We start from the raw sequence: 57671 nt of genomic DNA on the forward strand, positions 1-57671 counted from the left end.
AAGTATAATATCGTCTCAATAGGTAATTTAGCTTTTGAAATTGCCTAACTAAAGTATATAATATAATAGTATTTATAAAATTTAATATTAAATATTAATGAGTTGCCACCGGGTAACTCATTTCATTATACTTAACTTTATTCCTTTAGGTCTTAGTAGGAATGAATGTTAGGTATTTTTTTATGTTTATTTTTAGGAGGGATCATGAAAATGAGTGTAAAAGGTACATTTATGCGCTATGTTTTAACAAATATTATGGGAATGGCTGGTCTTTCATGCTATATTTTAGCGGATACTTTTTTTGTATCTAAAGGATTAGGTGTACATGGGTTAACAGCTCTAAATTTATCAATTTCTATTTACAGTTTTATTAGTGGAACGGGACTTTTGATTGGAATTAGTGGTGCTACAAAATATTCTATTTATCAAGCACAAGATAAAAATAAAAAAGCAAATATTATATTTACTAACTCTATTAAAATTGGGATTTTATTAGGAATATTTTTTTTGCTAATTGGTTTATTTGAATCATCAAAACTTAGTAGTTTATTAGGAGCAGATGAAAATATCTTTCACATGACAAATACCTATCTAAAAACACTACTATGTTTTGCGCCTTTTTTTATTCTTAATAATATTTTTATAGCTTTTATTAGAAATGATGGAAATCCTAAGCTATCAATGTCTGGAATAATAACATTAATTTTAGGAGTATTCTTTGCTAAAAAATCTTTAAAAAGATTACAAGAGAACGTATAAATTAGATATCTTTTAGATTTACTATATTAAAATTAAAGCTATTTTAAAATAATCTCTTATTTTGTATTATAGATTAACTGTATTTATATTGAAAAAAATTCATCACCTAAAAGGCGATGAATTTTTTTCAATATTATATTAATTCTACTTTGTATATTAATTTTATGTTAATTTTGATTCTACATATTTGTATTTTTATTACTTTCAGAAGATACAGTATTATATTTTTTTGCAAGATATGGCATTATTACTCCTAAACCAATCAATACAAATGGAGTTATAATATTAAGAGATAATTGGAATATATCGGTAGAATACATACCTCCAATACATGCAAATGCAGTAAATGCAAAACACCATACTCCAAAAATAAAACCTACTTTATCACTCTTTACAAAATAATACTCTCTTTTGAATTTTTGTCCTGCCTTCTTCAATGCAATATAAGCAAGGAATACCCATAAGTAACGAAGTGGCATACATACAGCATTTAATTTTACTAGCCATCTAACTAACTCGTCTACATTACCAATACCCAGAGCTGGTACTATAATTAATATTGATACTATTACTGTAATAAGCTTATTACCATTTTTATATGATCCGTATTTATTTTTTTCAAACATTTGTCTTGGAATAAAACGTTCGTCTGCACTATCTAGTAGCATTCGTAATGGTGCATCAATTGATAATATCAATACAGCAAATTGAGAAATAATATTTGTAATTGCATATATAACTACAAATAGGTTCCCTACACTGTAATATTCACCTAATTTTTGGAATGCATAATATGCACCATTAGTCATTAAATCCTTAGGAACATTATTAGAATCGAACATCATCCCAAGTGATACTGTACCTAAAATTGCACATACAGCAACCATGATTGCTAAAGCTATCATTCCTTTTGAAAATCCTGTTTCTGGATTTTTCATTTGATTAACGTAAGGTGATATTTTTTCACATCCACCTACTGCAAATACCAAAATAGCTAAATTTGTAAAGAACCGCATATCAAAAGTTGGCATAAAGGTCTTAAAAGACCAATCTATTGTATTTAAATGTGCTGGTGTAATTGCTGGTGCTACCATCATTAAAATTATAAATAAAATAGACATTACAAACATTGCTGTTCCTGCTAGTGTTGCTAATTTTTTTAATGGATTTAACCCCTTTGATGCAATATACATACCAATCAAAAATATTATCAAACAACTTAGTTGCATAAGCTTTGTATTCATAGAACTAATTCTTTTATCTTGAAAAATAGCCCAACTTGTTGCAATCATAAGACCTGATGGCTTTTGTGAAATATAAGGCATATGAACTATCCAATATGTCCATCCAGCATAATATGCAAGCTTTGGTCCTATGGTTTCATGTATCCAAGAACTTACGCCTCCCCCACAATCTTTAAAGGCTGATCCTAGTTCTCCTACCATTAAAGCATATGGTACAAAGTAAACCCCAAAAATTATAATCCAAGAAACAATTGCCTTAAGACCGTTATACTCTGAGAAACCATTAATAACATTACCAAAACCCCATACAGTTGAAAATGCCATAAAGGCAAGAGTATACCAAAGAATTTTTTTATCTTTATTTTGTGACATAACATATTCCTTTCTGTTTTTAATATTATTATTTAGATAATAACTTATTGTATTCATAATGTATTTATGACTATACGCTATGAATTGCAGAAAATTTTATATAATAATTTTATGAACTTATCTCTGCAATACACAACTGAATCAATGACCCAAAATAAATAGTTGTAATAATATAAGTATTTCTTGTTGTTATGGTTGTTGCTATAATTTATATAATTCTATACACTTTACAATTTCTTTTATACTTTTTATTTATTACTACAACAACTATTACTTATTACTCTTTATTTATTACTTATTATTTATTATTTCTTTACTTACAAGGCCCTTATAAGCCTCTTAGTACCCCCTTGTAAGCACCTTATAATCCCCTTTATAGATGCTTATAATGATTCCTATATACTTTTATAACCCACTAAAAGAACATATGAATTTATTAATAAATTTTTACCCCAATTAATAAATGATTTAAAACATATTTATACCCCTTTATAGCCCCTTTAACTAAAAATTAAAATTATTCTAAAAATTACTTTTTTCATGTCTTAAAATAGCTTGTCTGTTTATAAAATATATTAATAATGAGTTAATTTATTAATATATCTTGATTTTTATAAATAGCTATTTTATTAATTAATGTATGTTTATTTTATAAATAACTACTTTACCTCCTTTCATATTTTAGACGTAATAATCGTTAATAATAATATATCATAAGTTATAATATTTTTTAAAATGCCATTTTTCTTGATAATTTATTAAATTTTGCAATTAAACTTGTATTATGCCACTTAAATATGATTTCCATTATTTAAAACGTATACATAAAAATTTATATTTTATATTAAATAGAATAATCTACTACTATATAAATTATTTTTACATAAATTCAATAGATTGAGATAAAATGTTATCATCTCAATCCAAATTTTATATCTTTATTAATAATGCATAAATTGTATTTTATTACACAATTTATATAATAAATTTTCATAAATTTTAGAATTTATTCATTTTTATTGTATTCCCATAAAATTACTTGTCACTTTTAAACATTTACATTTTAAAATATTAAAAATAATTGTTGAATTTTTTTTAATATTCGGTAATACTATATAAAAAAGAAAAGTTGTGATGAAAGAAGGGAGATGTATAATATGTTAGAAAAGAAGTACGGTCTTTGGACTACAGTTTCTATGGTAGTTGGAATAGTAATAGGTTCCGGTGTATTTTTTAAGGCTGATAATATTCTTATGGCTGCAGGTGGGAATGTAAAAACAGCTTTAATTGCATGGTTAGTAGGAGCAATTTCTATGATTTTTGGAGCTTTAGTTTTTGCAGATTGTTCTAACAGATTTGAAAAATCTAATGGAATAGTTGATTATGCTGAAGGCATGATGTCAAAAAAATTTGCTTATTTAATAGGATGGTTTAACGGAATTATTTATTATCCAGCATTAGCTGCAGTACTAGCATGGGTAGCTGCTAATTATACTGGTATTTTATTTAATAAAAGTGGTAATTTTGTATGGATTATGGCTGCAGTATATATGATAGGAATATATATTTTAAATTACCTTTCCCCTATACTATCAGGGAAATTTCAGGTGGCTTCAACATTTATTAAGTTAATTCCTTTAATTGTTTTAGCTATATTTGGTATATTTTACGGTGTTAATCATGGAGTTTTATCAAATAATCTTTCTACAATACCAAATATATCTGGTACGGGTACAGGTTTCTCAGCTGCAGTTCTAGGAGCAGCTTTTGCATATGAAGGATGGATTATTGCAACTACAATTAATGCAGAAATAAAAGATTCCAAAAAGACTCTTCCTAAAGCACTTATATTTGGTTCATTAACAATAGTAATCATATATATATTATATTTTCTTGGTATAGTATCAATACTTCCAACAGGAACTATATTAAAACAAGGAGATAACGCCGTTAACGTGGCTGCTGGCCTAGTACTTGGAAATTTTGGAGCGTCTCTTCTTACAGTATTTATAATAGTATCCTGTTTAGGTACTCTTAATGGACTTATACTTGGAGGTTCTCGTTCTTTTTATTCTTTGGGTATTCGTGGTCAAGGTATTAAACCTGATCTATTCTCTAAAGTAAATAGTAAAACTGATATCCCTACTAACTCTACCATAGCAAATTTTATTTTAATTTGTATATATTTAGTAGTTTGGTATATGAACTTTGCAGGACTATTTCCTAATAAATTATTTATAGACATTTCAGAATTGCCTATAGCCGTAATATATGGCATATATATAGTTATTTATATAGCATATATGATAAAAATGAAAAATTTATCATATATGAAAAGATTTGTTATTCCAATTTTAGCTCTTATTGGAGCTTCAATAGTGGTATATGGAGGTCTTTCTAAACCTTCTGTACTAGTGGATGTAGGTATTTCAATGTGTGTATTCCTTTCAGGTTTGCTATTCTATAAAAAAAATTAATTCAAAAACCTTGTAGTATTTTTATATACTGCAAGGTTTTTATAAGTATATGATATTATTCTAAATACTATATTAGCTAGAATAATTATTTTTTAATAATAAAACATCTCTTTCTATTTGTTCTATGCTACTATACTTTTTCTCTATACCTAGTAATCTTTTTAAAAAATACCTTTCCTCATTAAACAAATCCAGTTCTTTATGCCAAGGCTTTTCTATAAAGGATTTGTCATGAAATGTTGTGTAATATAAATGTAATAAAAAATCCCTCAGATAGTAAAAATCCAGATTTTTAGTATATTCTTTATTGTTGATCCATCTGGCTAATCCAAAATCAACTAAATAAACTTTTTTATTATAATATATTGTATTTGGAATTCTTATATCTCTATGTACTATTCCTCTTTTATGCAAATACTTTAGAATTTGAATAATTTCAATACATATATTATATATTTCTTGTCTTTTAAAGATATATTCATCTTCACAAATAATTTCTTCAAAGGTTTTTCCATGTTTATACTCTAACACATATCCAAAAAAATTTTCTAATTCTACTTTCTTTATAAACTTAGGAATATAATCATGATTAATACTTTTTAATATTTCTTCTTCATAAATGACTTTACTTCCTATTTTTTTTAACATTTTTGTTTTTAATTGCTTTAATATATAGCGACTTTGATGATGTTCAACTAAATAACAAATTCCAAACCTGCCTTCACCAATTATCTTTAAAACAGTATATTCATTAATTTTTTCCTTTGTCAAATATGTTTTATTTTTTCTAAAAAACTCTATGACCATGAACTGTATTTTTTCCTAGGATGATGCCTCTTATGTGAATCTGAGTAAGATCCTTTTCTTGAAGAAAATGCAGACATCATAGATCCTAAAAATCCTGATTTGGATCTAGTATGTCTTTTATAATAATTACTTCCTCTATGTTTATTTTTATTGTATCCATTGCTAGATGAGTTAACTAAATTAAAAATTTTAGATAATATACTCATATAATCTCTCTCCTTCTATTTATTAAACTTTAGTGCCTTAGTTTATTTTCTTACTGTTTGATTTATTATATTATATCTTAAGTTACTTTTATTTTTAACTATATTTACAAAATATTATTTTTTTATTTTAAGTAAAAAAGATTATATCCACAATTTATTAATATATTAAATCTATTTTATTTCCTCAAATGCATAAATAGCCGCACCTAATGCTCCAGTTAATTGAGCCAATTCTGGCACTTTTATATCATGACCTAATTCTTTTTCCATGGCTTTAACTATGCCGGTATTTCTAGCTACTCCTCCTACCATAACCACTTGCTCTTCAATGCCTACTCTCATAGCAAGGGTAGATACACGCCTTACTACAGATGTATGAATACCTGCTACTATGTCTTCTTTTTTTGCATTTGCTGATAGATGAGAAATCACTTCTGATTCTGCAAATACAGTACAGGTACTACTTATTGGAACCTCATTTGTAGATTTTTCTGATATCTCCCCTAATTTAGATACATCCGTTTCGAGAACTCCTGCCATAACATCTAAAAATCTACCTGTACCAGCAGCACATTTATCGTTCATAATAAAATTTATAAGCTTTCCTTTATTATTTAATTTCATAGCCTTTGCATCTTGTCCGCCGATATCTATAATTGTTCTTGCTCCTGGTATTAAAAAAGCTACACCTTTAGCATGACAACTCAATTCACTTATTTGTTTATCTGCATCTTTATATTGAATTCTTCCGTAACCTGTAACTACTGTTTTTTCTATATCCTTTTCTTCTAAATTAGATTTTTCTTTTAATTCTTTTATTAATTTTGAAGGTCCACTAGTTCCAGTACCCACAGGAACTAGTACACTAACCACAATTTCCTTTCCATCCTTCATGATAACGCCCTTAGAAGTAGTGGATCCTATATCTAATCCCATTGTATACATTTGTATCTTCTCCTTTATAAAAAATTTTTATTTAGGATCTACAGCTTATATATTATCCTTTGATAATATATTTTCTTTAGATATTACATCTTCTTCTAATACATCACTATCAACTTGTGATAATGTACTATGATGTTCTTTTTTAAATCTGCTATTTTTTATTTTTCCTATCACTATACATGGAATAACCACAGCAAATATACCCATTATTCCAACATATCCATAACCAACAACAACAATATTAGTTAACCCAAACAATGAAATTGCCATAGATAAAACCATGCATACAAAAGATATAGCTCCTCTTCTTTTTTTTATATCAATAGGCTTCTTAATAACATTTTCAAATCTAGCTACAGCTCCAAACACACATCCTATACCTGTGGATACAAAGGCTAAAAACAATACTATTGAATAAGAAAATAATAAAAAATTACTATTCAAACGTTTACATATATACAATATTGGTATAGTCTCTTTTTGTGTTCCTGGCATCCATGCAAGTAACATTATACAAGATAATGTTATCATGACTCCATTTAGTATAACTCCTAAAAACATTGATTTATTAATAGCCTTATCAGATTTTAAAGTATCACTTGCACTTAATACAATTGCAACTACAAAGGCTTGATAACCAGCATATCTAAGTCCACTATACAAAACTGTTCCAAAGGATGAAGGTGAATATTGTGTGGAAATCATTTGAGAAAGATTTCCTAAATTAGCCTTTATCCCTGTAACCACTATAACTGTTAAGAATATTAATATTAATATAGTAATAATAGTTGAAGCTTTTCTTATTAATTCAGATCCATATATGGTTAGTATATAGAAAATCCCACCTGTAATTAATACTCCAACAAAATAATTAACACCATAGTTCTCCATAAGAGAAGCAGAACCTGCTATAGATCCTCCTGTCCCTAATAACACTATCATTAAATATCCTATTTCAAAAACTACAGAAAAAACTTTATCATAATGGCTTTATAAATTAAATATTATCTTTATAATGCCCCCTCATCCAAATATATTAGAATAGGGGGCTATAATAAATAGTATAATATAATTAACTTTTTATATTAAATTTAGGGCTAATGTGCTATTTTATGTTTTTCAAATAATTCTGTAATACGATTATCGTCATTTAATAATTCTAATAATTTAGGCACTACATCATATAAATCTCCCACTATCCCATAGTCTGCTACTTCAAATATTGGAGCTGATTCATTTTTATTTATAGCAATTATTATATCTGATTCTTGCATACCTGCTAAATGCTGTATAGCTCCTGAAATTCCACAAGCTATATAAACTGTTGGTTTTACAGTTGTTCCTGTTTGACCTACTTGGTGTGAATTTTCTATCCAACCAGCATCTACAGCAGCACGAGAAGATCCAACTACTCCATTTAATTTATCAGCTAATTTTTTTAATAATTTAAATCCATCAGCATTTCCAAGACCAAGTCCTCCAGACACAATAAAGTTTGCATCTGTTAGTGATACTAACTCTTTTTTAGATTTAACTATTTCAACTACTTCTGTTCTTATATCTTCTTTAATTAAATCTGCACTTAATTTTAAAATTTGGCCCTTTCTATTTTCATTCTTTACGGCTTTATCCATAACTCCTGGTCTTACTGTTGACATTTGAGGTCTATTATCAGGACATATTATTGTAGCCATAATATTGCCTCCAAATGCTGGACGAGTTTGTTTAAGTTTTTTATCTTCTGGGTCTACTTCTAACTTAGTGCAATCGGCTGTTAATCCAGTATCCAAATTTGATGATATTCTAGGAGCTAAATCTCTGCCTATATGAGTTGCACCAATTAAAACAATTTCTGGTTTAATATCATTTACTGCATCTACTATAACCTTTGCATATCCATCAGTTGTATATTTCTCTAGCAATGGATCATTAGCATAATAAACTTTATCTGCACCAAACTGTATTAGTTCATCTGTCAAATTGTCAACATTGTATCCAAGCAAAACTGCACACAATTCTACTCCAATATCATCGGCTATCTTTCTACCTTCTCCTAACAATTCTATAACCACAGGAGTTATCTTACCCTGTCTTTGTTCTGCAATTACCCAGACATTTTTATATATACTTAGATCTTTTTTTATATCCATATTACCCTCCGATCAATTTTATATAATATGCTTTTGTTTCAAATTTACAACTAGGTTTTCAACCACTTCTTCTGTTGATCCTTCTAGAACAACACCCTTACCTTTAGGTGCTGGAGTAAATGATCTAAATACTTTAGTTGGAGAAGCCTTAAGACCTACTCCTTCTCTTTCTATATCTAGGTCATCAATAGTTAAAACCTTTATTTCTTTTTTATAAGAATCAAATATTTTATCTACCGCCATATATCTAGGATCATTAAGTGAACTTACAGCTGTTAATAATACAGGTTTTTTTACTCTAATTATTTCGTAGCCATCTTCTAGTTGTCTTTGTACTGTTACATTATCTCCGTCCATTTTGAAATCTTGTACATAAGTAACCTGTGGAATACCTAATTTTTCGGAAATTTGTGGACCGACCTGAGCTGTATCCCCATCTATAGCTTGTCTTCCAGCGAATATAATATCATAATCTCCAATGTTTCTTATGGCTGATGCAATAACCTTTGAAGTAGCCCAAGTATCGGAACCTGCAAAGGCTCTATCACTTACTAAATAAGCATCATCTGCTCCCATTGCAAGACATTCTCTTAACATAACCTCTGCCTGAGGAGGGCCCATTGAAACAACTGATACATTTATACTCTCATCTTTATCTTTCATTTTTAAAGCTTCTTCAAGTGCATTTGCATCATCTGGATTTAATATACTTGGAACACCCTCTCTTATTAATGTTCCTGTCTTAGGATCTATTTTTACTTCTGTTGTATCCGGAACTTGTTTAACGCATACTACTATCCTCAAATCTTTAACCTCCAATTTTGTTTATTTCTTAATATATTATTTAAGGGCTTTTGCCGCAATAACCATCTGCTGAACCTGAGATGTTCCCTCATATATAGATGTAATTCTGGCATCTCTATACATTCTTTCTATTGGATAATCTTTCATATATCCATATCCACCATGTAATTGTAATGCTTTATAAGCCACTTCATTTGCAATTTCTGCAGCATAATATTTTGCCATTGCAGATTCAACTCCCGGATTTATACCAGCATCTTTCTTCTCCGCTGCATCGTATACAAGCCATCTAGCAGCTTGAACCTTAGTTTCCATATCCGCAATTGTAAATTGAGTGTTTTGGAACTTCGCTAAAGGTCTACCAAATTGAACTCTTTCCTTAACATATTTTATAGCTTCATCTAAAGCACCTTGAGCTATTCCAAGAGCCTGAGCAGCTACTCCAATTCTTCCAACATCAAGTGTATTTAATGCCATTTTAAAACCTTTACCTTGTTTTCCAATAAGGTTTTCTTTTGGAACCTTTACATTTTCAAATATTAAATCTGCGGTTTCTGTTCCCCTGATGCCCATTTTATTTTCATGGGCTCCAGTTGAAAATCCATCCCATTTACTCTCAACTATAAAGGCTGAAATTCCTCTTGAACCTTTACCTTTTTCTGTCATGGCTGTTACTATCGCGAAATCACAAATAGGTGCATTTGTAATAAATGTTTTTCTTCCATTTAAAATATAATGATCTCCATCTAAAACTGCAGTAGTTTGACCAGCACCAGCATCTGATCCTGCACCTGGTTCAGTTAACCCAAATGATCCTATATATTCACCTTTTGCAAGAGGCTTTAAATATTTTTCCTTTTGCTTATCTGTTCCAAAATTAAGTAAAGGTAGTGCTACTAATGATGCTCCTGCTGTTATAAAAGTTCCTGTAGAAGCACAACGTCTGTTAATTTCTTCCATTATTATGCAGTAAGAAACATAATCAGCGCCAGCGCCACCATATTCTTTAGGTATTACAGGACTAATAAATTTATATTTTGCAAGCTTTTCTATTAGTTCTTTAGGTAACTTACCCTCTATATCAACTTGTTCTGGAATATCTTTCAACTCTCTATCTACAAAATCCCTTACGGACTTTCTCAAAAGTTCATGCTCTTTCTTAAATAACATACTTTCCTCCTTTTAAATTTACGACCTTACAAAACTGTAGCGATTTTTACTATTAACTCTATATTTTTAATAATATTACAGTGTCATTCATAAAAACCGCTACATAGTTTGTATAAGGAAATTTAATTATTTTTATATAAAATATTTTTAATCTAACAAACCCATTAATCCCTACAAAGTCTTATATATAACTAAATAATCATTCTTAAATTTAAATATATAATAAATTTTCTAATGTTAAATGGACTTTAAAACTATAACTTTAAATTAAGGTTCTATTTATAATATTTCTGAGAATGTTTGAATTCTTGTTCTTATTTGTTCAACGCTCTTATTTTGTTGATCTACCTCTACCATTGTTGTAGGAATATCTTCTTTTTCAATATCCTTTTTAACAACTGGGTAATCGTATTCTTCAGGATCACAGAATTTCATCATGGCAAATACTACACCATCACATTCTTTATCCTTAGCTGCTTTTGCAATCATTGATCCTCTAGCTTTCTTAGGATCATATGCTAAAGAACATCCTTCAATATTTGACCACTGTCTTGCTAATCTGTCTAATGAATTCTTTCCTTCAGGTACATCTGTTCTAAATTGTCTACTTTCTTGAGCTAGATCATCGCCTACTATTCTTAAATTGTTTTCTTCAAACACATCAAGCATTTCTTTTGAATCTAATAATATACCAGTTACAAATACTTTTTTGCCATTATATTTTTCTTCTGGCAGAGCATTTAATAAATCATTTAGTTCTTTTACTATCTTTGTATGCTTATCTTTTCTCATAAAGAATCCACTCTTTATAACAACATTTCTTTCATAATTATTTATTGTATTGGTATGCTTAGCTGCTATGTCTACAAAATTTCTCATTACTTCTCTATGTTCATTGTATATTTCTATACTATTTTCTAACTCTTTTTCAGTTATCTCTTTTCCTCTAATCTCTTCTATCTTTTCTTTTATATATTTGTATTCTTCAACTAAATACTCTACACCAGCTTCTAATTTCCTATTTTGAGGATGAACTAATGCGATGTATGGAATGTCTTTAATAGCAAATTTCCAATTTTGGCCCATGCAATTTAATGTATCACACATTCCAGGAATAATAACAGCTGATAAACCATCATATATACCCTTCAATCCAAATTCCATGCAGGATTGCATTATTGAGCAACAAAATGCTGGATAATATTGTTTAGCTAAATTAGCTTCAACGTCCCCTCCCCATATACCTATTGGAAGCATATCTGCTGCATATACTATTTCTTCTGGAGTATACACTGGAAAACATCCTATTACTTTATTTCCTGTTCTTTCTTTATAATCTGAAACAACTTCTTTAGGGTTTTTAGTAATTCCCTCTAATTTAGATAAAATATTTTTTATATTATCCATTATTTGTTTCCTCCTTTCTTTCTTTCTTCCATAACTTCCACTAATCCTTGGATTCTTGTTTCAAATTGAGCTTTGCTAAAGTTTCTTGGATCTGCTTGGTCTCCATCAAAGCCTGCATATGGTATACCTGTTTCTTCAAAAACTTTTCTTTCCATTTCATATTGAATAAAACTCATTAACTTACAGCTTCTATTCATATGATAGAATGCTCCATCACAATTTCCATCTATTAAAGAATCTATTCTATATTTACACATTGTCTCTAAATTAACATTATTAAACATAGTACTATAAGCTCTAGCCATTCCATCTAAATCGTTTACTTCATATTGTAATGCCCATGCATGAGGGTAAACACTTCCAGTCATATTAACGCCATAGTTTGCTAAAGTCCTCATTTTATATCCTATATATGGCCAACATGGAATACCTTCCATCATAATTCTATATTTTTCTTCTCCTCTAAATGAAGTTTCTTTATTTTTAATATTTTCTTCTAACTCAGAAATTAACAATTTAAATGCATCTGTAGTTTCTTTTTTACCTCTATAACATACAATAACAGCCATATAAGTAAATAAATCAAATCCATTCATTGGTGATGGGAATGAACCTGATGGTAAGCTCATAGAATATTTCCATAGTTTACCATTATTAGCAGATATCCTCATAACCTCTTCTAATTTTTTAGGATCAAATTTCTTTCCAGAAATTTTTTCAAGTTGCTTTATAGCTTCTTCAAATTGAGCTCTAAGGTATTTAATTCTACTCTCTGTTACTTCATCTTCATTATTAAATGTAGTGTCTATCATTATTAATGGTATATCTAATTCCTTTGCTATGTTTTCGTACCACTTAATAACTTGATTACAAATATTATTGCAACAGCATATAAAATCAGGTTTTGGCATATTTAAGTTCTCTGAACCACCCTTTTCTAGAAGCCCAAAGTTTGTTCTTGCATAGGCACATAAATCAATTGAATAACCAGCGCTTTCTGCTGCTTCACAAAGGGATAAAGACTCTTTCTTAGCTGCAACACCTGCTGCTTGATTTTCTGGATATAATACATCCAAATCAAAAGCCTCTACTAATTCCTGTGGAAATACAGAAGTTGACCAACCTACTGGTTTTCCTGCTTCCTTTGCTTTCCAAGCATCTGCATATGATTTAGCCAATATACCATTAATTACTTTTGCTGCTTTTTTCTTTTCATCTTTCTTATCAGCCATTTATATTCCTCCCCCTTCTAAATATAAGTTTTTATGCCCTCTATTAAAAACCTATATGACTAATTTATTTTATTGCTTTTTCTTTTCTCATTTCTTCTATTTCTTCTTTGCTATAACCTAAAGATGTAAGAATTGTATCAGTATCTTCTCCAACTTTTGGTGCAGCTTTATATGGTCTCATTCCAGCCTCACTAAACTTAACAGGTGAATTAACTAGTACGCCAGTATTTCCGCTATCATATGTTGTCTTAAATAAATAGTCATTTGCCCATGCTTGTTCATCTTCTAATATATCTTCACAATATTGTAATTTTTCATATGGTAAGTCAGCTTTATCTAACAATTCTGCCCATTCTTTTAAATCCTTTTTAATCATTTCATCTTCTAATATTCCTACAAAAGTTTCAACATGTTTTACTACTTCAGATTGCTTATTAAATCTTTCATCTTCAATTAGGTCAGGTCTATTTATTACTTCTTTACAGAACTTAGGGAACCATGCATCATATTTTAGAAGAGCTAATTGTATCCATCTATCATCTTTACACTTATAAGTTGTTGCTAATGGATTATTAGGTGTTCTTCTTGATAGTGGCATCTTATTTCCGTATTGAGCTGTAGTAATCATTAATCCCATACCAAATATAGCTGTATGATATAAACTTACTGTAACTCTATCCCCTTTTCCAGTTAATGTCTTTTTGTGTAATGCTGCTAATATACCTGCAGCCAAGCTTATACCAGCATAATGATCTCCAAAACCTGCATTCGTGTTAGCTGGTGATGTTCCTTTTTCCATTAAGGATGTACTTACAGCTCCTCTTGCAAAATATGCAGTGTAATCAAATCCTGGCTTATCCTTAAGAGGGCCTTCTTCTCCATATCCTAATATATGTGCATGTATTAGTGAAGGGTATTTATCCTTTAATTGTCCATAGGATAGTCCACTTCTCTCTAATGCCTTTTCTCTGACATTTGTTACAAAAATATCTGCATCTTTAAGTAATCTTCCTAATACTTCTTGACCTTTTTCACTTCTAGTATTTATAGCAACGCCCTCTTTATTTCCATTTTCAAGTTCAAACATAGGATTTTCTTCATCCTTTGCAGGTGAATTATATACTGTACCTACAAATCTTAAATTATCTCCTTGAACTGGTTCTATTTTAATTACTTCAGCTCCCCAGTCAGCTAATAATTTTGCACAACTAGGCGCTGCAACAAAGCTTGATAATTCAACTACTTTTACACCTTCTAAAGCTAAACCTTCTTTTGTCATTTTAACATTCCTCCTTAAATATTATAAATAATCCAATTTACTCTATTGAAGTGGTTAAGTTTTCTTTAAAGAAAACTTGTACCAAATTCATCTATGTTATGTTCATTTACTTCATTATCATATTATTCAATTAATTTTAAATTATGATTGTTAAGAAAATTGCAATTATAATTTAAAATTCTTTCTTTTCTTATGCTTTCTAGTAATTTATATTTATTAAAATGTATTTTAATACCTATTTTTAAAAATTTTCAGAAAACCTTTTCATGCCAATCATTAAACTTATTATTATTTTCACTTATATAGATCTATAGGATGATTAAATATAAAACAATTAAATTTTTAATGGTTCATCCCTCTTTCATTTCCATTTATATGTGGTATATATATTGAAAATTACATTAAACAAATAATTCTGGTTCTTTTCTATATATAAAATTATTTTTCAATTGACTTTTATGTATCAAATACTCCTTATCTTGGAAATATTTTGCTTGTACAGGACATTTTTTGATACATGCACAGCATTTAATACATATTCCATTAAGCTTACTTACATCTTTAAAATCGATGGAGCCCATAGGGCATACTTCTGCACAAAGATTACATTTTATACAATTATCTTTTGTGCTTGGTGTAACTTTTCTTATATCAATGGGATTTCTATTTTCATCTCTTGGCATATAATATTTTTTGTAGCACTAAAATACATAGTATTTATTGTTTTATAACCCATTTTTTGCCCTCCCTATTGGTATAAAAGTTATAAAAAAATTACACTTACATATAATATATAGAATTTGTTTTTGTTATCTTATGTTTTATTTATTACTATTTATAATAAAAAACATATATTCTTGTAAAATAAAATAGAATATTTTAAAATTAAATCTATCTTTACTACATAGGTTTTAATACTTATTTTTCCAATATTGATTGGTATTATTTACATAGTGATTTTTTTAATGTATATTGTATATTGTAATAATTTTAATAATATAACTACATTTACTAATAAGGGTTGGTGATTAAATGGATTTTATCAAATATTACGGTTCAATGATAAAAAAAAATATAGATAAGCCTCATAAGGCCTGTAATCTTTTAAAAGCAGGATATTCTCTTAATTACAAACTTATGGACAAGTTTCCTAACCGTAAATTGCCTCCATCATTACAATATCTTGATAAAATATGCATGAAATATATATTAGAGCCAATTAAGTACCCTGATAAATCTGCAATGGTTAATCTGTTTGCTCCTACTGAGTTTTTACATGCCATGAATATTTATCCTATGTTTGTTGAAGGAATTTCTTCTTACTTATCAGGTACCAAATGCGAAGATGGCTTTATAAATTATTCAGAAAAAATGAATATTCCAGAAACTCTTTGTAGTTATCACAAGGCTTTTATAGGAGCTATTCAGTCAAATGTGATAAAAAGTCCAAGATTTGCAGTGACAACAACCATAGCCTGTGATGCCAATGTAAATACATTTAGGCATGTTAGAGATCAGTTAAATATTGATTTATATATTATTGACATTCCTTATGAATATTCAATAGAAGGAGAGGAATATGTAGCTATTCAACTTAAAGAAATGGTATCAATGATAGAAGATATAATGCATATTAAATTGAATGAAAATAAATTAAAAAAAGTACTAATAAATGAGAATTCATCAAGACAATATCAGCTAAAATACATGAAAGAACTTTCTTATAGGTATTTTCCCAATACATTGACTTTTGAAATGTACAAACTATTTACATCCCATGTAGCCATGGGAAGAGTTGAAACTTTAGCGTTTTACAAGAAACTCTATGAAGATATATTAACATATGATAAATGTGAGTGTACAAAATTCTTGTGGGTTCACTTGATACCATTTTATCAAAATACCCTTAAGAATTACTTTAATAACAATGATAAAATGCAGCTATTAACTTCTGATCTATCCTTTGACTATATTGAAAAATTAGATGTTAATAATCCTTACAATGCTATAGCTAAGAAACTTATACTTAATCATTTTAATGGTCCTCACTGTAGAAGAGCAAAAAGTATATTAAATTTAGCCAAAATTCTAAAGACAGATGCTGTAATAAATTTTTGTCATTGGGGTTGTAAGCAATCCAATGGAGGATCTATGATACTAAAAAAAGTTATGGAAGAAAATAATATTCCTTACCTATCTATAGATGGAGATGCTGTGGATAGAAGGAATTCTCATGATGGTCAACTTAGCACCAGATTAGAGGCTTTTTTTGAAATTTTGAAAAATAATAAAGGAGGTATGAAAATATGATTTTATATGCTTGTAAGTATACTCCTATTTCAATACTAGAGGCCTTTGACGAAGTTCCTATAAAAATTAATCCTTTAGCTTCTACCTTTCATAGAGCTGATGCACTTATGCATCCAAATATGTGCTCATACTGTAAATCTCTACTTGAAAGCCTTATAGACTGCAATAATGATCAATTAGTATTAATGAACTGCTGTGAAAGCATAAAAAGATTATATGATGTTTTAAAATGGAATTCCAATATGAAATATGTACATATGATAGATTTGCCCCATAAAAATAATTGTTGTTCTCGTATACTACTACAAAAATCATTTATGAAATTTATATCTTCCTATGAAAGTTTCACCGGTAAAAAATTTAATGTTGAAAAATTTAAGCTATCTATACAAAAACATAGTGCTTCTGAAAAAAATAATAATATTGTTCAAAATAAAATTGCTATTTTAGGGGCCAGATGCTATGAATCCCTTGAAGAATCAATATACGAATCCACAGGATCATATCCTTTAAATCTTACATGTACTGGAGAAAATTTTATATCAGATGAAATACCAGACTCCTGCGGTAATATGGATGATCTTATTTTATGGTACGCTGGAGCTATTTTATCTCAAACTCCCTGCATGAGAATGTCTGATATATCCCATAGAAAAAAACTTATTCTTTCTAACAACATATCAGGAATAATTTATCATACAGTAAAATTTTGTGATTACTATTCTTTCGAATATGCATCTATTAAAGACAAAACAAATATTCCAATATTAAAAATTGAAACTGACTATACTAATCAAAGTAAAGGACAACTTTCTACTAGAATAGAAGCATTTATTGAAAGATTTAAGAATAAAACAAAATTAGATACTAAAGTTTCATGCATTCTGGAAAAAGATTTATATGTGGCAGGTATTGATAGCGGATCGACTTCTACAAATGTGGTAATTTTAGACCAACATAAAAATATAATGAGTTACTCCATAGTAAAAACTGGAGCTAAAAGCATTTATGGTGCAAATAATGCATTGACTTTGGCTTTAAATAAGGCTAATCTTTCAAAAGATCAACTTAAATACACTGTTTCCACTGGTTATGGAAGAATGAATATTCCTTTTACAAATGAAAATGTAACTGAAATAACCTGTCATGGTGTTGCAGCTCACCATTTGAAACCTAATGTAAGAACCATTATAGATATTGGTGGACAAGACAGTAAAGTTATAAAATTAGATGAACATGGAAATATAAAAGATTTTGCCATGAACGATAAATGTGCAGCAGGTACAGGCAAATTCCTTGATATGATGGCCAGAACCCTTGAAATAGACATTGAAGAAATGAGTGTTGAAGGTCTAAGTTGGAATGAAGACTTAAAAATCACCAATATGTGCACCGTATTTGCAGAATCTGAAGTTGTGTCTCTTATAGCTGAAAACAAAGAAAAATGTGATATAATTCACGGACTTAATGATTCAATAGCTTCAAAAATGCTATCTCTTTTAAATAGAGTAGGAAAAGAGGAGTTTTACATGATGACTGGGGGGGTTGCAAAAAATCTTGGATTAGTAAAATCTTTAGAACTAAAGCTTAAAAGTAAAATTTTCATATGGGATGAACCTCAAATATGTGGTGCCTTAGGTGCTGCATTAATAGCACTAAATAAAGTTCAAAGCTAGGATACATAATCTTAGCTTTTTACTTTAAGTCTTAATTTAATTATATCTTTAAACATTTCTTAAATAATATCTAATTATGATTTAAATTTTTATATTCCTATTTATATGCTATTATTACTTAAATATTATATATTAGCTTAATGCTACAATCTTTGTGCAATAGAATTTAATTCCTCAGACATAGAAGTTATTTCTTCTATACCTGCTGTAATTTCTTCTGAAGCAGCAGCTTGCTCTTGGCTTGATACCAAAGAATTTTGGCTTTTCTTGCTTACATCTTCTACCTTTATCTTAATATTATCTGTTAGTTGTTGAATTTTGGGTACTGTACTTTTAGATTGTTCTGATAGTCTTCTTATTTCTTGTGCAACTACACCAAATCCTTTGCCAGCTTCCCCAGCTCTTGCAGCTTCAATAGCGGCGTTTAATCCAAGCATCTTTGTTTCATCTGCTATTTCTTTTATAAAAGAAGATATCTCATTAATTTCTTCTGATACAGCTATTATTTTACTTATCTCCTCATTTAGATTCTGTTCATTTATATGTATTTGTGATGCTGATGCTGCCAATTGTTGAATAGTTGCAGAAATTTCTGAAAGATTATCTTCAAGATTATTTGACATTGCACGTAATTTATCTGCAACTTCTTGTGGCATAATTATACAAAAGGAACCTACAACTTTACTTGAGTCTTCTTCATCAAATAATGGATGAGCTGATAAAATTACAGGGACCCCATATTCTAAAGTTTTTACTTGTTCTAATTGTGGTTTCTTCAGCCTCATTGCTCTACTTGCTATAAAATCTTCATTAAGTTTATTTCCAACTTTTAAACTTGGAACATGAAATTTTTGAAGATTGTATATTTATAATTTTATCCAAATCTGTTGTTAACAGAAATCCTCCTTCTTGGAACATTTCTGACAAAATTGGTGCAAAGCTTCTAAAGGATTTAGCAATAGGATGTAATTTTGGAACTGCCATAGCAAAGGCTCCAACTACATTTTTTTCATCATCCACAATTGGAATTGAGGTAATAGTCAATCTTACACCATAATGTGCTCGATCAATGTCTTGAGATAATATTTTTCTTTCACGCATGGCAACAAGAGTAGTGCTATCACTACTCAATTTATTTCCTACACTAAGAAGTTTAATATTAAGTGAATCAGAAGATTTAGTCCATACTATTGTATCTCCTTCCATTATTCCAAATATGACGCCCTCAGGAATTGTATTTGTCTGTATATTAGCCAATACCTTTAGACTCTCTAGTTCATTTACCGAAATCATGCTATCTCCTCCGTATATTAGGGTATTTATGACATACATATGCAGTATTCAATTATTTATATATTTTTTAATAAAATATCCTCCATATGTTAATAAAATTTACTGATATTTTTTTGGTTCATTTTACATAATTCTACATAAATTTAGTTATTCCTTCTTTATATTACAACTTTAATGATATATTATAGATGTTATATGGACAAAATACGGGTTTTAACCCCTTTTATTTATAGTTCAATAATTATTATACATTTTAGTTAAATCCTTCTTTATTCATTTAAAATACTTTTTAAATTTTATTTTCTATACTTATACTTATTTTTGTTCCTACATTAACCCTACTTTTAACCTGTATGGTCCCTTTATGCTCTTTTATAATCCACTTTGCTATAGAAAGACCTAATCCACTTCCCCCTTTATCCTTTGTTCTAGATTTATCAACTCTATAAAATCTATCAAAGATATAAGGTATATCATCTTTTGGAATCCCTAATCCTGTATCTTCAACTGTAATAACAACTTGATTCCCATTTATATACCACTCAATATATATTTTACCATCTTTCGGTGTAAACTTTAAACTATTATCTACAAATATTCTTAAAGCTTGCTTTAACAATTTGTAATCTGCAAAAACTAAAATATTTTTATTGCTTTTATTAATAATATTATGATGTGAATCTATTAATTTAGTTTCCCGTACAATCTCATCTAATAATGTATTTATATAAAACTCTTCTTTATGGATCTTCTGGCTTTTCTTATCAACTCTTGCTAAAAATAATAATTTTTCAACTAATTCTTTCATATTTTCTGATTCACCTTTAATAGCAGCAACCGCTTCTTCTAATACTTCTTTATCATCTTTTCCCCATCTATACAGCATATTAGCATATCCTTGTATAACTGCAATAGGTGTTCTAAGTTCATGGGAAGCATCTGATACAAAACGATTTTGATTTTCATAAGACTGTTCAATCCTGTCAAACATATTATTAACCGTTTGTGCAAGTTCTCTTAACTCATCATGAGAACCCTTTACGTTAATACGAGTATCTAAATTTTGCACATTTATTTTTTTTATTGTGTAATTCATTTCATTTATAGGATCTACCACTTTTTTGCCTATGTCAGAACCAGATTTTATAATTATACTTATAACAATAATATTTAAAATTCCTAAAATAATCATTGCCAAGTAAAAATATTCATTTTCATTTTTTAAAGCTTTTATAACTTGTATATAGTATATCTTATCCTTTAGTTCAAAACTTTTATTTATGACCATTCTTTCTAAATTATCATTTCCTTTTATAATGTATGGTTTATCTATTTTAAAGTCTCCATAATATTTCTTAATATTTTTATTGGTTGAATAAACAATGCTTTTATCCTTTTCAAAAACACTTATAAATGTATCTCCTTTTTCCGCCACACTATCTATCAATTTCTCTGGAATTTCTGAAATGCTTTTTATATTATCTGACACTATTTCTGCATACATATTTATGTTGCCCTTAACTTGTTTCATTAAGAAAGAGTTAAATCCAAATAAAACTATAGATGTAAATAAAAATAACAATATTGATATTATAGTTGTATATATAAAATTCAACTTAAAAGTAATAGAAAACCTTAATCTTATTTTAAATTTACTTAATAAAGGTTTAATAGTTTTAAAAATTAACGTTATTATGTTTTTTATAATCATATAAATACATTTTAAAAAATATATAATATTCTTTATAAAGTTCAATTTTTTATTCATCTTTTAAAAGATATCCCACTCCTCTAATAGTATATATGAATCTTTCACTATACCTATTATCAATTTTTGTTCTTAAATATCTTACATAAACATCAACCACATTAGTGTCCCCTAAATAGTCAAACCCCCATACTTTATCTAATATCTGTTCTCTAGTTAAAGCAATATTTTTATTTTCCATAAAGAGTTTTAATAAATCAAACTCTGTTTTTGTAAGTTCTATAACTTGTTTATTGTAGCATACAATGTGCTTATCTAAATCTAATTCTAGTGCTTTTATAGAAATAATATTAGAATGTTTTACTTGTAATTCTTTTCTTTTTAATGCCACTCTTATCCTAGCCAAAAGTTCTTCTATGGCAAAAGGTTTTGTAATATAATCATCAGCACCAGTGTCTAGCCCCATTACAATATCTGTGGTTTCCTCCTTAGCTGTTAACATTATTATTGGCATATCTGATGTTTGACGTATTCTTCTACAAACTTCCATACCATTTAATTTAGGAAGCATTACATCTAATAATATTAGATCAAACTTTTCATTTAAGGCTTTATCTAATCCCTCTCTACCGTCATATACCTTGCATGTTTCATATCCCTCATATTCTAGTTCTAACTGAATAAACCGTGAAATTTTAACTTCATCCTCTATTATAAGAATTTTTTTCTTATTTTCCCTATCCATGTTCATTCCTCCAAAAATTATTCCACTTATCTAAAAAACTATTTATATAAATTATACCTTAACTAATAACCTTAAGTATTTATTTCTACCTAACATATTTTTATTATACAAAATATTCTCCAACTTGTATAAATATATACAATAAAAAAGACTGTGAGAAAATATATTTAATTCTAATATAATAAATATATTTTTTCAGACAGCCATTTTTACTTTCATAGGATAATTATTAAATTTAAATCATAGTTTATTTAAAATTTATTTAATTACTCACTTCTTTTTCTTCTGATAAATCATCAACTATATTATTAACCTTTGTTGACACCTTATTTAAAATATCATTAATCTTTGAGTCTTCTCCTGAATTTTTTTCTATTCTGATACTATGCTTTGTAATTAAAGCTAGTATAGTAGCAACTATTGCCACTGGGAACGCTAGAACAGTACACAATATAATAACATTAACTGGTGCTTTTAATACAGTATCCTCTTTTTTTCTAACTACAACCTTAGTTTTATTACCTTTTCTAATTAACACCTTAATCTTATCAAAAAATTTACTTTCACAGCCAAAATCCTCATTGGTCTTTTTATTCTTTTCAAGATATACTAAAGCTTCTATAACATCTCCATCAAATTTTTCTAATACCTCTTTTGCTTGTTCATAACTTATATTTGCTCTTTTTCTTAATAAGTCTATTTGTTCTAAAGACACATTCATTTAAAAATCCCTCCATTTTTTATTATATATTTTTAAGAAACTATACCTAATACTACTTTCTTAATTCATATATTTACTTTATGGCTTTATTATATATAGCCATAATTAGAGAGACTTTAATAAAAGATTAGAATTTGATTAGAAATTATAATTATTTTAAAACTATTTAAAATGCTAATATATTTAAGCTCCCACAATGTGAGAGCTTAAATATACATTATTTTAATTATTTAATTATTCTAATACGCTCTTCTAATGGCTTATATTCTTTTGCATCTGGATTTGTTATTGGCTTACCAAAAGGCATTTGAGCTATAAACTTCCACTTCTCTGGTATACTCCATTGTTTTTTTACATCTTCTTCTATTAGTTCATTGTAATGTTGCACTGAAACCCCAAATCCTTCTATTTCTAATGATGTCCATATAACTAACTGATGCATACCACTAGTTTGTTGAGACCATATTGGGAAATTATCTTTATATGATGGGAATTGTTTTTGAAGATCTTCTATTATATTCATATCTTCAAAATACAATATTGTTCCGTACCCATTACCAAAAGAATCTATCTTTTTCTCAGTGCTTTGAAATCTATCTTCTGGTACTATCTTTCTTAAAGATTCCTTTGTAATATTCCATAGTTTATCATGTTCATTTCCTAATAATAGTACAACTCTTGTACTCTGAGAATTAAATGCAGATGGTGTATGTTTTACTGCATGTTCAATAATTTCCTTAATTCTATCATCTGACACTACTTGTTCTTTACTGATTCCATAAAATGTACGCCTTTGTTCTATAGCTTCATAAAAATCTTTTTTCATTTCCAATTCCTCCAGCTCCATATTATATTTGGTTATTAAATAAAGGTAACTATTTTTCTATAATAATATATTCTTGTGCTTCAGTTATTATTTGGAATTAATTATAATTTTATTATTTCATAGATTTTTTAATAGTCAATAATGATTTTTATTTAGTTATTATTATTCCTTACTTTATATATTTATAAAAAATAAAGAATCTTCTAAAGCAGATAGAAGATTCTTTGCCGTTAATTATAGTATAGTTTATTTTTAATTTAAACCATTTTAACCATTCTATATAAATATTGTGAACAATATTTTTCTTTTTTTTCAAATTTATAATCTAATTTTTCATAGAACTTTCTTACGTTTTTATCCTTAGCCAATAGCGAACATCCCTTATACCCTTCTTTTTGGGCAATTTTTTCTGCTAATTTCATTAACTCTTTCCCAATTCCAAGACCTCTAACTTCTTTAATTGTAGCTAAGTTTGCTATATAAAGTTCTCTTTTTCCTCCCTCTTCTAAACTCATTCCCTTAATAAAATCCTTTATAAATTTTATCTTGCTATTAATCCCTTTAATCATAAAAAGCAAGTTTAAACTAGTTTTAGTATCTAGCTGTGCTATTTCTTCACTATCTAAAAGAATTATAGCTCCACAGATTTTATCATTGAATTCTGCTACCTTTATATTTAAATAAGAATATCTTGATTCAGTACTTAATACTAATAACTTAATTCTATTTAAAATTTCTTCTTTAGTGCCCTGGCCCCAAATATGCTCTGGAAGATCCTCAGTATCATATATAAGACCAGTGATAATGGGGGCGTCCTCCTCCACTGCATCTCTTAATGTGAAGTTTTTCATATTTATCCCTCTCTCATAAAATTTTCATTTAAATACTATAAGACCATTATATAGTAAAACAGCCTGTTATTTAAGCCCGCAGAGGCATAGCATTATGGTACCTTTGTACTATAATTGGTTTTTTACTAATTTATACAATTATTGTATTAGTACTTATTATGTAAAGGAATAATACCTAAATTTGTTATATCAAAAAATTTGCTTTAATCTTATTAAAATAAAATTCAGCTGAAGTAAAAACTCCAGCTGAACTCATCTAAATTTTATTTTATAATATTAAACTTAGTACAATAAGTTCTACCAATCCTACTGCCCAAGCTATAGTAGTAGTAACTGACCAAACTCTTATTTGCTCTTTTGCATCTTTTATTCCAAGAGAACGATTAACTACCCAGAAATAGCTATCATTAAAATATGAGAATAAAAGTGATCCCATACAAGCTCCAAGAGCTGCTAATATTGGATTAACATTTGATGCTGCAACAATTGGCGCTGTTATAGAAGCTGCAGTTATCATGGCAACAGTTCCACTTCCTTGGATAAGTCTTACTAAAGATGCTATGATAAAAGGTATTAATACAACTGGCATATGAGAACCTGCGATTAATTTTGCTATATAATCCCCTGTACCACTATCACGAAGTACCATACCTAAAGCACCGCCACCACCAGTTACTAATATTATTATACCAGCAGATTTTATTCCTTTTTCCATTTCATTTATAACTGTCTCTTTATTTAACTTACCTGCTAATCCATATATAGCTATTACTAGACCGAGTCCTACTGCAATTATAGGAGATCCTAAAAATTGAACCATAGTAACAAATCCACTAGGGCCTATTGTTTTTTGTTTAACTAAAACATCTAGTATAGTATTTAAAAGTATTAATATTATAGGTGTCATTATTGGTGCAAAAGCCATAAAAGTAGATGGTAATTTCTTGTTCTCTTCTTCATCTTCAAAATTATATACTGGCTCTTCATATTCTCCTCTAATCCATTGATCTTCTTCTTCTCCTGGTATTTGATATATCTTTTTGCCTATATATTTTGCATACCCCATACCAACTAGTGCCATAGGTATAGCTAAGATTATTCCCCATAAAAGAAAACTACCTACGCTTACTCCAAATATACCTGCAACACCAACTGGTCCAGGTGTTGGTGGCACTAAACTATGAGTAATTACAAGACCTAATCCCAAGGATACACCTAAAGATACAACTGATTTTTTTGTTTTTCTAGAAATAGCTTTTGCAAGTGGCGCTAAAATTATAAATCCTGAATCACAAAATATAGGTATAGATACTATGAATCCTGTTATTGCTAATGCTAATTCTTCCCTTTTCTTTCCTAAAAATTTTATAAAAGTTCTGGCCATTCTTTCTGCTGCTCCAGATACTTCAAAAATCTGACCCATCATTACTCCAAAACCTATGATTATACCAATGCTTCCTAAAGTTCCTCCAAAACCTTTAGATATAGAATCGATAATTTTATTAGCGGGCATTCCTCCTACAAGTCCAGTAGTAGCTGCTGCAATAATTAGTGCGAGAAATGTATGAATTTTTGTTTTTAGTATTAAAAATACAAGTATGCTAATTCCAACTATAAGTCCTAATATCATTTGATTTCCTGCTACTGTGTTTCCCATTATTTTTCCCCCTTATGTTTTTTGTAAAGGTATTCATTTGTAATATAAAACTAGTAAAATTTTATGTATTTAATTTAAGTTGTTTAAAATAAGTTATTCTAAACTCAGCTCGAGTAAAAACTATTATCTTTATTAGCAAAACTCAAGCTGAAGCTTAGAACCACCTTATTATAAAAAACTCTTATTTACATATTGATAAAGTTTATTTTTTAAATTTAGGTGAATATTTAGCAGCTAAGATTATAGCTTCTACCATACTTACAGCACTAGCTATTCCAGTTCCTGCTATATCTAATGCTGTTCCGTGATCTACAGAAGTTCTAAGTATTGGCATCCCATTTGTTACAGCAATAGTTCTTTCAAAATCTAATGTCTTTGTTGCTATATGTCCTTGATCATGGTATAAAGATAATACTGAATTATATCTTCCTTTAAGGGCTAAATGAAACACTGAATCTGCTCCTATAGGGCCTTCTACTTTATAACCCATTTTTTGAGCTTCTTCTATAGCTGGAACTACCTCTTTCATCTCTTCATCTCCAAATAATCCATGCTCTCCACTGTGAGGATTAAGTCCTGCTACAGCCATTTTACCACCCTTTACTCCTAGCTTTTCTAAAGCTTCAGAGCATCTTATTATATAATCTAATACTCTTTCTTTAGTTACTAAATCACATGCTTTTCTTAAAGAAACATGTCTTGTTAAAAAGAATACTCTCATTCCTCTAACTTCAAACATAGTAAGAGGATCTTCTGTATCTGTTAAGTCTGCTAAAATTTCAGTATGTCCAATATAATTTATGTTTCCTTTTTTTAATGATTCTTTGTTTATTGGTGTAGTGGCTATAGCATCTATTTCTCCTTCTTTAGCCATTTCTACAGATTTTTTTATATATTCAAAAGCTGCCTTTCCTGCTATACCTTGAACTTTACCTATTTCTAATTCATTTATATCTATATTATTTAAATCTACCAAATCTATAGTTCCTAAAGTAAACTTACCATCTTCTGCTTTTTCAATTAAATTTATATTTAAATTCATACCACAGAATTCCATAGCTTGTTTAATTACTTTTGCATCACCTATTAGTATAGGATTACATTTTTCATAAACTTCTTTTTCATTTAATGATTTTACTACTATCTCTGGTCCTATACCAGCTGGATCTCCTATTGGTACTCCTATTATTGATTTATTATTAATCATATTTAGTCCTCCTTAGTCACAATTAATATTTTTAAGTAAATAATCTATGCATAGTTCCATTGCGTCTTCTTGTCCTACCATTCCCCCTTTACTTACTATTCTCATATCTGGGAATTCTCCTTCTATAAACTTGCCATAAGCGGCTAAAGGTATAACTTCATCTAAAAGTTCTAGTCCTGCTGAATTAAATTTTCTGCAAATACTAACACTTATATCTCCACCACTGCTAAATATGCCTTTTATAGATTTTATTTCTTGCATTATCTTGTAACTCATTTCAGCTACTGCAGTATTCATTATTTGAGATAAAAATTCCTTAGTAGTATTTTGTTTTTTTGCTTCCTCATCTAGATTAATTCTTACTTCTTCATATAATGAATCCAATACTATACAAAATATATCATATGAATCTTGATTTGCTATAACCTTATTTGCTATCCTGTCTATTTCTTCATGCTTTGTATTTAAATCACTTAATAGTTTTCTAGAATTTATATCTATTTTAAATATATTTCTATCTTTTAAAATTCTCTCTAACTGTGCTCTAGTAGTGTCAGTTATACTTCCTATTGACATAAGCACTTTATTGTTTTTATTTTTATTGTTATCTTTATAATTCACTTCTTTTTTATTTTCCTTATCTAAAGCAACATACTGTTTTATTGTTTCTGCAGTAAACGGGCCTGGATCTACACATGTAAATTTAATATTTGTATTTATTAATGCTTTTGATATAATCTCTAAATCCTTATTATCTACAGCATCAAATATTATTAATTTTTTACTCTTATTGTAGATATCCATTATTTTATCCTGTAAATTTTTATATCCCTTTTTCACATCTTCAAGATATATAGATGCAACTTCATATTTACTTTGCTCTTTCACCAACTTTTCAATTACCGAAGAATTTATAGGTTTCTTACCATCCTTTGCTGCATCAGTATCTTCTAAAGATTTACCATTTACTAAAAGATACCCTCCTACAGCTTGTCTATTAGCATCTGGAAAAGATGGTACTATGGCAGCTATAGTATCCCTAGGAAGAGAATCTAACATTCCGTCTATTTCTGCTCCAATGTTCCCTCTTAAAGTGCTATCTATTCTTTTGCCGTAAACTTTTACATCTGAACTAAAGAAAAATTCTGTTGCTTGAAGCACTCTTTCATAGGCATCTTCTTTTTCTACTCCTCTACTATCGGTTGAATAAAGAACTGTATCATATGCTTTTCCCAAATCATCTTTTTTTAATGAATTCATAAGTGTTACAGTCTTTAAATTTAATTTTTTAATTAAAACGCCAGTTGCATTAGCTCCAGTCAAATCATCAGCTATGATAACATAATTTAACATTTAATATCCTCCTTGAATTACTTAATTACTAATGGTAGTTTAATTACTTATATTTATTCTACGTTAACTACTGTTACATTTAATGATTCTAAATATTTGCTTTCATCTTTATTAAATTTTTTATCTGTAATAATGCAATTTAATAATTCTATAGAAAATATATTTACAAAAGATTCATTATTAAACTTACTGCTGTCTGTTAGAAGAACAGAATAAGATGCAGATTTTACTATACGTTTCTTTAAACTTGCCTTTTCAAAAGTAGGAGTAGATAGTTTAAAATCTGAGTCTATACCAGAGGTTCCTAAGAAAGCTAGATTAACCTTTATATTAGATATAAATTCATCTGCAGTAGGTCCTATTATGCAGCCTGTTTCTTCTTGTACTCTTCCTCCTACTACATAAGTTTTAATATTGTTTTGATATAGTTCTAAAGCTATCTTAAGGTCATTTGTTATGACAGTTATATTTTTTATCTCACTAAGTCTTTTAGATAGCTCAAAGGTTGTAGTACCTGCATCTAAAAATATACTGTCCCCTTCTTTTACTATACTTAGTGCTTTTTCTGCTATTTTTTCTTTTATAGATATATTGCTTATTTTTTTTAAATCATAAGCTTGTTCTGATAAATAAATAGATCGCTTTACAGCTCCACCATAACTTCTATATAAAATTCCTTTTTCTTGTAATCTATCAAAATCTCTTCTTATAGTCATTAAACTTACATTTAGTTCATTAGCAGCATCTTCAACTTTTACACTTCCTAATTGATTTAGCTTTTCAATTATATAATTTTCTCTCTCTACAGGAAGCATGTTATCACCTCTTATTTTTTAATATAAATAATTATTAATTTAAATAATTCTATTCATAAATTTATTTGTTCTTTTCATTTCGTTTTGCGTGTTCGTTTTTGTTAATTAAAATATTATACTTCTTTTTATAATTTGTCAATATCTTTTATTTTCCTTTGTTTTTCAGCATTATTTGATATTTTTATAACAATTTTACTTTATAATGTGATAAAGCAAAAGATTATATAGTTAAATATCTAACAACAACTCACAATAATATTTTAGTCATTAATATATTATATAAACCCTTTAAAATTTAACATACGTTATACAATTTTAAACTTATTATTTAACCCTAACAAATTAAAATCTTTAGGTGCTACTATGTACACCTAAAGATTTTAATATTAAGTATTCTTACTTATTTTTAAATTCCTATTAAAAATAACTTTTGTTATAGGAATTCTTAATTTTATATAGTAATATTATTATTGCTATACATAAAACTATAGTACATGCAATACCCGCTTCCGGACCAAATGCACCTCCTGTAAACAGCTCTGATCCTACTAACTCTAAATTCATTAAACTTCCAACTCCTGTTTTTAAACCACTTACCTCAAAACCAAATATATTACCTTGAAAAAAGTTCCAAGCAGCGTGCAATCCACAGGCTCCCCATATATTTTTCGTTTTTATAACATATAATCCAAAAAGTATTCCTGTTATAAATAAATTTAAAGCTGCAACTAAACTTACATTAGGATTAAAAAAATGTAACAGAGAAAATAATAATGAAGAAAATATTAATCCTATGGTAATGTTATATTTTGCTCCTAAAACATTCATAAGCCAACCTCTTACCAATATTTCTTCCGTTGCACTCTGAATTATCCAACCTGGTAAAACTATAATAAGTGCTCCTATATTAGCTAAATTGAGACCACTTACTAAATTTATATGACTTGTAACTGTAAGTAATATTACTACAAGTGAAAATAGTATAATTCCTAAGACAAAACCCAAAATATATTTTCTTATAAATTTTTCTCTACAGAATCCCATACTCTCAACACTGCGATTTTCAAATGTTTTTACCCAAGCAAATGTAATTAAAGCTGAAAATAAAAAACCTGTTATTAAATTAATTGAAAAATTAATTGGGGTATTATTAGAAACTTTAAATGTTGTCTTTATTATAATAAATATAATACCTCCTACTATTTCTCCTATAATCATAAATAAAAATACTAATAAATATGAAATGATTATATTATATAGATGTTTTGATTTTTTAGCCTGTCTAATTAACTCTGTTTCCTTTAAAAACATAAATACTCTCCCATCATATAATTATTGTAAATTTTACTATATTATATAATCGTATTATTTCTTATATACCTTAAAATAAAACAATTAAATTACCATTAAATTTTACTAATAAATCTAAGGTATATTTAAATTAATTATTACCTGTCTATTCCAAGTATTATGCCATTTTTACCCTCTTAAATTTCTTATTTTATACAGCTGTTTTGTAAAAATATCTCTTTTTTTCTTGCTTTCAGTTGGAAAAATTGCATTTATATATTTTAGTCAAACTTAATTATTAATTATTTCATAAGAATATATAAACCAATTGAAAAAGGCATCTAAAATGTTATAATAAATATATATTTATTATAATGGAACTAAAATTTAGGAGGCATATTTCCAATGAGTAAAAAAAGAACTAAGGTAAAGAAAAAACATACTAGATATAGCATTATAAGTTTAGTAGGCCTACTAATAATCTATGTATGTATGGTATTATATTTTAACAATCATTTCTATTTTAGAACAACTATCAATGGTATTAAAGCTTCCGGCAAAACCGTAGAAGAAGTGAATAAAGAAATAGAACAAGAAGTGAATACTTATACACTCCAATTAGAAGGAAGGGATGGATCTAAAGAACAAATTTCAGCTAAGGATTTTAACCTAAAATATAATCGTAATGATGCCATAAAAAATTTAAAGGATAATGAGAACCCTTTTAATATATTTAAGGGTATTTTTAAGAAAAAAGAATATCAGATACCTAGAACAATTTCTTATGCTGAAGATAAATTAAAAGAAATTACTGATAAAATGATTTTCTTTAATAAAAATAAGATAGTTAATCCTAAAGATTCAAGTTTAAAATATACAGAAAAAGGTTATGAAATTATACCTGAGGTTATGGGAAATAAGGTTAAGGAAGATGTTCTATATAGAGAAATAAAAAGCGCAATATTAAAAAATAAAAATATTCTAAATTTAGATAAAGATAATTGTTATGATAACCCTAAACACACATCAAAATCTAATGAAGTTATTAAAGCTAAGAAAACTATGGACAAGTATTTACAAGCAGTAATAACTTATGACATTAGAGGAAATAAAGAAGTCGTAAATGCTCCTAAAATAAAAGATCTAATTAAAACAGATGAAAATTTCAATGCTGTTGTAGACAAGGATAAAGTACGCTCATACATAGACAACTTAGCCTACACATATAACACTGTTGGTAAAACAAGAAATCTTGTAACTCCATCAGGTAATCATATAAAAGTAAGTGGCGGAAGCTATGGTTGGGCTATTGATAGATCTAAAGAAACTGAAAATCTAGTGCAAGCTATACAAGAAGGAAAAACTATAAACAAGAAACCTAGTTACGCTCAGACTACACCTTTTACCGGTGATGATGACATAGGAAATTCCTATGTTGAGATTGACTTAACACAACAACACTTATGGGTTTATAAAAATGGAAATGTTGTTGTAGATGGAAATGTTGTTACTGGTAATGTAAGCTTAAATCATGCAACTCCTGAAGGAGTTTATAAAATAGATTATAAAGAAAGAAATGCAACTTTAAAAGGTGAAGACTACGCTACTCCAGTTAAGTTCTGGATGCCTTTCAATGGTGGTATTGGTATGCATGATGCTAATTGGAGAACAGAATTTGGTGGAAGTATATATAAAAACAGTGGATCTCATGGATGTGTAAATTGCCCTCCTGCTTTAGCACAAACTATATTCGAAAATATAGAAGCAGGAACTCCAGTAATTTGTCATAATTAATAAAGTAAATAATAACTATTTATATATGTATAAAATAGACAAATACAGAAAAGAAGACTCTATCCAAGGAAAACTTTGGTAGCGTCTTCTTTTATTGTTTATTATTATATTTAATGTTAATTATCTTTATATTTTAATAATATAGCTTCTAAAACTTAAGATTTTTATTTATAATACTTTCAACAAGTTCCAAATAATCTCCATTGTATATAATAGTTCTATTTGCTAACATTACTGCAATACCGTGAACCATAGACCACATAGCTATTACATCTCGTGTATACTCTTCTTTTTTTATATTTATACTCTTTAAATATTCAATAGCTGAGTTCTTAAATATTTCAAAAGATCCTGAAACTTTAGCTTCAAATTTACTTTCATCCGCCACAATCCCATATTTATAATTGTTTAAAAATAAAAATTTTAGATAATCGGGATTTTCCACCATAAACCAAACATATTTTTTCCCAAGCTCAGTAATCTTTTTACTTGGATTATCCTTACATATTTCTGTTATTTCTATTAAAGATTTCTCAAATTCACTAAATACATAATTAGATATGGCATTAATTAATTCTTCTTTATTTTTAAAATGCTTATATGGAGCTGAATGACTTACATTGCATAAAGCAGCTACTTTTCTTATGGAAAATTTATCTGTACCTTCTTTATTAAGTAATTTTAATCCTTCTATTATTAAAGTTTTCTTTAAATCTCCATGATGATATGCATAAGTTGCCATATAAAATGCCCTCTCTTTCAAAATACAAATATATTATAATTTATTGTATCATTTTATGTTGACAATGTAAACTTACTATAGTATACTAAAGCAAAGTTTACACCATAAACATGGTTTTATCCATATATGAAAGGAGAATTTTTATGTTATTAGTTCATGATTTATCTAAAAAAAATTTAAATGAAATATTACCTTTTGTATCAAAAAACACCAAAATATTATCAAAAGAAACAGCCCCTATACAACCTTGTTATGGCTGTTTTAAGTGTTGGAGTAAAACTCCTGGTAAGTGCATTATAAATGATTTTTATACAGAAATGCCTAAATTTATTTTGCACAATAATATTTTTATTATAATTACCAAAATACATTATGGTTGCTATTCTCCTTATATTAAAAATGTTATAGATAGATCTATAGGTATCTTACTACCATTCTTTAAATCGGTTAATGGAGAAATTCATCATGTTTCTAGATATGATAAATTTCCTAAATTTATAGCCATAGGATATGGAAAAGATATCACATCTGATGAAAAAGCTACATTTAAAAAACTAGTGAAGGCATACTGTATAAACTTAAGTTTTACCCAGTATAAATCTTTTATAGTGGATGATATATATAAAATAAAAGATGTTTTAAAAAATTTATAAGGGAGGTAATTTTCATGAATAATCTATGTATTATAAATGGTAGTCCAAAGAAAAAAAATAGCAATTCTTCGTACTTTATTAATGAATTAATACAATTGCTTAATAATAACATTAAAACAAAAGAATATTATGTAAGTGAACTTATGAAAGATACAAGCTCCCTTAATGAGATCCTATCTTTTAATAAAATCATTCTTATTTCTCCTTTATATGCTGATTGCCTTCCAAGCCCAATGCTGGATTTTATGATATGTTTTGAATCTTTCCTTAAAAACAAAAAAGGTTTAAATACTGATATGTATTGCTTAATAAATTGTGGATTCTTGGAAGGAACTCAAAATTCTATAGCCATTGACATAATGAAAAATTATTGTACAAGAATAGGATTCAACTGGAGACTTGGCATAGGTATCGGTGCTGGTGAATTTATGATTAATTCAAAAAATATACCTCTTAATTCTAAAATGAAACACCCCATATATGATGCACTTTTAACATTAAAAAAAGATATAGAAAATATTAATAATAGCATTACTCCTCAAAATAAGATCCTTGTTAATGCTAAGATGCCTAAATTTATATTTAAATTGGCTGGTAATATGTATTGGAAAAGAATAGCTAAAAAGAATAATTTAAAAACAAAAGATCTTTATAAAAGGATTTATTAAAAAAATATTAAACTCTTCTCCCACATGAACTTAACATATCTTAATATAAATGAAAAAGGAGCTGTCCCACTAATAATAAATCCTACAATATATTGTGTTAACTTTAAACTTGTAAAACAATATATTGTGCTTAATTTTTTTTAATGAATGGGACAGTCCCTTTAGCTTTCTATGAACATAATGAAGCTATATATTTTATCTTCATAAGATTGGTTATTTATTTCACTGAAGAATATTATAAAACCTAAAAATTTAGTATTTTTTATTAATTATGTTATAAATATTTAAAATTAACATGAACTATTAAAATCAATATTAATTGTTATAGTTATTAACAATGCTCTTCAATTCTTAGTTCTGTTTTTAATCTTCTTCCAAATTCTTTATCTGCTTTAGAAAAATTATCTATAGCTTTCAACTGAATTCTTATATCAACTTCCCACATATCTGCTGCTATATTGCTTATTAATGTATTCTTTTCCTTATCTGTCATAGCTCTATACCTTTCACCCGCCTGTAAAAAGTCTTGACTTTTATCTATAGTTTTTCTTACCAAATTTCCTTCAACATAAATAGGCTCTTTTTTTCCTTTTGGGTGCTCCAAAGGTTTATTGTCATTTAAAGTATTAGGTTTATAATTTATGCTTCCTTTATTATAAAAATATCTCATAGGTCCATCCTGAGTATTATTATTTACCTCAACTATAGGTTTATTTATAGGCAACTGCTGAAAATTAGCTCCTATCCTGTATCTTTGAGTATCCTTATATGAGAAGCTTCTCCCTTGTAAAAGTTTATCATTAGACAATGCTACCCCTGGTACTATATTAGATGGGCAAAACGCTATTTGTTCAATTTCCCCAAAAAAGTTTTTAGGATTTTCATTCAATGTTATCTTTCCAACTTCAATCAATGGGAATTTATCTTCCGGCCATACTTTAGTTGCATATAAAGTATCGAATTCTAAGCATTCAGATTCTTCCATTTCCATAACTTGTACTTTCAAAAAATACTCAACTTTTCCTCCTTTAGCTATGGTATCATATAGATCTCTTGTAGCTATATCTGGATCAACTCCCGCAAGTACTTCAGCCTCATGCCTATCTATTGTCTTAACACCTAAAGTAGGTATCCAGTGATATTTAATAAGTACTCTGTGTTCCTTTTCATTGATCCAAACATAAGTGTTAACCCCAAAACCTTCTATAGTTCTATAACTTTTAATTGTGCCTAGATCAGAAAATAAAAAAGATATTAAAAATTATTAATAACTTTTAATATCCTTATAAATTTATATTCTTTTAATACTTACATCTATTATAATTACTTGGAGATATTTGAAACCCTTAAACTTTAATTAATACATATGTGCCATCTTGACTTTTAACCTGTACCAGTTTAAGTCCTTTATATCTCTTTAATTCTTTTATTATACATCTAACAGAATCCACATCTAAACATTCTATATATTTAATACTTTCGCTGTTATTGGTTGATTTTTTACATATAGCCTTAAAAATTTTTAATATATGTGGCAAAAGAAAAATAGGAACTGGAATAAACATTTTAGTACGTTCACTTTTTATTACAATTTTCACTTTTATCACCTATTCAATAACTATTCTTACAATATCACCTTTACCTGAATTTACTGATACTATTTCTCCTAGCATTTCATTTTCTATTGCTTTACTTATGGTTTCTGTTAACATTTCTAAGTCTAATCCCTCCAAATTACTATTTTTTATAGGTAATTTTCCTGATACTTTTAAAATTGAAGTTAATACAGGCACTGGCATATTAATTCTTACATTATCTCCTTCGGAAGAGTCTACATGCACCTTAAGCATTTTATCATTGTAGCTCCCCAAATTACTTATGTTAGTTTTATTATTTGTATACATAGCCTCAATAAGATCTGCACATTTTTCTACATCTATTCTATCTTCAGATAACATGTTCAATATTTTTATTAAATCTTCTCTCATAACTATCCCTCCATTATTTTATTAATCTTTTTTCAATATTTTTATTGCCTCATCTGCAGATATTTCTCCTCTTTCTAAGGCTCCTATTACATCTTTTTCTTCTTTGTTATTTTTAATTAATTCTTTATACCCTAATGCATTAATTACTTCATCTAATTTTGATCTAACTGTAGGATAAGAAATTCCAAGTTGCTTTTCTACATCTTTAATACTTCCTCTGCACATAATAAATACTTCTATAAATTTCAGCTGTTCTTTAGTTAAATAATCAAACTTAGAAAATTTAAAATCATTTTCTATAACAGTATTACATGAAGAACAATTAATCCTTGTTATTTTTAGCTTTTTTCCGCATACTGGACAAACCGTTATTGCCTTATATATCATCCTATCCCTCCTGTTATTTTATATAATACTCTTATATGTTAATATAGTCAATAGTTAAACTTAATTTTATTAATGTATATATTAATAAAATTAAGTTGTATCTATTATATTATTAATTTATTTAATATTGAATATGTAATACTTAATGTTTTTCTATTTACTATATATAGTTATGCATTAAAATAAAATTCTTATTTTTCAACTATTATATATACCTAAATATAAATAATAATACTAAATATAAATTATATAAAATGAGCAAATATGTTTTTTATAAGAATCCATTTATAACCTGTATATAAGTTATTTAAATGACACATTATATATTTTAAGTAAACATATTTATTTAAAATTATTATAATCGAGGTGATACAAATGAAGAAAAAATTCAAATTAAGTATATCTATTTTATTATTAGTTGTAGGTATATTTTCATTTTTTACAATAAAAAACAAAGTTACTTCAGCTACAGATAACAATAATAGTGTCAACCTTGTTTTAGATTCACAAAACAACGATAAAATTCCAGCAAAATTTCGTAAATCCTCTGATTTATCAAATCTAAAGGGCAATAAAAATATAAATCTTACAGGATTAGATACATTAAATATTTCTGGAAGCAAACAATTTTCTGAGCAAAATCTTCCCATTGTAATAAGTAATATAAACACTCAACTTCCTATAACAGTTGTTGATTTAAGACAAGAATCTCACGGATTTATCAATGGATTACCTGTTAGTTGGGCTAATAAAAAGAATAACGCTAATGTAGGATTGACTAAAGCACAGGTTTTAGAAGATGAAAATAAAAAACTAAAAAGTATTAAATTAAATTCACCTATTAGTTTTTATAATCATCCTAACAAGACCATAATTCCAACTAAAGTTGAAAATGAAGAACAACTTGTTAAGCATAATCTTTTATCTTATATTCGTGTACCTGTTACTGACACCAAACTACCTACAGATGATATGGTGGATTATTTTGTTGATACAATAAAATCTAATCATATAGATACATGGTATCATTTTCACTGTAAACAAGGTATAGGCAGAACTACTACTTTTATGATCATGTATGATATGATGAGAAATTCAGAAAAAGTTGCTGCTGATGACATTATACAAAGACAACTTTTATTAGCAGGATTTGATGAGAAACATATGAAATCTTTTTATAATAATGAAAGATATAATTTCCTTCAAAATTTTTATAAATACACTAAAGAAAATAGTCATAAATTTGATGTGAAATGGAGCGATTGGAAAAAAACTCTTAATACTATGAATACAAGAAGCAATAGTTTTTTTCCTATTGCTTCTTCAAATAAATCAAGTTCTAATTATATAAAAAATACTAAAGTTCCTTCTCACTTATATGTTATATCTCAAAATGCTATGAATTCTAGTGAAAGAACAATGATAGCTACCCTTCAAGGAATAGTTAATCCTAAGTGTTCCCACCAAATATACACTCTTAATTCTTCCCAACCTGATTATAAAATATGGTTAAATAATTTAAAAAATAATTATGGTATATCCTATGAAAATATTTCAGATCCTTGGAAATTACTCTCTATATACAAAAGTTATGTTAAAGGATATGTACTTTATAGCAATAAATCATCAGAAGATCCTTCTATAAATAATGCTTGTTCTTTTGCATCATTAAATGATTCTATTGCTATTGATGAAAGTATTGAAAAGAATGTACGAGCCCATAGTATAAAAAATGTTGCTGGAGATTGTAGAAACACTGATAAAAACTGGGCTTATAATAAGCTGTGGAATTGTGGATTAAATCACTCAATGGTAATTCAACTATCTCCCAAAAGAGATACAGCTTTAAGAGATTATGCTATAATGACCAGAGCTCTAATCTTTTATGAAGATAGTATAAAAGATACTTCGCTTAGGGATAAAGTATTCTCATCTATGAACTCTAATTCCACTTGTCTAGGCTGGGGACCGGATGAATTTATAAATGTAAGTACCTCATCAAAATATGGTGTAAGTATGGTAGCTTCAGATTGGTCTTATAATTTAACTGTATTAAGTGCTTTTCCATCTGTTGCTATAAGTCAAAAGTCTATTTCAAACATTCCCAACAACAAACAAGCTCATTATGTAACATTTATTATGTCAGATGGAGACAATCAACAATGGAATCTTGGAAATAATTATAATTCTCCTAAATGGTACGGTTCTAACCATAGGGGAAATTTTAATATGGGTTGGTCTTTAAGTCCATCTCTATACTACTTAGCTCCTACTGTATTTAATTTATATTATAAAAATGCCTCTTGTGGAACTAACAATGATTATTTTGTAGTATCTCCATCCGGTAATGGATATATATATCCAAGTAAATTTAATAAAAATGACCTGCATGATTATGTTACTACCCTAAATCGATATATGGGCAAAGTAGATGAAAAGTATGTGGCAATTATAGATGATTCTTCTTTTTATAATACTACTCTTTGGGATAAATTCACCAAAGAATCCAATATAGATGGGTTATTTTATCTAGATTATCATAAACATGATAATTACAATGGTAAAATAATTTGGTCTAATAACAAACCAATAATATCTTGTAGAGATCTTCTTTGGAATAATTTAGAAAATGAAGATGAATTAGTAAGAAATATAAATAAAAGAATTGATTCTGGTGAGATAGGTGTTGATAATCCCAATAGTTATACTTTTGTATATGTTCATGCTTGGAGTAAAAACTTAGATAATATTGAAAATGCCATTAACAAACTAAGAAAAAATCCTAATGTAGAAATAGTTACCCCTGAAACTTTTATGGAGTTAATAACTAAAAACATTAAACATTAAACTTTAAAAATTGTTAATTATAACAAAAAAGAGCTAAAGCATTTTATTTGCCTTAGCTCTTTTAAACTTAATAAACCCTTTCTAAATTTCTCTATAGATTTCATGATATTTGTAAATAATGTCCTATATAATTATTTATAGCTACCCTTTATAATTCTATATAGATACTCTTTTATATAATAGATAATCTTATATACTCTTTCACATATCTATCCTATAATATGCATTATAGATTAGATCACCTTGGTCAGTATTTTATAGTATCTATATCTTTTTTATAATGCTTTTATTATATCTACAATTTTTTTTGTAAATATATTTAATAGCTTTTCTCCTTTTTCTCTTGTAGCTCTTGTTGGATCTCCATAAACTCCACTTTTACTTAAATCTCCTAATGAAATAGTTGATTTCCCATATAGCAAAGGTTTATCAGGATATTCTTTAACTGCCTTATCCATATTAACTAACTCAGGATTTATGGCTAACATAAGAGATGTTTCAAACTCACAGGCATGTATAAGACCATACCAAGTGTCTGACTCCATAATTTCCTTCATTACTTCATTCATATCAGGATAAAAAATATATATTACTTTTATCCCTATTTCATCCTCTAATTCTCTAGCTGCGTATTTCATAGAAGCATTATTAGCATCATGTCATTTATAACAATAAGATTTTTCACTCCATATCTATCTAAACTTGAAGCTGTATCCTTAATTATTTCCTCCACATTATGTTGTTTTAGAGTAATTGTACCAGGTATATTTCTCCATACCCAAGAATATCCGAAAGGAATAGCTGGCAACAATAATGCTTCCGTTTCTTCACATACCCTTCTGCCTAATTCTTCTGCTATAATTATATCTGTACCTAGGGGTAAATGATGACCATGTTGTTCTAGAGCTCCTATTGGTAAAACGGCTACAGATGTTTTTTTAAAGCTGTCTTTTATTTCATCTCTGGTCATATTTATCATTTCATATTTGTTTTTCATAAAAATCATCCTTTTTTTTATGACTTTTATATACTCTTTAGCATTATTTCTTACATACTCTTTATCTTGTTTTGATGAACCTCCAGGTACAAGATCACTACCTATTCCTACAGCATAAAAACCATTCTCTAGAAAATAATTAATATTTTTTATATTCACTCCTCCCACTGCAACAAATTTCATGTTTGGAAATGGATCCTTTAAACTATTAATATAATCAAAACCTAATATATTAGCAGGAAATAACTTGCATATATCTATTTTTTCTGCCATTGCCTGTGCAACTTCCCCAGCAGTAAATACTCCAGGTAATATACTTACATTTAATCTGTTTACATATCTAACTAATTCTCTATCAAATCCAGGAGTAATTATATACTTTGCCCCCACTTCTAAATACTTACTAACTTGATCTTTATTTATAACTGTTCCCACTCCTAAGTTTATATCTGAATTTTTAAAATTCTTATATATCTCATCTATAGAAGCAATTCCTTCTTTTTCATCACTTAAAGAAACTTCTATCCAATTTATCCCTTCTTCTAATAATACTTCAGCAATAAATGGAGCATCCTTAGAACTTATTCCCCTAAGTATTGCAACAATATGATTTTTTTAGTTTTCTCATATAGTTCCTCCTATACTTACTTCTAAAACTGTGACAACCACTCTGCAGGATTATTTTTGAATATAGTATCTATTTGTTCTTTTGAAATACCTTCATCCATAAGCCGCGGAATAAATTTTGTTTTTATAAATTTAAATCCTGGTCCTCCTCCGTATGCTTGTAAATATGATGCTCTTCCCATATCTCCAGAAATCAATATTTGATTTATGAATCCATGATTAATTAAATTTTTTATAAGATCTACTCTTATACTATCAGGATAATATTTTACTTTTCCTGGGCCATCAAATTGTATATATGCCCCTCTTTCAGCTAATTTCAAATGATAATATGGGTCTGCATTTCTATCCAAGTCTCCAACGGCTACCTTAGTAAGATCAATTCCTTCTTCCTTTAATATATCTAACATTTCCATACCCATAGTACCAGCCTCAGTATGAAGCCATATAGGTGCACCAGTTTCCTTATGTGCCATAGCAATTGCCCTTGTAGTTTTATCTTCCAATGGGTGAACTAAGTTATACCATGATCCGCCTTTTAAAAATCCTGCTTTTGCATCAGTATCATCCATCCCTACTTCTACATCATGAACTAGAATATTCATTATTTGTTTAATATTTTTCTTCTACCCATTTTGGATAATATATATGCTTATTAAATCCTGTTGTAGCAACCACATTAACACCTGATTGTTGAGACATTCTTTTTAAAACTCCACCGTCTCTACCGTAATCTATTGTGGAAGCCTCAACTAGTGTTTCTCCTCCTACTTCCTTAAAATTTAATAACTCTTTTAAGCTTTTACTATAATCACTTAACTCAAGATCTCTATCCTTTTGTGATGATGGTGGTACCGCATGTAAATGTTCATGAGAATAGGTAAATCCTAATTCTTCTTTATTTATATCTCCTAAAACAGTTCTAATTTTCCCCATTTTCTTATCTCTCCTAACTTATTAATTTCCATATTATTCTTATAAAAATTCAATTTATACTGCCCAGTTTATTAGCTTTATATTGTAAATATAAACAATCACTATCAAGGCCATAAATAACTCAAATACAAAATTATTCACACCTAAATTCCAAATAATTTACCTACAAGTCTCATTATAATTATAACTATTATAGAATCTGATGAAGCAAACCATAATCCTGCAACTCCATATTTGGTAACATTTACTAGTGGATATGCTAAAGCAATTAATAATGAAAAAGAAAATCCTAAGAACAATCCTGCTATTATAGCACCTCTTCTTCCTCCTGTTTTATTACCAAACACACCTGCTGCTCCACCCATAAAGAACAAACCCATAACACTTGGTAATACCACTACTGGAAGAAAACTTGATATAAATGTTACTATTAATCCTCCCACTATTGCTGATAAAAATCCTATTGTAACTGCCATTGGTGAATATGAATAAAAGATTGGTACATCAAGAGCTGGCTTTGATCCTGGTACTATTTTTTTCTCCTATACCTTTAAAAGCTGGAACAATTTCTCCAAGAAATATTCTTACCCCTTGTAAAAGTACTAATATACCTGCTACAAATGTGAAAGCTTGAATTATACTAAATAAAATTATGTTTTGACCATTGCTTAGTTTTGATACCACATCTTTACCTGCTGCTAAAGCTGTTACTATATATATTCCCGCCATAACCATGCCCATTAATATAGACATATCTTTTAGAAAATCAAATTCTTTAGATACTTTTATTTCCTCTGCTGATCTGGATTTATCTCCAAATATTCCACCTATTACTCCTGATAAGGAAACCAATGAACTTCCCCAAAAACCAAATGCTACATTATCATTACCTGTGACTTTTCTAACCATAGGCTGAGATATTGCTGGAAATAAAACCATAGACACTCCCTGTATTACTGAACCTATTAAAATTAGCTTTGCCCCACTAAACCCCATTTGATCAAGAACTATAGCCATTGTACCTGCAAAACTAAACATCATATGACCTGTTAAAAAAATGTATTTCCAAGGTGTGAGCCTGGCAAGAATCAAGTTTATGAGAAATGAAAATACCATAATAAGTGCTGTTTCTCTACCTAATAATTTTTGAACTGCTGCTACAAGAGAATTGTCTTCTGCTACAATACCACTTAACTGAAATGCACTTGTAAACATTGTACTAAAAGGGATAAGTGCATTTACAATTATTGTAGCACCTGCCTGTAAGATAAGAAAACCAAAAATAGTTTTTAAAGTACCTTTTATTATGTCAGACCCAGATTTCTTTAAAGCTGCTAAACCTACTAGTGCAATTATGCCTAAAATGAAAGCAGGATTACTCAAAATGGCTGTAATAAAAGATAACATAAATTTTCCTCCTCTTTACTATTTATCTTTTAGTTTTATAAGGTAAGGTACAATTTTATTTTCTATTTCATTTTGGTCAAGTATATTGTCTATTCCTATTACTTCAATATTCTCTTCTTTAATTTCTTGTGATATTTCCATTGAAGCTACTATAAGATCACATTCTATTCCTTTAAAAAATCCAAGATCTACTGCTTCTCCATCTACTTCAACACCATGTTTCTTGCCTATTTTTTGAATATTCATCAACTGAATCACCTCTTTTCACATTAGTTTATGTTTATAATTAAATAATCAAACAAAGTTTTATTTGATTTTATTACGTCCATACAAACTAACATTGTATTTATATTTATCACCTCTTATAGTTACATTAGTAAACTCAATGGGTATATTGTCTTTTATATAAGATAATCTTTCAAGATATAGCACAGGTGACCATATATCTATTTCAAGGTTTTCTGCCTCAAATTCTGTTGATTCTCTAGCCTCTAAGGTTTCATCTGCTCTTTCTAAAATAATACCGTATTCGTTTTCAAGACTATCATATAGAGATTCCTTATTTAATCTTTTTTCTTTAATACCCTCTACATATTTTTCTCTTAGATAATTTATCATTATAATAAATGGTTCATTATTTACATATCTTAATCTTTTTATTTGTATTACTTTTTCAAATGGGGATAAATTTAATTTGGTGACGAGTTTTTTAGATGGGTTATCTATTCTATTTATTTCTGTGGATACAGTTTTAAGTATCATTCCTTTTTCTTTCATTTCTTCTGTAAAGCTAGTTATTCTCTCTACATTATGAACAATCTTTGGTTCTTGTACAAATGTACCACTACCTTGTTTTTTTTGTATAACTCCTTCAAGTACAAGCTCATGTATAGCTCTTCTTACAGTCATCCTACTCACATTATACATTTTTTCTATTTCAAGTTCTGTTGGAATACTATCACCTGGTTTGAGCTCTATATCTATTTTTCTTTGAATTTCATCCTTTAATTGTTCATATAGAGGTATATGAGATTTTTTATCAATCATATTTTGTCCCTCTCTTTTTTGATTTTATTTTAATTGATTATAATGAATAAATCAATACATATGTATAATTTATTATATTTTATTATATTTTGTCTTATTATCTATTAATTCATTATGATATTTGTAATAATTCATTATAATGATTATAAAGTATTATTTTCTACTGTACTATATTTAAAATTTACTCCTATTCTAATAACTTTCCCTATATAAAATAAATTTATAAATATAAAAAGAGCATCTCATTTTTCATGAAATGCTCTTTTTGTTTCTTTAGAGTACCCATCTATTTTATATAGTAATAAGTAATTGATTTATAAGTATCTCTCTAATACAAAATATTAAATTCTTATTGAGAGAATATTTAAAAATAAACTTATTTACTTAAATATTCATCAATAGCTTTAGCAGCATTTTTTCCTGCTCCCATAGCAAGTATTACAGTAGCAGCTCCTGTTACAGCATCGCCACCTGCATATACTCCTTCTCTTGAAGTTAATCCTGTTTCTTCTTCTGCTATTATACATCTTCTCTTATTGATCTCTAATCCCTTTGTAGTATGTGATATTAATGGATTTGGAGATGTTCCAAGAGACATTATTACAGTATCTACATCCATTGTATATTCAGAACCTTCTATTTCAACTGGTCTTCTTCTTCCAGATGCATCTGACTCTCCTAATTCCATTTTCACACATTTCATGCCTTTTACCCAGCCTTTTTCATCTTCTAATATTTCTACTGGATTTCTTAAAAGATCAAATATGATTCCTTCTTCTTTTGCATGATGTACTTCTTCTACTCTAGCTGGAAGTTCTTCTTCTGATCTTCTGTATACTATATGAACCTCTGCTCCAAGTCTTAATGCTGTTCTAGCAGCATCCATAGCAACGTTACCGCCTCCTACTACAGCTACTTTTTTACCTACTTTTATAGGTGTATCATACTCATCTTTAAAAGCTTTCATTAAATTATTTCTTGTTAAGAATTCATTAGCTGAAAATACTCCATTAGCATTTTCTCCTGGAATTCCCATAAATTTTGGAAGTCCAGCTCCTGATCCTATAAATACTGCATCAAATTTTTCATCTTCTATAAGTTCATCTATAGTAACGGTTCTTCCTATGATTACATTAGTTTCTATTTTTACACCTAATTTTTTAACATTTTCTATTTCATGTTTTACTACTGTATCCTTTGGTAGTCTAAATTCTGGTATTCCATAAACTAAAACTCCACCTGGTTCATGAAGAGCTTCAAATATAGTTACATCATAACCTTTTTTAGCTAGGTCACCTGCACAAGTAAGTCCTGCTGGACCACTTCCTATTACTGCTACTTTTTTATTTTTGCTAGTTTCCTTTTCTGATAAATCTATATCATGTTCTCTTGACCAATCTGCTACAAATCTTTCAAGTTTTCCTATAGCTACTGGTTCTCCTTTTATACCAAGAACGCATTTACCTTCGCATTGGCTTTCTTGAGGACAGACTCTTCCACAAACTGCTGGTAGTGCACTATATTTTGCTATAGTCTTTGCTGCTTTCTCAAATTCTTTATTTTTAACATGTTGTATAAATTCTGGTATCATTATTGAAACTGGGCACTTTGTTACACACATTGGTTTCTTACAATTTAGACATCTATTAGCTTCTGCCACAGCTTCTTCTTCATTATATCCTAAACACACTTCTTTAAAGTTTTTTGCCCTTACTTTTGGATCTTGTTCCCTAACTGGTATTTTCTTCATTCTATCCATTATGCGTTACCCCCTGCTCCTATATGACATACATGTCCTTCTTTTTCTTCTTCTATTTTATGAAGTCTTTTTCCTTCTTCTGTTTTATATAAAGATTGTCTTTTCATAGCTTCACCGAAATCTACTAAGTGACCATCAAATTCTGGTCCATCTACACAAGTAAATTTTGTTTCTCCACCTACAGTTACTCTACAGGCTCCACACATTCCTGTTCCATCAACCATAAGTGTATTTAAACTTACAATTGTAGGTATTTTATATTCTTTTGTTAGCTTAGCTACAAAATTCATCATAATCATAGGTCCTATAGTTATTACCCTATCATATTTTTCTCCATTATCTATTAATTCTTTTAATTTATTTGTTACAAGTCCATGGAATCCATAAGAACCATCATCTGTACAAGGATATACTTTAGCTCCTAACTTTGTCATTTCATTTTCTAATAATATAAAATCTTTATTTTTTCCTCCTATTATAACTTCAGGCTTTATTCCTCTTTCACAAAGCCATTTTACTTGAGGATATACAGGTGCTGCTCCTACTCCACCTGCCACAAACATTAATTTCATTTTTTTAAGAGATTCTAAATCTTCTTCTACAAATTCTGATGGTTGTCCAAGAGGACCTACAAAATCCATAAAATAATCTCCTGCTTTAAGATCTACCATTCTAGTAGTTGATGAACCAACTGCTTGTACGACTATAGTAATTGTACCTTTTTTTTCATTATAATCTGCTACTGTAAGTGGTATTCTTTCGCCTTTTTCATCTATTCTTACTATAATAAATTGTCCTGGCTTTGCTGATTTAGCTACTCTTTTTGCTTCCACTTCTATAGAATATATTTTTGGTGCTAATTCTTTTTTTTCAATTATCTTATACAATCTCATTCCCCCTATTTTGTTGTTCTATTAATGTGATATTTTTATTAGAAATAAATATAAACACTATAAGTGCTTTAATAAGTTTTTTATAAACTTAATTTAATAATCATTAAAAGAACTTATATTAATTTTTTATATTTGAAACTAAGAATTCTATTTATAAAAATTCTTAGTTTCAAATATAATTTTTATCCCAATCAAAAATTTATAATATTTTAAATCGACATGAAACTCTAAAACTTCCTCCTTATATTAAAGGAAGCCTTAGAGTTATAAGATAACTTTCTTATCTACAAAAATTTGTTTATTAATTAAAAGAGAAGTACTGCAATCATAATTATAGCTATTTTTTATCTTCTCTTATTAAATTTTTTAATTACACTTTCACTTAAAATTCTACATCTTCTCCATAATATGTGCAAGTAAATAATTTCTCCATAGTTGCATCATCAATTTTTCTTGGATTTGATCCAGTACAAGCATCTAACACTGCATTATGAGAAATATATTTAACATTTTCTTTAAATTCATCTTCTTTTATACCATATTCTTTTAAAGTTAATGGTATATTCATAGTTTTGTTCATTTCTCTTATCATTTCTATTAAAGATTTAACTAATTCATCAGTATTTTCACCTTTAAGTCCAAGTGTTTTTGCAATAGTAGCATATCTTTCTTTGCAATCTTTAGCATTATATTGGATTACATAAGGTAAGAAAATTGCGTTAGCACATCCATGAGGAATATGGAATACTGCTCCTGTTTTATGAGCCATTGAATGTGCAATTCCAAGTAATGCATTAGAAAAAGCCATTCCTGCTAAACATTGAGCTAAATGCATTTGTCCTCTTGATTCTTTATCTCCATTATAGGATTTAACTAAATGTTCTTTTATCATAACTATAGCTTGTATTGCAAGTGGGTCTGAAAATACAGATCTTAATCCTGCTACATAAGCTTCTATAGCATGAGTTAATGCATCCATACCAGTATGAGCTGTTAATTTAGCTGGCATTGTTTGAGCTAAATCTGGATCTACTATAGCTACATCTGGAGTCAAGTTAAAATCGGCTAAAGGATATTTAATTTTTTTCTTGTAATCAGTTATAACTGAAAAAGCTGTAACTTCAGTAGCTGTTCCACTAGTTGATGGTATAGCAACAAATTTAGCTTTTTGTCTTAATTCAGGTATTCCAAATGGTACAACTGCTTGTTCGAATGTGAAATCTGGGTACTCATAGAATATCCACATAGCTTTTGCTGCATCTATTGGTGAACCACCACCTATTGAAACTATTAGATCGGGCTTAAATTCTCTCATAACAGCAGCACCATTCATAACAGTTTCAACTGATGGGTCTGGTTCTACGCCTTCAATTAATCTAACTTCTATACCTGCTTCTTTTAAATAACTTTCTACTTTATCTAAAAATCCAAATCTTTTCATCGAACCGCCGCCAACAACTACTACGGCTTTCTTACCTTTTAATGTCTTTAATGATTCTAAAGAACCTTTTCCAAAATAAAGATCTCTTGGCAATGTGAATCTTTCCATAGTTAGAACTCCTCCTAATATTTATTTAATGTTAAAATATTTTTAATAATTTAGTAATATTAATATTGCACAAATATTTAAAGCAACTACCATGCCAAAAATTTAACAAACTTATAAAATTTTATTTATATTTTTTATTCATTAGTATATAATATTACAAAATATAAAATAATATTTATGTTTTTAAAGCTTTTTCCCCTGAATATATGCTTTTTTAACATAATATATTGTAATAACAATTTATGTGATAAAATAATAACTATTTTGTTAAAAAATAAATTAATATTTATGACATTTGCCCTATATAATAGAAAAACCAAAGCAGCTTAGTGTATTATTTTTATACACTAAGCTGCTTTGAACTGTATGATTTTTATACATTGTATAAAAATCATACAGTTTGTTTTTATATTTTTGTTACTTACTTATAAAACAAAAGTATAGTTTTTCACTATATATTTAACATAATAAAATCAATATTTTAAATTTCATATTTTTTAATTTTAGAATATAGAGTAGCTCTAGTTATACCAAGAGCTTTTGCGGTTTGGGACATATTATCATTATATTCATTTAATGTATTTATAATAGCTTCTTTTTCAATTTCAGCTAAAGTTTTTATCTTACTACTATATAAAAGTTCTATGTTATTTTCGTGAAAACTATGATTATCATTAGCATCTTTACAATCTTGTTCCAACATAAAAGAACTATCTCCATTTAAATTAACTATGTTCTCAATAAAGTTTTCTAACTCTCTTATATTCCCTGGCCAATTGTACTGTAACATATTAAAATATACATCTCTCTTTAATTTAGGCATTGGTTTATTTAACTTTATAGCTTTATTCCTTAAAAAATATCTAATAAGTATAGGTAGATCTCCCTTTCTTTCTCTAATAGGAGGTAACTTTATAGGTATTACACTTAATCTATAGTATAAATCTTGTCTGAAAGTTCCCTTATCTACCTCTTTTTTCAAATCCTTATTAGTAGCACCAATAATTCTAACATTTACAGGTATTATTTTATCTCCTCCAACTCTAGTTACATATCCTTCTTGCAGAACTCTTAGTAAATTCACTTGCATGTCTAAAGGCATTTCTCCTATTTCGTCTAAAAATAAAGTACCTCCATTAGCTAATTCAAATTTTCCTGCATGTCCACCTCTTCTAGCTCCTGTAAAAGCTCCATCTTCATATCCAAAAAGTTCACTTTCTATTAAACTTTTAGGTATAGCTCCACAATTTATGGCAATAAAACTATTTTCTCTTCTATCACTATAATTGTGAATAGATTGAGCCAATAATTCTTTACCTGTACCACTTTCTCCTTCTATCAATACCGTTGAAGGTGATGAACTTATACTTTTAGCATAATTTATTACCCTTTTTATCTCTTGGCTTTCTCCTACAATATCTTGAAAATTATATACTGCTCTCATTCCACTATATTTATTTACCAAATCTAATACAGTTTTTATTTCCTTAAAAACTATAACCATTCCAATCATTTCATTTTCTATTCTTATTGGTGTGGCAGAAACATTGTATCTTCCTTTAATGTATTCATCATTTAAAACTGCTTCTTTATCTTCATAAGTTTTACCATTTCTTATTCTCTCAAATATATATTTCCAATTTGGCAGTATACTCTCCACAGATTTCTCCAAAAGATCCTTATCCGTAATATTAAGTATACTACAAGCAGCTTTATTTATAGTTTTAACCTGTCCATTAGAATCCACCACATATATTCCCGAAGATATTGAATCTACTATAGTATTCATATATTGATAAGTTTCTAATAATTTTTTATTTGTATTATCTATTTTTATTTGATTTTCTATAGATTTAACCGTTGCTACAACTAATCCCAAAGTGTGAGCATGCACCCTATCTCTGTCTCCAGTTAAATTTAAACATCCAATTATCTCTCCATTTATGTCATGTACTGGTGCTGCAGAGCATGTCCATCTATGATAAGCTTTTATAAAATGCTCTTTTTCAGATATTTGTATAGGCATGTTTTCCTTTATAGCCGTTCCCATAGCATTAGTTCCAATACTGTTTTCAGACATAAAGGCTCCTACTACCATATTTAAATTATAAGCTATATCTATTACTTCTTTATCTCCAGTGATTTTTAAAATACATCCTTCTTTGTCTGTTAAAATTATAAAAAATTCTGATCCCTTTAAGAAGTCATATATTATATCTATAAAAGGAGAAGCAACCTTTAAAAACTTCTTATTCTTCTCTATATTATTAGTAATTTCCTTACCTTTAAGAATTTTTTTAGGGAAAACTCTATTTTCCTCTATGCCAAAATATACAGATCTCTCATGAGATTTTTTTATTATATTATCCTGTTTTTCTTTACCATAAATCAATCTATCACTTCCTTATGGAAATATTATATCAAAATTTAGATTTTTATATAATTTTATATTTTAATTTGTAATTTTATTATACCATTAATAAAAATTCTACTTATACAGTATTAAACTTAATTTATTTTTCAGAATATTTCCAATTGCTATATTGCTATTTTTATATCAATATATTATATTAGAGTTGTTAGGTAAATTAAGGCAATAAATAAATTTAATTACTGAATTTAACATATATTTAAAAGAGGAGGATTTTATGGATACTAAATATTCAAATTTATTTGAACCTATTAAAATAGGTAAAATGGAAGTTAAAAACAGATTCGTAATGGCTCCTATGGGACCTGCTGGACTTTGCTCTGAAGATGGCAGTTTTAATGAAAAAGGTATTGAATACTATACAGAAAGAGCAAAAGGTGGTACCGGCTTAATAATGACCGGTGTTACTTATGTTGAAAATCACATAGAAAAATGTGCTATGCCTTCTATGCCCTGTCCAACAATAAATCCTACAAATTTTATAAAAACAGCAAAAGTTCTTACTGAAAGGGTACATGCCTATGATTCAAAAATATTTCTTCAGTTAACAGCAGGTTTTGGACGTGTTAGCATACTTAATATGGTTGGAAATGTTACTCCAATAGCACCTTCTGCTATTCCTCATAAATGGAATCCTGAAATAACCTGTAGACCTCTTACCATAGAAGAAATAGAAACTTATATAAAAAGATTTGGTGAATCTGCTGTTATAGCAAAAGAATCAGGTTTTGATGGTATAGAAGTACATGCTGTACATGAAGGATATCTGCTTGATCAATTCACTATACCACTATATAACAGAAGAACTGATAAATATGGTGGAAGTTTAGAAAATAGATTAAGATTTCCTATAGCTATTCTTAATGAAATTAAAGAAAAATGCGGTAAGGATTTTCCAGTATCCCTTCGTTATAGTGTTAAAAGTTATGTAAAAGGCTTCAATGACGGTGCAGTACCTGGGGAAGACTTTGAAGAAAAAGGTCGTGATTTAGAAGAAGGGCTAAAAGTTGCAAAAATACTAGAAGAAGCTGGTTACGATGCATTTAACGCAGATGCTGGAACTTATGACTCTTGGTATTGGAATCATCCACCTATGTATTTTGAAAAAGGAATGTATCTTTCACTAAATGAAAAATTAAAGAAGGTGCTTAAAGTTCCTGTAATAACTGCAGGAAGAATGGACAACCCTCACCTTGCAAGTGAAGCTATATCTTCTGGGAAAACAGATATGATAGGCTTAGGCAGACCTCTTTTAGCTGATGCATATCTTCCAAGAAAAATAAAAGAAGGAAAGATTAGAGATATTCGTCCATGCTTATCCTGCCAAGATGGATGTATGGGCCGATTAGCTTCTGGTGGTGGAATTTCTTGTGCTGTGAATCCTGCTACAGGTAGAGAAAAAGAGTTTAGACTAACACCTGCTACAACAATAAAAAACATATTAATTATTGGTGGCGGTGTTGCTGGTTGTGAAGCTGCAAGAGTTTCTTCTCTTCGTGGTCATAAAGTTACTTTGTATGAAAAGACAAATAAATTGGGTGGAAATATTGTACCAGGATCAGTACCAGAATTTAAAAATGATGATAAGGCTCTTATGAAATGGTACGATAATCAGTTGCAAGAAATTGGTGTTGATGTACATTTAAATACTGAAGTTACAAAAGATTTGGTTCATAAAACAGATCCTGATGTAATTATTGTAGCTACAGGCTCAACACCTAAAATATTAAAACTAGATGGTAATATGGAAAAAGTTTATACCGCTGAAGATATACTTTTAGGTAATAAAAATCCAGGACTCTCAGTAATAATTGTAGGTGGTGGTTTAGTCGGATGTGAAACTGCTCTTTGGCTTGTAAATCAGGGAAAAAAAGTTACTATTGTAGAAGCCTTAGATAATATATTAGCATCTGGTCCTCCCATATGTCATGCAAACAGCCAAATGCTAAAAGATCTTCTAAAATTCCATAAGGTTAATATTAAAACTAACTCTTCAATAGTTAAAGTAACAGAAGAAGGTGCTATAGTAAAAGAAGGAAATAAGGATTCTACAATTGCCGCTGATTCTATTATTTTATCTGTAGGATATAACTCTAGAAGAGATTTATACCATGAATTAAAATTTGATGATAAAGAAATGTATTTATTGGGAGATGCAAGAGAAGTAAAAAATATTTTAACTGCAATATGGGATGCTTATGAAGTAGCAAGAAATATATAAAAGCTGTGATTTAACATTTCATGTAAGTTAAATTATAATTAAACCATAAACAATATATTTTATATTAGGGCGTGTCTGAAAACTGGTCTTATGTCAATATCTTGGACACAAAAAGTCAAACTTTTTTTATGCTACACTTCTAGCTAATAATTCACATTGATCTGGGGTCATGTAATTAATAGAAGAGTGTAGCCTTTTTTACTAAATGATTGTGTAATATTAAACTTTTTACATAGCTCCTTTAAGTCATTACTAGTGTATTGAGATCCTAAATCGCTATGGAATATTAGTTGCTTATTTTTATGAGGAGATTGGCTGAAATAAGCATTTTTTAAGGCTTTAACAACTAAATCATTAGTCATTCTTTTACCGAAAGCGTAGCCAATTATTTTTTTAGAATGTAAGTCAAGAACTGAAGCTAAATAGCACCAACCATCTTTCATAGTATGAATATATGTAATATCTCCTGCCCATTTTTCATTAATAGAAGTAGTAGTAAAATCTCTTTTTAAAATGTTTTCCAAACCTTCTGCTACCTTTTTAGTTGAATGAGGTTTGTATTTTTTTACAGTTATTGCACAAAGGCCAAGTTCAGTCATTCGTCTTTGAACTCTCTTTAAGGATACTTTAAAGCCTTCTGTAGCAAGTATATGATGAATCCTAGGAGCACCATATATGCCTTTATTTTCTTTATATATCCTTTTGATAGCTGATTTTAATTCCTCATTTTCTATTTTTCTTGCAGATTTAGTTTTATCAAAAGATTTATAATATGTGCTTCTAGCTACGCCTAGAACGGTACACATAGTCTTAATATCATGATTGCTTTTATTACTATCTATAAATTCTATTACTTCATCTAATTTCTTGTTGCAAATATGGCCATAGCTTTTTTTAATATTTCATTTTCCTCTTTAATTCTTGCCATTTCCTTTTTTAAAGCTTTGATCTCCTTCAATGTAATAACTTCATTTTCATCTACTTTAATTTCTTTTACATCTTTAATCCATCCGTTGATTGTTGATTTTGCAATGCCATATTCGCTATTTAGCTCTGATAAGCTCATGCCTGACTTAAATAAGTCTACTATCATATCTTTATATTCTTGATCGTATCTTCTGCCATTTCCCATAATGGACACATGCTTTCTTAACTAAATATTATTTTACTTAGTTCGATTTAATGTGTCCACTACTTTATACTAGCACCACTATATAGAACATAAGTATAATATAAATTTATCAAAATCCGATAAAATATATATATATATAATCACTATGTTTCTAAAATCACCCCAGCAACTAGTGACATAAAAAATACAGATGGAAAAATAATAGAATATGTTATTAATCTATTAGATACCATTAATGATATTTATAACTTTGATTTAAGAGAAGATAAAATATTATTTAATGATTTGATAATTCATTTCAAATCTATTCTAAGCTCAAAATACTATAATTTAAACAAGATTAATCCTTTAATTAATAGTATAAAAAATAACTATCCGCTAGCATTTGAAATTACCTTAACTTCTATTGAAAAAGTTTTTAAAAATAGTATATATGATTTTACAGAAGATGAGATAGGTTATGTATCTTTACATATTGGTGCTGCTATAGAAAGATTTTCTCAAAATAATATTAAGCATAAAAATACTGTTATCATATGTGGTTCAGGATACGGCTCAAGCAGATTATTAGAAGCTAAAATAAATAAGGTATTTCTTGAAAAGCTACAAATAATTGACTGTTTATCACTAAATCAACTTGATACATATAATCTATCCAATATAGATTTAATAATTTCTACTATACCCTTAAAGCATAAAGATATTCCTGTTGTTTTTGTAGACTTTTCTTTGATAAGTAAAGATATTCAAAACATCTCCAAAACAATTACAGATAATTCTATAATATCTACTAAAATATTATCAGAGTATTTCAGTAAGGAGCTTTTTATATATGAACCACAAGTATCTAGTAAAGAGGATTTATTAAATTTAATGTGTGATGCTTTAAACAATCAAGAAATAGTTTTTCCATCATTTAAGAAATCTGTGCTATATAGAGAAACTTTATCTCCTACTAATTTAGATGATTTTTTAGCCATTCCTCATCCTATGGAGCTATCATCTATAAAAACTAAAATCTGTGTTGCTATACTAAAGGAACCAATAATTTGGAATAAAGATATTTCTGTTAAAGCTGTAATTATGCTAGCTATAAATAAAAATGATTATTTTGAAATGGGAACTATCTATGACATATTTCTGAAAATTATCAATAGTGATACTTTAAAAGATAAGCTAAGCACTTGTAGTACTTTTGATGAATTTATTTCTGTATTAAATTCAACTTCGGGTTAGTTTTATAAATTATAACAACTTTTATGCTGTCATTACCAAAAAATAATTATAAATAAATAATAGGATTAAAATGATTATTTCATCTTAATCCTATTATATGTTTTAGTCTATTAATCCTTCTTTCTTTAAGAATTCTGTTGCAACTTGCTTAGGATCCTTTTTGTTTACGTCTACTTCATAGTTTAAATTTCTCATTTTTTCATCAGTTATTTTTCCATCTAATTTACTTAATACTTCTCTAAGTTCTGGATATTTTTTTAATGTGGTTTCCTTTATAATTGGAACTGCAAAATAGTCTGGAAAGAAGTGCTTATCATCTTTTAAAATAACTAAATTAAATTGTTTTACCATACCATCTGTTTTAAAAGCATCTATAACTTGAGTTTCGTTATTGACTAATGCTTTATATCTTAATCCACCATCTATTGGTTTAATACTTTTAAAATTCATATTATATGCTTTATTTAGCCCTATAATCCCATCTTGTCTATTGTTAAATTCTATGGTAGGCCCTGCTATTATATTAGCTGATTCTCTTGATAAATCTGATGTAGTTTTCAAATTATACTTATTTGCAATATCCTTTGTAGTTGCCATAGCATAAGTGTTATTAAAACCTATAGGATTTAATACTTCAATTCCAAATTTATCTTTGAAATCTTTTTTAACTCTATTATAAACATGTTGTTTATTTCTATTAGGTTCCTTAATTTTTAAAATATTTCCATAGGCGGTACCTGTATACTCAACATACATATCTATTCCACCACTTTTAAGTGCATTAAAGCTTACTTGAGTTCCTCCTAAATTTAACTTTGTTTCAACATCTATATTTGTTTTATCTTTAATTAACTGCTCTAGCATATTTCCTAAAATAAGTTGTTCCGTGAAATTTTTTGAACCTATAACTATTTTTTTCTGTGTCATTCCTATTATTTTAGGAGCTATTAGTGATATCAATATACAAACTCCAACTATTGATGCTATTATAGTATTTCTTTTTTTATTTGTAGCACCTCTCTTTACCTTCATGGTACCATCTGCTTTTTTTAT

The 57671-nt window shown here is 28.2% G+C and carries 50 protein-coding genes and 3 pseudogenes (1 of these 53 running past the window's edge); 10 read left to right on the forward strand and 43 right to left on the reverse strand.

The genetic code is table 11. The features are described from left to right. Positions 1-210: 210 nt before the first annotated feature. Positions 211-759, forward strand: a complete 549-nt coding sequence (locus NGI68_RS11685) for an MATE family efflux transporter (RefSeq protein ID WP_502799390.1) — start codon at positions 211-213, stop codon at positions 757-759. 179 nt (positions 760-938) lie between these two features. On the opposite strand, the gene NGI68_RS11690 is transcribed toward NGI68_RS11685, so the two are convergent. Beyond that, complete coding sequence (locus tag NGI68_RS11690; RefSeq protein WP_251861788.1) at positions 939-2375, reverse strand: APC family permease; 1437 nt, start codon at positions 2373-2375, stop codon at positions 939-941. Between the two features lie 1157 nt (positions 2376-3532). On the opposite strand from NGI68_RS11690, the gene NGI68_RS11695 reads away from it, so the two are divergent. Further along, entirely contained in the window at positions 3533-4852 is a 1320-nt protein-coding gene (locus tag NGI68_RS11695; RefSeq protein WP_251861662.1) for an APC family permease, read from the forward strand. Positions 4853-4924: 72 nt separating this feature from the next. Here NGI68_RS11695 and NGI68_RS11700 read toward each other — a convergent pair whose 3' ends face one another. From NGI68_RS11700 to NGI68_RS11750, 11 genes and pseudogenes are all read right to left on the reverse strand, one after another. Continuing rightward, positions 4925-5659, reverse strand: coding sequence for a protein kinase family protein (locus tag NGI68_RS11700; protein ID WP_251861663.1), 735 nt, complete (start codon positions 5657-5659; stop codon positions 4925-4927). Next, complete coding sequence (locus NGI68_RS11705; RefSeq protein WP_251861664.1) at positions 5650-5865, reverse strand: hypothetical protein; 216 nt, start codon at positions 5863-5865, stop codon at positions 5650-5652. Before NGI68_RS11705 ends, NGI68_RS11700 begins: the two co-directional genes overlap by 10 nt. A 171-nt stretch (positions 5866-6036) precedes the next feature. Beyond that, entirely contained in the window at positions 6037-6810 is a 774-nt protein-coding gene (gene hadI, locus NGI68_RS11710; protein ID WP_251861665.1) for a 2-hydroxyisocaproyl-CoA dehydratase activator HadI, read from the reverse strand. A 54-nt stretch (positions 6811-6864) separates the two neighbouring features. Beyond that, a pseudogene (locus tag NGI68_RS11715) lies at positions 6865-7794 on the reverse strand (YkvI family membrane protein); the annotation flags it as partial. Positions 7795-7907: 113 nt separating this feature from the next. Further along, on the reverse strand, positions 7908-8960 hold the full coding sequence (locus tag NGI68_RS11720) for an electron transfer flavoprotein subunit alpha/FixB family protein (RefSeq protein ID WP_251861666.1): 1053 nt from the start codon (positions 8958-8960) through the stop codon (positions 7908-7910). Between the two features lie 18 nt (positions 8961-8978). Further along, positions 8979-9764 (reverse strand): electron transfer flavoprotein subunit beta, encoded by a 786-nt coding sequence (etfB, locus tag NGI68_RS11725; RefSeq protein WP_251861667.1) that lies wholly within the window; start codon positions 9762-9764, stop codon positions 8979-8981. A gap of 36 nt (positions 9765-9800) precedes the next feature. Next, complete coding sequence (gene acdB / locus NGI68_RS11730; RefSeq protein WP_251861668.1) at positions 9801-10934, reverse strand: putative isocaproyl-CoA dehydrogenase AcdB; 1134 nt, start codon at positions 10932-10934, stop codon at positions 9801-9803. Positions 10935-11213: 279 nt separating this feature from the next. After that, positions 11214-12341, reverse strand: coding sequence for a (R)-2-hydroxyisocaproyl-CoA dehydratase subunit beta (gene hadC, locus NGI68_RS11735; RefSeq protein WP_251861669.1), 1128 nt, complete (start codon positions 12339-12341; stop codon positions 11214-11216). Further along, entirely contained in the window at positions 12341-13573 is a 1233-nt protein-coding gene (hadB, locus tag NGI68_RS11740) for a (R)-2-hydroxyisocaproyl-CoA dehydratase subunit alpha (protein ID WP_251861670.1), read from the reverse strand. Before hadB ends, hadC begins: the two co-directional genes overlap by 1 nt. Before the next feature lie 64 nt (positions 13574-13637). Next, positions 13638-14852: a CaiB/BaiF CoA transferase family protein gene (locus NGI68_RS11745; protein WP_251861671.1), complete on the reverse strand. Its 1215-nt coding sequence runs from the start codon at positions 14850-14852 to the stop codon at positions 13638-13640. A 401-nt stretch (positions 14853-15253) separates the two neighbouring features. Further along, positions 15254-15550: pseudogene (locus tag NGI68_RS11750) on the reverse strand (4Fe-4S binding protein); the annotation flags it as partial. Positions 15551-15884: 334 nt separating this feature from the next. Here NGI68_RS11750 and NGI68_RS11755 point away from each other — a divergent pair. Beyond that, positions 15885-17162 (forward strand): 2-hydroxyacyl-CoA dehydratase subunit D, encoded by a 1278-nt coding sequence (locus tag NGI68_RS11755; RefSeq protein ID WP_251861672.1) that lies wholly within the window; start codon positions 15885-15887, stop codon positions 17160-17162. After that, entirely contained in the window at positions 17159-18838 is a 1680-nt protein-coding gene (locus NGI68_RS11760; protein WP_251861673.1) for an acyl-CoA dehydratase activase, read from the forward strand. The genes NGI68_RS11755 and NGI68_RS11760 overlap by 4 nt, the downstream gene beginning before the upstream one ends. Before the next feature lie 143 nt (positions 18839-18981). On the opposite strand, the pseudogene NGI68_RS11765 reads toward NGI68_RS11760, so the two are convergent. The 11 genes and pseudogenes from NGI68_RS11765 to NGI68_RS11815 all read right to left on the reverse strand — a co-directional run bounded on the left by NGI68_RS11765 (position 18982) and on the right by NGI68_RS11815 (position 31325). Then, positions 18982-20131, reverse strand: a pseudogene (locus NGI68_RS11765) (methyl-accepting chemotaxis protein). Positions 20132-20420: 289 nt separating this feature from the next. After that, positions 20421-21662 (reverse strand): sensor histidine kinase, encoded by a 1242-nt coding sequence (locus NGI68_RS11770; protein ID WP_251861674.1) that lies wholly within the window; start codon positions 21660-21662, stop codon positions 20421-20423. Between the two features lie 229 nt (positions 21663-21891). Beyond that, a complete protein-coding gene (locus tag NGI68_RS11775; protein WP_251861675.1) occupies positions 21892-22584 on the reverse strand; it encodes a response regulator transcription factor in 693 nt (230 codons plus the stop codon). Between the two features lie 262 nt (positions 22585-22846). Continuing rightward, positions 22847-23305 carry a DUF4342 domain-containing protein gene (locus tag NGI68_RS11780; RefSeq protein WP_251861676.1) on the reverse strand — a complete coding sequence of 153 codons (459 nt, stop codon included), beginning with the start codon at positions 23303-23305 and terminating at the stop codon, positions 22847-22849. Positions 23306-23531: 226 nt separating this feature from the next. Continuing rightward, positions 23532-24131 carry a nitroreductase family protein gene (locus NGI68_RS11785; protein ID WP_251861677.1) on the reverse strand — a complete coding sequence of 200 codons (600 nt, stop codon included), beginning with the start codon at positions 24129-24131 and terminating at the stop codon, positions 23532-23534. Positions 24132-24388: 257 nt separating this feature from the next. Further along, entirely contained in the window at positions 24389-24982 is a 594-nt protein-coding gene (locus tag NGI68_RS11790) for a GNAT family N-acetyltransferase (protein ID WP_251861678.1), read from the reverse strand. A gap of 268 nt (positions 24983-25250) precedes the next feature. Beyond that, the gene (locus NGI68_RS11795) at positions 25251-26639 is read right to left on the reverse strand and encodes a GntP family permease (RefSeq protein ID WP_251861679.1); all 1389 of its coding nucleotides are present in this window, start codon (positions 26637-26639) and stop codon (positions 25251-25253) included. Between the two features lie 202 nt (positions 26640-26841). After that, complete coding sequence (gene pdxA, locus NGI68_RS11800) at positions 26842-27846, reverse strand: 4-hydroxythreonine-4-phosphate dehydrogenase PdxA (protein ID WP_251861680.1); 1005 nt, start codon at positions 27844-27846, stop codon at positions 26842-26844. A 12-nt stretch (positions 27847-27858) separates the two neighbouring features. Continuing rightward, the gene (locus tag NGI68_RS11805; protein ID WP_251861681.1) at positions 27859-29199 is read right to left on the reverse strand and encodes a four-carbon acid sugar kinase family protein; all 1341 of its coding nucleotides are present in this window, start codon (positions 29197-29199) and stop codon (positions 27859-27861) included. Between the two features lie 53 nt (positions 29200-29252). Then, on the reverse strand, positions 29253-30014 hold the full coding sequence (locus tag NGI68_RS11810) for a DeoR/GlpR family DNA-binding transcription regulator (protein ID WP_251861682.1): 762 nt from the start codon (positions 30012-30014) through the stop codon (positions 29253-29255). Positions 30015-30431: 417 nt separating this feature from the next. After that, positions 30432-31325 (reverse strand): CPBP family intramembrane glutamic endopeptidase, encoded by an 894-nt coding sequence (locus tag NGI68_RS11815; protein ID WP_251861683.1) that lies wholly within the window; start codon positions 31323-31325, stop codon positions 30432-30434. Between the two features lie 384 nt (positions 31326-31709). Between NGI68_RS11815 and NGI68_RS11820 the strand changes: the two genes are divergently transcribed. After that, entirely contained in the window at positions 31710-33098 is a 1389-nt protein-coding gene (locus tag NGI68_RS11820; RefSeq protein WP_251861684.1) for a L,D-transpeptidase family protein, read from the forward strand. Positions 33099-33246: 148 nt separating this feature from the next. On the opposite strand, the gene NGI68_RS11825 is transcribed toward NGI68_RS11820, so the two are convergent. Then, on the reverse strand, positions 33247-33840 hold the full coding sequence (locus NGI68_RS11825) for a TetR/AcrR family transcriptional regulator (protein ID WP_251861685.1): 594 nt from the start codon (positions 33838-33840) through the stop codon (positions 33247-33249). 143 nt (positions 33841-33983) lie between these two features. Here NGI68_RS11825 and NGI68_RS11830 point away from each other — a divergent pair, with 143 nt between their 5' ends. Beyond that, a complete protein-coding gene (locus tag NGI68_RS11830) occupies positions 33984-34493 on the forward strand; it encodes a flavodoxin family protein (protein ID WP_251861686.1) in 510 nt (169 codons plus the stop codon). A gap of 14 nt (positions 34494-34507) precedes the next feature. Next, the gene (locus NGI68_RS11835; protein ID WP_251861687.1) at positions 34508-35161 is read left to right on the forward strand and encodes a flavodoxin family protein; all 654 of its coding nucleotides are present in this window, start codon (positions 34508-34510) and stop codon (positions 35159-35161) included. Positions 35162-35492: 331 nt separating this feature from the next. Here NGI68_RS11835 and NGI68_RS11840 read toward each other — a convergent pair whose 3' ends face one another. From NGI68_RS11840 to NGI68_RS11855, 4 genes are all read right to left on the reverse strand, one after another. Beyond that, on the reverse strand, positions 35493-36416 hold the full coding sequence (locus NGI68_RS11840) for a catalase (protein ID WP_286010115.1): 924 nt from the start codon (positions 36414-36416) through the stop codon (positions 35493-35495). 91 nt (positions 36417-36507) lie between these two features. Continuing rightward, entirely contained in the window at positions 36508-36759 is a 252-nt protein-coding gene (locus NGI68_RS11845) for a hypothetical protein (RefSeq protein WP_251861688.1), read from the reverse strand. A gap of 9 nt (positions 36760-36768) precedes the next feature. Further along, positions 36769-37149 (reverse strand): hypothetical protein, encoded by a 381-nt coding sequence (locus tag NGI68_RS11850; RefSeq protein ID WP_251861689.1) that lies wholly within the window; start codon positions 37147-37149, stop codon positions 36769-36771. 21 nt (positions 37150-37170) lie between these two features. After that, complete coding sequence (locus tag NGI68_RS11855) at positions 37171-37536, reverse strand: DUF2089 domain-containing protein (RefSeq protein ID WP_251861690.1); 366 nt, start codon at positions 37534-37536, stop codon at positions 37171-37173. A 375-nt stretch (positions 37537-37911) separates the two neighbouring features. Here NGI68_RS11855 and NGI68_RS11860 point away from each other — a divergent pair, with 375 nt between their 5' ends. Beyond that, positions 37912-40383, forward strand: coding sequence for a GxGYxYP domain-containing protein (locus tag NGI68_RS11860; protein WP_251861691.1), 2472 nt, complete (start codon positions 37912-37914; stop codon positions 40381-40383). Between the two features lie 275 nt (positions 40384-40658). Here the strand turns inward: NGI68_RS11860 and NGI68_RS11865 are convergent, their stop codons facing one another. The 12 genes from NGI68_RS11865 to NGI68_RS11920 form a co-directional block, all read right to left on the reverse strand. Next, positions 40659-41021, reverse strand: a complete 363-nt coding sequence (locus NGI68_RS11865) for a creatininase family protein (protein WP_251861692.1) — start codon at positions 41019-41021, stop codon at positions 40659-40661. Continuing rightward, on the reverse strand, positions 41018-41986 hold the full coding sequence (locus tag NGI68_RS11870; protein ID WP_353505395.1) for a creatininase family protein: 969 nt from the start codon (positions 41984-41986) through the stop codon (positions 41018-41020). The genes NGI68_RS11865 and NGI68_RS11870 overlap by 4 nt, the downstream gene beginning before the upstream one ends. A gap of 44 nt (positions 41987-42030) precedes the next feature. Next, positions 42031-42612, reverse strand: a complete 582-nt coding sequence (locus NGI68_RS11875) for a phosphotriesterase family protein (RefSeq protein WP_251861693.1) — start codon at positions 42610-42612, stop codon at positions 42031-42033. A 7-nt stretch (positions 42613-42619) separates the two neighbouring features. Continuing rightward, entirely contained in the window at positions 42620-42943 is a 324-nt protein-coding gene (locus NGI68_RS11880; protein ID WP_251861694.1) for a phosphotriesterase family protein, read from the reverse strand. Between the two features lie 143 nt (positions 42944-43086). After that, a complete protein-coding gene (locus NGI68_RS11885) occupies positions 43087-43419 on the reverse strand; it encodes a PTS transporter subunit IIC (RefSeq protein WP_353505390.1) in 333 nt (110 codons plus the stop codon). 28 nt (positions 43420-43447) lie between these two features. Then, positions 43448-44350 carry a PTS transporter subunit IIC gene (locus NGI68_RS11890; protein ID WP_251861695.1) on the reverse strand — a complete coding sequence of 301 codons (903 nt, stop codon included), beginning with the start codon at positions 44348-44350 and terminating at the stop codon, positions 43448-43450. 18 nt (positions 44351-44368) lie between these two features. Further along, positions 44369-44596 (reverse strand): PTS sugar transporter subunit IIB, encoded by a 228-nt coding sequence (locus NGI68_RS11895; RefSeq protein ID WP_251861696.1) that lies wholly within the window; start codon positions 44594-44596, stop codon positions 44369-44371. A 60-nt stretch (positions 44597-44656) separates the two neighbouring features. After that, complete coding sequence (locus NGI68_RS11900; protein WP_251861697.1) at positions 44657-45397, reverse strand: GntR family transcriptional regulator; 741 nt, start codon at positions 45395-45397, stop codon at positions 44657-44659. A 376-nt stretch (positions 45398-45773) separates the two neighbouring features. Then, positions 45774-47156, reverse strand: a complete 1383-nt coding sequence (gene gltA, locus NGI68_RS11905; protein ID WP_251861698.1) for an NADPH-dependent glutamate synthase — start codon at positions 47154-47156, stop codon at positions 45774-45776. Further along, a complete protein-coding gene (locus tag NGI68_RS11910) occupies positions 47156-48043 on the reverse strand; it encodes a sulfide/dihydroorotate dehydrogenase-like FAD/NAD-binding protein (RefSeq protein WP_251861699.1) in 888 nt (295 codons plus the stop codon). Before NGI68_RS11910 ends, gltA begins: the two co-directional genes overlap by 1 nt. 388 nt (positions 48044-48431) lie before the next feature. Further along, the gene (locus NGI68_RS11915) at positions 48432-49598 is read right to left on the reverse strand and encodes an iron-containing alcohol dehydrogenase (protein WP_251861700.1); all 1167 of its coding nucleotides are present in this window, start codon (positions 49596-49598) and stop codon (positions 48432-48434) included. A gap of 481 nt (positions 49599-50079) precedes the next feature. Beyond that, positions 50080-51990, reverse strand: coding sequence for a sigma-54-dependent Fis family transcriptional regulator (locus NGI68_RS11920; protein ID WP_251861701.1), 1911 nt, complete (start codon positions 51988-51990; stop codon positions 50080-50082). Between the two features lie 256 nt (positions 51991-52246). Between NGI68_RS11920 and NGI68_RS11925 the strand changes: the two genes are divergently transcribed. After that, on the forward strand, positions 52247-54250 hold the full coding sequence (locus tag NGI68_RS11925; protein ID WP_251861702.1) for an oxidoreductase: 2004 nt from the start codon (positions 52247-52249) through the stop codon (positions 54248-54250). Positions 54251-54417: 167 nt separating this feature from the next. Here NGI68_RS11925 and NGI68_RS11930 read toward each other — a convergent pair whose 3' ends face one another. Further along, positions 54418-55149, reverse strand: coding sequence for an IS3 family transposase (locus NGI68_RS11930; protein ID WP_353505396.1), 732 nt, complete (start codon positions 55147-55149; stop codon positions 54418-54420). After that, positions 55110-55382, reverse strand: a complete 273-nt coding sequence (locus tag NGI68_RS11935; RefSeq protein ID WP_251861703.1) for a transposase — start codon at positions 55380-55382, stop codon at positions 55110-55112. The genes NGI68_RS11930 and NGI68_RS11935 overlap by 40 nt, the downstream gene beginning before the upstream one ends. 270 nt (positions 55383-55652) lie before the next feature. On the opposite strand from NGI68_RS11935, the gene NGI68_RS11940 reads away from it, so the two are divergent. Further along, positions 55653-56618: a BglG family transcription antiterminator gene (locus tag NGI68_RS11940; RefSeq protein WP_251861793.1), complete on the forward strand. Its 966-nt coding sequence runs from the start codon at positions 55653-55655 to the stop codon at positions 56616-56618. Between the two features lie 102 nt (positions 56619-56720). Here NGI68_RS11940 and NGI68_RS11945 read toward each other — a convergent pair whose 3' ends face one another. Further along, on the reverse strand, positions 56721-57671 hold the 3' portion of the coding sequence (locus NGI68_RS11945) for an ABC transporter permease/substrate-binding protein (RefSeq protein WP_251861704.1). The gene runs 627 nt beyond the window's last position; 951 of the gene's 1578 nt are visible here — the last part of the coding sequence; the start codon falls outside the window, past its right edge; the stop codon is at positions 56721-56723.

Origin of the sequence: Clostridium sp. Marseille-Q2269, from assembly GCF_943736985.1 — a bacterium.
In the GTDB taxonomy this organism is placed as follows: Bacteria; Bacillota; Clostridia; order Clostridiales; family Clostridiaceae; genus Clostridium_F.

Coding starts and splice junctions, on each gene's coding strand:
- NGI68_RS11815 (WP_251861683.1), bottom strand. CDS start 31,325: ATGTTTTTAAAGGAAACAGAGTTAATTAGACAGGCTAAAAAATCAAAA.
- NGI68_RS11775 (WP_251861675.1), bottom strand. CDS start 22,584: ATGGATAGGGAAAATAAGAAAAAAATTCTTATAATAGAGGATGAAGTT.
- NGI68_RS11895 (WP_251861696.1), bottom strand. CDS start 44,596: ATGAATATTCAAAAAATAGGCAAGAAACATGGTGTTGAAGTAGATGGA.
- NGI68_RS11890 (WP_251861695.1), bottom strand. CDS start 44,350: ATGTTATCTTTTATTACAGCCATTTTGAGTAATCCTGCTTTCATTTTA.
- NGI68_RS11885 (WP_353505390.1), bottom strand. CDS start 43,419: ATGGCAGTTACAATAGGATTTTTATCAGCAATAGTGGGAGGATTAATA.
- NGI68_RS11810 (WP_251861682.1), bottom strand. CDS start 30,014: ATGCTTCCTGTAGAGAGAGAAAATTATATAATTGAAAAGCTAAATCAA.
- NGI68_RS11790 (WP_251861678.1), bottom strand. CDS start 24,982: ATGAAAAACTTCACATTAAGAGATGCAGTGGAGGAGGACGCCCCCATT.
- NGI68_RS11785 (WP_251861677.1), bottom strand. CDS start 24,131: ATGAAAAAAGATTTTTATGAAGCTATAGAACAAAGGCGTACATTTTAT.
- NGI68_RS11925 (WP_251861702.1), top strand. CDS start 52,247: ATGGATACTAAATATTCAAATTTATTTGAACCTATTAAAATAGGTAAA.
- NGI68_RS11795 (WP_251861679.1), bottom strand. CDS start 26,639: ATGGGAAACACAGTAGCAGGAAATCAAATGATATTAGGACTTATAGTT.
- hadB (WP_251861670.1), bottom strand. CDS start 13,573: ATGGCTGATAAGAAAGATGAAAAGAAAAAAGCAGCAAAAGTAATTAAT.
- NGI68_RS11900 (WP_251861697.1), bottom strand. CDS start 45,397: ATGATTGATAAAAAATCTCATATACCTCTATATGAACAATTAAAGGAT.
- NGI68_RS11745 (WP_251861671.1), bottom strand. CDS start 14,852: ATGACAAAAGAAGGTTTAGCTTTAGAAGGTGTAAAAGTAGTTGAATTA.
- NGI68_RS11825 (WP_251861685.1), bottom strand. CDS start 33,840: ATGGCAACTTATGCATATCATCATGGAGATTTAAAGAAAACTTTAATA.
- NGI68_RS11690 (WP_251861788.1), bottom strand. CDS start 2,375: ATGTCACAAAATAAAGATAAAAAAATTCTTTGGTATACTCTTGCCTTT.
- NGI68_RS11770 (WP_251861674.1), bottom strand. CDS start 21,662: ATGAAACAAGTTAAGGGCAACATAAATATGTATGCAGAAATAGTGTCA.
- NGI68_RS11820 (WP_251861684.1), top strand. CDS start 31,710: ATGAGTAAAAAAAGAACTAAGGTAAAGAAAAAACATACTAGATATAGC.
- NGI68_RS11855 (WP_251861690.1), bottom strand. CDS start 37,536: ATGATATATAAGGCAATAACGGTTTGTCCAGTATGCGGAAAAAAGCTA.
- NGI68_RS11830 (WP_251861686.1), top strand. CDS start 33,984: ATGTTATTAGTTCATGATTTATCTAAAAAAAATTTAAATGAAATATTA.
- NGI68_RS11835 (WP_251861687.1), top strand. CDS start 34,508: ATGAATAATCTATGTATTATAAATGGTAGTCCAAAGAAAAAAAATAGC.
- NGI68_RS11700 (WP_251861663.1), bottom strand. CDS start 5,659: ATGGTCATAGAGTTTTTTAGAAAAAATAAAACATATTTGACAAAGGAA.
- NGI68_RS11915 (WP_251861700.1), bottom strand. CDS start 49,598: ATGGAAAGATTCACATTGCCAAGAGATCTTTATTTTGGAAAAGGTTCT.
- gltA (WP_251861698.1), bottom strand. CDS start 47,156: ATGGATAGAATGAAGAAAATACCAGTTAGGGAACAAGATCCAAAAGTA.
- acdB (WP_251861668.1), bottom strand. CDS start 10,934: ATGTTATTTAAGAAAGAGCATGAACTTTTGAGAAAGTCCGTAAGGGAT.
- NGI68_RS11860 (WP_251861691.1), top strand. CDS start 37,912: ATGAAGAAAAAATTCAAATTAAGTATATCTATTTTATTATTAGTTGTA.
- NGI68_RS11685 (WP_502799390.1), top strand. CDS start 211: ATGAGTGTAAAAGGTACATTTATGCGCTATGTTTTAACAAATATTATG.
- NGI68_RS11805 (WP_251861681.1), bottom strand. CDS start 29,199: ATGTTAAATTATGTTATCATAGCTGATGATTTGACTGGAGCTAATGCA.
- NGI68_RS11865 (WP_251861692.1), bottom strand. CDS start 41,021: ATGAAATACGCAGCTAGAGAATTAGAGGATGAAATAGGGATAAAAGTA.
- NGI68_RS11720 (WP_251861666.1), bottom strand. CDS start 8,960: ATGGATATAAAAAAAGATCTAAGTATATATAAAAATGTCTGGGTAATT.
- NGI68_RS11760 (WP_251861673.1), top strand. CDS start 17,159: ATGATTTTATATGCTTGTAAGTATACTCCTATTTCAATACTAGAGGCC.
- NGI68_RS11695 (WP_251861662.1), top strand. CDS start 3,533: ATGTTAGAAAAGAAGTACGGTCTTTGGACTACAGTTTCTATGGTAGTT.
- NGI68_RS11880 (WP_251861694.1), bottom strand. CDS start 42,943: ATGGGGAAAATTAGAACTGTTTTAGGAGATATAAATAAAGAAGAATTA.
- NGI68_RS11850 (WP_251861689.1), bottom strand. CDS start 37,149: ATGAGAGAAGATTTAATAAAAATATTGAACATGTTATCTGAAGATAGA.
- NGI68_RS11935 (WP_251861703.1), bottom strand. CDS start 55,382: ATGGGAAATGGCAGAAGATACGATCAAGAATATAAAGATATGATAGTA.
- NGI68_RS11705 (WP_251861664.1), bottom strand. CDS start 5,865: ATGAGTATATTATCTAAAATTTTTAATTTAGTTAACTCATCTAGCAAT.
- hadI (WP_251861665.1), bottom strand. CDS start 6,810: ATGTATACAATGGGATTAGATATAGGATCCACTACTTCTAAGGGCGTT.
- pdxA (WP_251861680.1), bottom strand. CDS start 27,846: ATGATTAATAATAAATCAATAATAGGAGTACCAATAGGAGATCCAGCT.
- NGI68_RS11780 (WP_251861676.1), bottom strand. CDS start 23,305: ATGAATGTGTCTTTAGAACAAATAGACTTATTAAGAAAAAGAGCAAAT.
- hadC (WP_251861669.1), bottom strand. CDS start 12,341: ATGGATAATATAAAAAATATTTTATCTAAATTAGAGGGAATTACTAAA.
- NGI68_RS11755 (WP_251861672.1), top strand. CDS start 15,885: ATGGATTTTATCAAATATTACGGTTCAATGATAAAAAAAAATATAGAT.
- NGI68_RS11875 (WP_251861693.1), bottom strand. CDS start 42,612: ATGAATATTCTAGTTCATGATGTAGAAGTAGGGATGGATGATACTGAT.